We start from the raw sequence: 56926 nt of genomic DNA, 5'->3' as shown, positions 1-56926 counted from the left end.
TGACCGACAGCACCCCGGCCGCGCCCGCCAGCAGCGCCACGATGAACGACCAGCGGTCCGGCTTGACGATGAACTGCACCTCCTCGTTGCCGGTGAGGTTGCCGATGTCGATCCAGCCGAGCCAGTAGGAGACGAGCGCGCACGCGTACGTGATGGCGATCGCGGCCGTGAACCCGACGGCCAGCGTGCGCAGCGCGCTGACGATCAGGTGCCCCCTGCGTTGCAGCAGGCCGAAGCAGATGGCCGCGACCGCGCCGAACTCGGGGCCGAGCACCATCGCGCCGACGATCAAAATGGGGGAGTTCTGCAGGATGCCGATGCCCGCGATCTGGGTGGCGATGGCCAGGAAGGCCAGGTACGCCCAGGTGACGCGGGAGTCGGCGTCCACCTTGTGCTCGAGTTCCTCCCAGATCACGGCGTCGTCGGGGTCTCCCGGCGCCTGCTCGACGGCCAGGTCGGCCGCCCGGGACAGGGAGAGGTCGATCTGCTCGGCGGCGATCGAGCCTTCGTCCTCCAGCCAGGCGAGCTTGGACAGCACCTCGTTGGCCGACTCCCTGGCCGAGTCGCAGAAGATCACGTCGCCTCGCGGCTCGCGGGCCACGCCGGGCAGCACCACGAGGTTGGTGACGCCCGGGCAGGTCTCCAGCACCTCCACCGCCTCTTGCGTGCGGTCGGAGGGGACGATCAGTCGCAGATGCAGCACCAGGACATTGTCGTCGAACGAACCTTGACGTTGTGTTGATAGCGGTACGCGAGGCTCCCTCACATGATCTGGTACTGGTGCCACGACCACGGTGAGGAGTGCTGGTTCGCCGGCCTCGACGACCAGGAGTGCGCGGGCAGGTTCGCGCGCTACCTGTTCGAGGAGGTGTTCAGGTCTGGCGGAGCCGAACCCGCCGTACGGAGTGGTCGACGCCCTTCTTGAGCACGAGGTCGGCGCGGCCCCTGGTGGGGGCGATGTTCTCGATGAGGTTGCGCTCGTTGATGTCGCGCCAGACGTTGCGCGCGAACTCCGTGGCCTCGTCGTAGGACAGCTCCGCGATGTGCCGGAAGTACGACTTGGGGTCCTCGAAGGCGGTGCGGCGGAGCTTGTGGAAACGTTCGACGTACCAGGCGCGGATGTCCTCGACCTTGGCGTCCACGTAGATGGAGAAGTCGAAGTAGTCGTTGACGGCGAGGGAGGTGGGCGGGGCCGGTTGCAGGACGTTGAGGCCCTCGATGATGAGGATGTCGGGGTTCTTCACGGTCTGGGCGGCGCCGGGGACGATGTCGTACTCGAGGTGGCTGTAGATGGGCGCCTTGACCTCGGCCGCGCCCGCCTTCACCTCCGCCACGAACCTGACCAGCGCCCGGCGGTCGTAGCTCTCGGGGAAGCCCTTGCGATGCATGATCTTCTTGGCCTCCAGCACCGCGTTGGGGTAGAGGAAGCTGTCGGTGGTGATCAGCTCCACGTGCGGGTGCTCGGGCCAGCGGGCCAGGAGGGTGTGCAGCAGCCGCGCCGTGGTCGACTTGCCGACCGCGACGCTGCCCGCGATGCCCAGGATGTACGGCACGCGCCGATCGGATTTGCCGAGGAACGCGCTCAGCACGCTGCTGCGCTGCTTGGACCCGGTGAAGTGCAGGTTGAGCAGCCGGGTCAGGGGGAGGTAGATGTCGGTGACCTCGGTGAGGTCGATCGGGTCATCGACGCCGCGTAGCTCTTCCAGCTCGTCTGCGGTGAGAGTCAAGGGCGTGTTCTTGCGGAGCTCGCTCCACTGCTCCCTGCTCAGTTCCACGTAGCCGTTATTCACCTTGGCAGCGTAGCGATGCGTCACAAACCGGGACCCGGGCGGGGCCGTCCCCCAGGGATCCACAGCCTGTGGATAAAGACGTGGGATTACCGAGAGCCAGTTCGGGGAAAGAAGATGGGTCTTGGTGAATCGGGCGTGCAAGGGCTGACCGGCGGCTACTGTCCCGACGGGAGGTATTCCGTGGACCGTCGTCGCTTCATCTCCAACGTCGCCGCCGCCGGGATCGCCGGGCCCTTCGCGGGGGTCGCGTGCGCCGGGGCGAAGGGCGGGGCCGACCCCGTGCGCGGGTACGGCGCGCTGCGCCCCGTGCGCGATCTTCGTGATGGGAAGGTGCGCCTGCACCTGCCCGACGGGTTCCGGTACCGCTCGTTCAGCGTGGCGGGCGAGAAGTACAGCGACGGCTCCGTCGTGCCGGGCAAGCACGACGGCATGGCCGCCTTCTCCGGGCCGGGGGGCAGCGCCGTCCTCATCCGCAACCATGAGGTCGGCGGGCCCGTGGGCGCGTTCGGCGACAGGGACAAGGCCTACGACCCGATGGCCGGCGGCGGCACCTCGACGATCCAGGTCACCCGCCACGGCGAGGTGATCAAGAGCGCGCCGTCGCTGAACGGCACCATGATGAACTGCTCCGGCGGCCCCATGGCCTGGCGGGCCTGGGTGAGCTGCGAGGAGACGGTCAACGGCCCCGACGTGGGCGACGACGGCTCCGGCGACGACAACTCCAAGCTCACCCGCAAGCACGGCTACCTGTTCGAGGTGCCGGTCGCCCGCGCCGCCACGGCCACGCCGATCCGCGCCGCCGGGCGCTTCCCGCACGAGTCGGCCGCCTTCGACCCCTCCTCCGGCGCCCTCTACCTCACCGAGGACAACTTCTCCCACCCCTCGGGCTTCTACCGCTACCTGCCGCCCAAACACCCCATCCTGGCCGGGCGGCTGCTCGACGGCGGCAGGCTGCAGATGCTCGCCGTCAGCGGCGCCGAGCGCGCCGACCTGTCGAAGGGGCAGGAACCCGGCACCGCGTACGGGACCACCTGGGTGGACATCGACGACCCCGACCCCGACTTCAAGGGCAGGCCCGCCTACGACGAGGCGGTCCAGGCCGTGGGCAGGCAGGGCAGGAGGAAGGGGGCGGCGATCTTCGCCCGGCTGGAGGGCGCGGTGCACCACCACGGCACCGTGTACTTCGTCTCCACCCAGGGCGGGGCCACCGCGCCGGGCGAGCGGGCGCCCGACGGGTTCGGCGACGGGCGGGGGCAGGTGTGGGCGTACGAGACGTGGAGCGGGCGGCTCAAGCTCGTCTACGAGTCGCCGCGCTCGTCCGTGCTGGACCTGCCCGACAACGTGACCGTCAGCAGGCGCGGCACGCTCGTGCTGTGCGAGGACGGCGAGCAGGACAACTGGCTGCGCGGGCTGACCAGGAGCGGCCAGATCTTCGACTTCTGCCGGCTGCAGCCGATCGAGGGCGACGACGGGGCGGAGTTCGCCGGCTCCACGTTCGGCCCTGGCGGCCACACGCTCTACGTCAACCTCCAGGCCAAGCAGGGCATGTCCATCGCGATCTGGGGGCCGTGGGAACGCGGGCCCTTCTAATAGCCTGGGACGATGATCCTGGGTATCGGCGTGGACATCGTGGACATCGCCCGCTTCGAGGCCGCGCTGGAGCGCACGCCGCCGCTCAGGGAGCGGCTGTTCACCGAGATCGAGCGGCCGCTCCCCGTGCAGTCGCTGGCCGCCAGGTTCGCCGCCAAGGAGGCCGTGGCCAAGGCGCTCGGCGCGCCCAAGGGCCTGGGGCACCTGGAGGCCGAGGTGCGCTGCGACGAGCTCGGCAAGCCCGAGCTGCGGATCTCGGGCAAGGTGGCCGAGGTCGCGTACGGGCTCGGGGTCAAGCGCTGGCACATCTCACTCAGCCACGACGCGGGCGTCGCCGTGGCCTATGTGATCGCGGAGGGATAGCTTCGGATCATGCGCACCGCCTACACCGCCGACCAGATCCGGGCCGCCGAGCAGGCGCTCATGGCCCGGCTGCCCGAGGGCACGCTGATGCAGCGCGCCGCCGCCGGCCTCGCCGCCGTCTGCGCCGACCTGCTGGGACGGGTCTACGGCAGCCGCGTCGTCCTGCTCGTCGGCAGCGGCGACAACGGCGGTGACGCCCTGTACGCGGGCGAGCGGCTGGCCAGGCGCGGAGCCAGGGTGGAGGCCGTGCTCGCCGGGTCCAGGACGCACGAGGCGGGGCTGCGCGCGCTGCTCGACGCGGGCGGGCGGGTCGCCGAGGCGACGGCGATCGGGCAGGCCGACCTGATCATGGACGGGCTCGTGGGCATCGGGGCGTCGGGGGCGCTCAGGGAGCCGTACGCGCGGCTCGCGGCGGAGGCGAACGCCGCCGGGGCCGCGGTCGTGGCCGTGGACCTGCCCAGCGGCGTGGACGCGAGCAGCGGGCGGGTGGCGGGCGCCGCCGTCCGGGCCAGGGTGACCGTGACCATGGGGGCGTACAAGACGGGCCTGCTGGTCGATCCGGGCGCGGCGTTCGCCGGTGACGTCGAGCTGATCGACATCGGGCTGGGGGAGCACCTGCCCGACCCCGACGCCACCGCGCTCACCGGCCGCGACGTGGCCGGGCTGATCCCGCGACCCGGCGACGAGTCGGACAAGTACCGCAGGGGAGTGCTGGGCGTCGCGGCGGGCAGCGACCTGTTCACCGGCGCGGCCGTGCTGGCCGTGGGCGGCGCGCTGCGGGGCGGCTCCGGCATGGTCAGGTACGCGGGCCGCGAGGCGCCGGTCGCCCAGGTGCGCTCGCACTGGCCGGAGGCCGTGGTCACGCTCCTCGACGCGCCCTCGATCGAGCACGTCGGCCGGGTGCAGGCGTGGGTGCTCGGCCCTGGGCTGGGCACCGACACCTGGGCGCACGAGCTGGCCGTCAAGGTGCTGGCCAGCGACGTGCCCGTGCTGGTGGACGCCGACGGGCTGACGCTGGTGGCCAGGGACAAGGCGCTGCTGCGGCGTACCGCGCCCGTCCTGATCACGCCGCACGCGGGCGAGCTGTCCAGGCTGATCGGCGCCGACCGGGCCGGCATCGAGGCGGCCAGGCTGGAGCACGCCAGGCGGGCGGCGGCGGAGCTGGGCGTGACCGTGCTGCTCAAGGGCTCCACCACGGTGGTGGCCGAGGAGGGCCGCCCGGCCAGGGTGAACGTGTCCGGCACGCCGTGGCTGTCCACCGGCGGCACGGGCGACGTGTTGTCGGGGCTGGCGGGCGCGCTGCTGGCACAGGGGCTGAGCTGCTACGACGCGGCCTCGTGCGGCGCCTACCTGCACGGGGTGGCCGGGCGGCTGGCCGCCGACGGGGCCCCGCTGACCGCCGCCGACGTGGCCACGGCGATCCCGGGAGCCATCCGTGCCGTGACCAGCCCTGGCTCCTGACGCGTCCCGGATGGAAACTGGACTCGCCCACGATCCGGAGCTGCCACACTAGAAGGATGTACTCCCCAGTGGCCACGCCCGCGGAGGCTCGGGTCGATCTGGCCGCCATCAGGCACAACGTCGCCCTGCTCAAGGAGCGTGCGGGCGGCGCGGAGATCATGGGCGCGGTCAAGGCCGACGCCTACGGGCACGGGCTGGTGCCCGTCTCCGAGGCGGTGCTGGAGGGCGGGGCGAGCCGGCTCGGCACGGCGTTCGTCAGGGAGGCGCTGGAGCTGCGCGCGGCCGGCGTCACCGCGCCGATCCTGTCGTGGCTGATCACCCCGCAGGAGCCGCTCGACGAGGCGCTGACCGCCGGCATCGAGCTGTCGGCCGCCGACGCGCGGCTGCTCGACGAGATCGCCGCCGCCGCCAGGCGCGTCGGCCGCACCGCGAAGCTGCACCTGGAGGCCGACACCGGGATGAGCAGGGGCGGCGCGCCGCTCGCGGCCTGGCCGGGCCTGCTCGACAGGGCGCTGCGGCTGCGCGCCGAGGGCGTCATCGAGATCGTCGGCCTCTGGTCGCACTTCGCCTGCGCCGACATCCCCGGCCATCCGTCGATCGAGCGGCAGATCGAGGCGTACGAGACGGCGCTGAAGCTGGCCGACCAGGCCGGCGCGGCCGACTCCGGCGTGATCAGGCATCTGTCCAACTCGGCCGCCGCCATGACGCTGCCGGGCGCGCGCTTCGACCTGGTCAGGCCCGGCATCGCGATGTACGGCCTGAGCCCCATCCCCGAGCTGGGCGACTTCGGCCTCAGGCAGGCCATGACGCTGACGGCCAGGGTCGGTCTGGTCAAGCGCGTCACCGAGGGCTCTGGCGTCTCCTACGGGCACCTTTACATCACGGGGCACGAGACCACGCTTGGACTGGTTCCTCTCGGGTACGCGGACGGAATCCTCCGGCACGCGACGGGGCGGGCCGAGGTTCTGGCGGGAGGCCGGCGCAGGCTGATCGCCGGACGGGTGTGCATGGACCAGTTCATGATCGACATGGGCGACGACCCGCTGTCGGCAGGCGAGGAGGTCGTGCTGTTCGGGCCGGGCGACGGGGGCGAGCCGACCGCTCAGGAATGGGCGGATACCCTCGGCACGATCACGCATGAGATCGTGACCAGGATCGGCTCCCGCGTGCCGCGCGTACACGTAAACGTGTCGAAGGGCACTTCGCGGCGGGCATGAGCGGAGAAGGATCGGGGACATGACGACGACGACAACACGGCGCAGGGTAGGGATCGCCGGCGCGCTCGTCGGTGCGGCTTCCGCCGGTGTCGCGGCGGCGGCACTGGCCAAGCGTTACGCGGTCGGCCGCATCCGGCTGCGCCCCGACACCGAGGCGAGCGAGCCGTTCGGCGAGCTGCGGGGCAGGGAGCGCACGCTCGTCACCTCCGACGGCTACGCGCTGCACGTCGAGATCGACGGCCCCGAGGACGCGCCGCTGACCGTCGTCTTCTGCCACGGCTACTGCCTCAACCTGGAGTCCTGGCACTACCAGCGCAAGGACCTGCGGGAGAACTACCGGATCGTGCTGTGGGACCAGCGCTCCCACGGCCGCTCCCAGCGCGCCGAGGCCGACGACTGCACGATCGACCGGCTCGGCGACGACCTGGCCGAGGTGATCGAGGAGTTCGTGCCCGGCCCGTGCGCGCTGGTCGGCCACTCGATGGGCGGCATGACGATCATGGCGCTGGCCGACCGCCACCCCGAGCTGTTCGGCGACAAGATCCGTGCGGCGGCGCTCATCGCCACCTCGGCGGGCAAGCTGGCCGAGCTGACGCTGGGCCTGCCCGCGATGCTGTCCAAGGTCGTGCACAAGATGGCGCCGGGCACGGTGTCGATGCTCGGCAAGCGCGGCACGTGGGTCGACCGCACCCGCCACGCGGGCAGCGACATCGCCTTCCTGATCACCCGCCTGTTCGGCTTCGGCGACTCGAAGAACGTCAGCCCGACCCTGGTCGACTTCGCCGAGTCGATGATCAGGGCGACCCCGACCGAGGTGGTCGCCAACTTCTACCCGGCGCTGATGAACCACGACAAGCTCTCCGCCCTGCACGTGCTCGACCCGGTGCCCACCGCGATCCTCGTCGGCGACCGCGACTGGCTGACGCCGCCCGACCACAGCAAGGCGATCGCGGGCGCGCTGCCGAAGGCGCAGCTCACCGAGGTGCCCGAGACCTCGCACCTGATCCAGATGGAGCGCCCGGGCATCGTCAACGACGCGCTGCGCGACCTGTTGAAGAGAGTGGAGATCTAGTGCGGCTCGCGACCCCCGACGACATGCGGGCCTACGGCGCTCGCCTGGCAGCCCACCTGCGCCCCGGCGACCTGCTGGTGCTGTCGGGCCCGCTCGGCGCCGGCAAGACCACGCTCGTCCAGGGCATCGCCGAGGGGCTCAAGGTGCGCGGCCCGATCACCTCGCCCACGTTCGTGATCGCCCGGGTGCACCCGTCGCTGCGCCAGGGGCCGCCGCTGGTGCACGTGGACGCGTACCGGCTCGGCGGCGACCTCGAAGTGGACGACCTCGACCTCGACGCGTCGCTGGAGGAGTCGGTCACCGTCGTCGAATGGGGCGAGGGGCTGGTCGAAGGGCTCGCCGACGACCGGCTGGAGATCCACATCGACCGCGAGGCCGGAGACGAGGCCAGGGTCGTGACGCTGCGAGGTGTGGGCTCCAGGTGGGCCGACACGCCGTCTGATCCGCTACAAGACTGAAACCCCCGTCAAAGGCCGGTAAAGCTGGCACCCTTGACGTACCAGGCCAACGCGATAAAACATGATCGTTGGTGAGGGATTGCCCAGATTTTCTGGGTATCAGGAGGGGCGACATCCACAGAATTGGTGGATGCTGGGTTGCAAGACGGCGGAGTGGGGTGCGGCCGGTGCTCAGGGTCAGGCGTGTCGCGTACGCGGGAGCCATCGTCATGGTCGGTCTGACCGGCTGCTCGGCCTCGGCCGAGACCCCACCCACAACACCAACCCCAACACTCTCCGGTACGAACTCCCCCACGACCACCGTCACCACGACGACGACCGCCAGCCCGCAGCCCACCACGACCACGACGAGACGGACCATCTCGGTCCAGCTCAACCCCGACCGCGTCACCGCCGGTGAGACCTCCAGGGTCTGGATCCTGGCCAACTGCCCCGTGCCGACCGGCGGCCCCGCCCACACCGGCACCGCCACCTCCAGGGCGTTCATCAACGGCGTCACGCTCAACCCGGTGCCCGCCGCCTCGCTCACCCCGTCCCCGACCGCCACCACCGGCTCCCCGTGGGTGCGCGGCGAGGCGCAGGTCTCGGGAACGATCCGGCGCGGCAGCTACCGCGTGGACGTCAAGTGCGACGGCACCAACGACATGGGCAGGGCCACCCTGCGCGTGGTCGCGGCCCCGACCGAGGAGCCCACCAGCACCACCACCGTGCCCACCAGCGCGCCCAGGGCGGGCGGCGGCGGCACGTACGCGCAGGACGCCTCCGAGGAGTCGTCGATCCCGTTCGGCCCCGCCGGCGTGCTGATCGCGCTGGCCCTGGCCGGAGGCGTCGGCCTCGCGGTCAAGCGGCGCAACCGGGCATAGCGACGTGGCACGTCCAGGACGGGTGGTGCTCGCCGGCGCCATCACCGGTCTGGTGCTGGTCGCCTTCGGCAGAGGCATGCAGACCGGCACCACCACGACGCCCGCCGCCGCCGGCGTCGTGCCCGAGAGCATCGACATCCCCTCGATCGACGTCGAGGCCCAGCTCATGAAGCTCGACCTGCAGAAGAACGGCGAGGTCGAGCTGCCGCCGTACGAGAAGCCGAAGATGGCCGGCTGGTACACCGGCAGCGCGGTGCCCGGCGAGAAGGGCGCCTCGGTGATCATCGGCCACGTCGACACCAAGACCGCGCCCGCCGTGTTCTACAAGCTCAGGCAGTTACGCAAGGGCGAGACCGTCAAGGTGGAGCGCAGCGACGGCAAGGTCGTGGAGTTCAAGGTCGACTCGATCGAGCAGGTCCACAAGGACAGCTTCCCCGCGCAGCGCGTCTACGTGGAGGACGGGCTCAAGCTGGTGACGTGCGGCGGCAAGTTCGACTACGCCAAGGGCGAGTACCTCGACAACGTCATCGTGTACGCGTCCCAGGTGTGACGGCCGGAGCCTGCGCGAAGCGGCCAGGTGAGACCCGCGCGGCGGGTAGGCTAAACAGTCGTGCTGGTCCTGGCCTTTGATACCGCGACGCCCGCCGTCACCGCCGCGCTCCACGACGGGGAGCGCGTGCTCGCCGAGTCGACCACGATCGACGCCCGGCGTCACGGCGAGCTGCTCGTGCCCACCATCGAGGTCGTGCTGCGCGAGGCGGGCACGACGCTGCGCGCCGTGACGGCCATCGTGGCCGGCAGCGGCCCGGGCCCCTACACGGGGTTGCGCGTCGGGCTGATGACCGCGCAGGGCCTGGCCACCACGCTGGGCGTGCCCGCGTACGGCATCTGCACGCTCGACGCCGTCGCCTACGGCAGCAAGCTGTCCGAGCCCTTCGTCGCGGCCACCGACGCGCGCCGCAAGGAGGTCTTCTGGGCCCGCTACGCCGACCACCGCACCCGCGACGAGGGCCCCTTCGTGGACCGGCCCGCCGACGTGCCCGTGGCCGGGCTGCCGGTCGTCGGCGCGGGCGCGCGGCTCTACCCCGACCTGCTCGGCGACGGCGGCGACGTGCCGCCCTACCCGTACGCGGGCGCCCTGGCCGCCCTGGCGGCCGAACGGCTCGCCGAGGGGGTCACGCTCGGCCCGCCACGCCCCATCTACCTGCGCAGACCCGACGCGGTGGTGCCGGGCGCGCCCAAGCGGGTGACGGCGTGAAGCTGCGCCCGATGACCGAGGCCGACCTGCCCGCGGTCATGGCGATCGAACGGGCCACGTTCCCGCTCGACGCGTGGAGCGAGGGCATGATGCGCGGCGAATTGGCCGAGATGCCCCGCACCCGCCACTACGTGGTGGTCCTGGTCGACGACGAGATCGTCGCCTACGCGGGCCTGGCAGCCGCCGGCGACCAGGCCGACGTGCAGACCATCGCGGTGCTCGACAAGCACCAGGGCACCGGGCTCGGCGGCGCGATGCTGACCGAGTTGCTGGCCGAGGCGGCCCGCAGAGGAGCGCGGGAGATCTTCCTGGAGGTGCGCGCCGACAACCCGCGCGCGCAGGGGGTCTACCGGCACTACGGGTTCGAGGAGATCGGCACCCGCCGCCGCTACTACGACGACGGCACCGACGCGATCATGATGAGAAGGAAGCTTGGTGACTGACGCACCCCTGGTCCTCGGCATCGAGACGTCCTGCGACGAGACCGGCATCGGCATCGTCAGGGGTCACACGCTGCTGGCCAACACGATCGCCTCCAGCATGGACGAGCACGCCAGGTACGGCGGCGTGGTGCCCGAGGTCGCCTCGCGCGCCCACCTGGAGGCCATGACGCCGACCGTGGAGGCCGCGCTGGCCCAGGCGGGGCTGAGGTTCTCCGACATCGACGCCATCGCCGTCACCGCCGGCCCGGGGCTGGCGGGCGCGCTGCTGGTGGGGGTGGCGGCGGCCAAGTCGTACGCGCTCGGCCTCGGCGTGCCCCTCTACGGCGTCAACCACCTGGCCGCCCACGTCGCCGTTGACCAGCTCGAACACGGGCCGCTGCCCAAGCCGTGCATCGCCATGCTGGTCTCGGGCGGCCACTCCTCGCTGCTGCTCGTGCCCGACGTGGCCGGCGACGTCATCTCGCTCGGCTCCACGGTGGACGACGCGGCGGGCGAGGCGTTCGACAAGGTCGCGCGCGTGCTGGGCCTGCCGTTCCCCGGCGGCCCGCACATCGACAGGGCCGCCCGCGAGGGATCGGGATCGGCGATCGCGTTCCCGCGCGGCAAGCTTGACGACGGCACGCTCGACTTCTCCTTCTCCGGGCTCAAGACGGCCGTCGCGCGCTGGGTCGAGGCGCGCGAGGCGGCGGGCGAGTCCGTCCACGTGCCCGACGTGGCCGCCTCCTTCCAGGAGGCCGTGGTGGACGTGCTGACCCGCAAGGCGCTGCAGGCCTGCCGCAAGTACGACGTGCACGACCTGCTGATCGGCGGCGGGGTGGCGGCCAACTCGCGGCTGCGGGCGCTGGCCCAGGAGCGCTGCGACGCGGCCGGGGTGCGGCTGCGGGTGCCGAGGCCGGGCCTGTGCACCGACAACGGGGCCATGGTGGCCGCGCTCGGCTCCGATCTGGTGGCCGCCGGGGTGACGCCCTCGACGCTGGAGATCCCCGCCGACTCGTCGCTGCCCATCACGACCGTGCACGTGTGAGGGCGCGGGGCCGCCGGCCCCGCGCAGTCCTCAGTCCTTCGACCTGGTGGGGCGCAGGAGGGCCTCGGCCAGCGCCAGCATGGTCTCCTCCAGCGCGTCGAGCCGCTTGGTCAGGTCGGCGGCGGCCGGCCGCACGACGCCCGACACCGCGTCGGCCATCTCGTCGCTGTCGGGGCGGGCCTTGACCAGCTCGGTGAGCGCGTCGGTGGCGGCGGTCAGCCGGTCGGCCTGCTCGCCCACGTGCGACTGGAGCAGCTCGCCCACCCGCTCGGGGATGGCCAGGTCGGCGGGCAGGCGGCTCACGGACGCGGTGACGGCCTCGATGCGCTCGTCGACCGACTCCAGGTGCTCGCCCGCCTGCTCGGCGCGGGCGGTCAGCCCGTTGAGGTGGGTGTCGAGGCCGTGGAAGCGGTTGTCGAGGCCGCCGAAGTGGCCGTCGATGGTGTCGAAGCGGGTGCTCATGTGCTCCTCGGCCTCGACCAGCCGCTCGTCGATGGCGTCCATCTGGTTGTCGAGCTTGTTGAAGCGGCCCTCGCTGCGGGTGGCCAGCTCGGCGGCGTGCTGGTCGGTGACGGCCATCCGCTCGTCGAGCGAGGAGAAGCGGGCGTCGATGCGGACGTCGAGGGCGTCGAAGCGGTCGTCGTGGCGGCCGAGGTGGCCGTCGAGGGTGCCCAGCCGCTTGTCGACCGCGCCGAGCTGGCCGTCCATGGAGACGAGCCGCTTGTCGACGCCGCTCATGCGGCCGTCGAGGCCGTCGATCCTGGTGTCGATGTCGGCCAGGCACTCGTCGGCGGACTCCAGCCTGCCGTCGAACCCGGTGAGCCGGGAGTCGAGCGCCGTCAGCTTGCCCTCGGCCCTGTCGAGGCAGGCGTCCACGCCGCTGAGCCGGGCCGTCAGGCGCTGCTCGCTCTCGCCGAGCTGCACGGCCAGGTGCTGGTCGGCCTCGTCGAGCCGGGTGGTCAGACGCTGCTCGACGTCGGCCAGGCGGCCGGTGAGCGTCTCGTCGGCCTCCTTGAGCCGGCTCACCAGGCGCTCGTCGGCCTCCAGAAGGGCCGTGGCGAGCCGCTGGTCGGTCTCGTCGAGCCGGGTGCCGAGGCGCCTGTCGGTGTCGTCCAGGCGGGCGCTCAGCCGCTCGTCGGTCTCGTCGAGGCGGACGGTCAGCCGCTGGCCGGTGTCGTCGAGCCGGGCGGTGAGGCGCTGGTCGGTCTCGTCGAGGCGGGCGGTCGTGCGCTGCTCGGCGGCCTCGACCTTGGCGGTGAGCTGCTCGGCAGTGCCCGCGACGCTCTCCGACAGGTCGCTGACGACGTCCTCGACGCGGTCGGTGCGGGCGGCCAGCTCGGCCATCGACTTGTCGAGCCGCGTGAAGCGGCTGGCGGCGGCCTCCATGCTGGTGTTGAGGCCGGCGAGCTGGGCCGCGAAGCCGGACATGCCCTTGGTGATGCCGTCGGTGGTGTCGAGCACCGACTGCAGGCGCTTGAGCGCCTCATCCACGCTCTCGCCCACCGTGCCCAGGTCGGCCCACAGGCTCGGCAGCTCCGCCACGGGCGTCACCCGGGCGTCCACGTGGCCCACCTTCTCGCCCACGGCGTCGACGTGGTCGCGCACCGCCTCCACGTGCTGCGCCAGGCCCTCCGCCCACATCGGCGGCTTGGCGGACATCTCGTCGAGCCGCCCGCTGACCGTCTCCAGCGTGCCGCTGAGACCGCCCAGCTCGCGCTCGCGCACCTCGCGCAGCAGCCACTCCATGCCTTCGAGCCGCTGGCGGATCTCGTCGAGCACGGCGCCCTGGGTGCGTTGCTCGTAGACATGGTCCTGAGCGGCACGGGCCAGCAGGTCTCGCATCCTCTTGGGGACGGCGTCGTAGCCGTTAGGAAGAAGGGCGGCGTGGTTGGAATGGTCCACCGAAAGCTCCTTCGCTCGCCGACGGTCTGCCGCGCAGCGGTGGGATAGGTCCGGTTTATCGATGAAGGGTGAGAGCGCGGTCAACCGCAATAGGGCGGAGAACTCCTCGCCCGGCCCACCTTAGCCTTTCGATCAAGGTCCGTCAGGGGTGAATTGAAAGATCGCGGTTAACGTACGGATGACCGGGATCGGTGATTCGGGCAGGTGGGGAGGCCTTGCACAGGATTATCGAGGGTTTGTCGGCAATTCTGGTGAGCATGATCACCATGGAATTGTCGCCTTTGAGGCGCAAATCGGTGCGGAGGCGTTCGATGTCCACGGCGGAGCCGCGCTTTTTGATGGTGACATTGCCGATTTGTCGCTCGCGGAGGGTGGCGCGGAGCTTTTTCAGGGAAAAAGGCATGATGTCCTCCACCTCGTACGCGGCCGCCCAGGGAGTGTCCACCAGGGCGTCGGACGTGATGTAGGCGATCATCGGGTCGAGCAGCCTGCCATCCACCAGCTCGGCCACCTCGCCCACGAGGTGCGCGCGGACGGCGGCCCCGTCCGGCTCGTAGACGTAGCGGCCCGGCGCGCCCGCCTCGGCCTGGACGCCGGTCGCCGCCAGCGTGTGGCCGCCGGGCAGCAGCGTCGCCCGCCTGCCGCCGCCGGCCCCGGTCCACAGGGTGGCCTCCTTGACCTCGCCCTTGAACGACACCCACTCGGCCTCCGCGCCCTCGGGGATGAACTCGTACGGGATGCCCGGGGCGACCTTGAGGCAGGCCAGGCGTGCGCGGGCCAGCAGGCCGAGCACCACCGGCCAGGGCGGGGAGTAGGCCATGGGGTCGAACGTCCTGCCCCTGCCCGTCCGCCTGGCGGGGTCGGCGAACAGCACGTCGTGGTCCTCGGGGGTGACGTCCGCCGCGTCCGCCACGCTCACCGTCACCCGGGCGGACAGGCCGAACGCCTCCGCGTTGGCCCTGGCCACGGCCACGGTCAGGGGGTCGGTGTCCACGGCGGTCACGGTGCAGCCGGCGCGGGCCAGGGCGAGCAGGTCGCCGCCTACGCCACAACAGGCATCCACCACCCGGGGCGCTCCTGCGCTGTGCGGGGCGGGCTGGGGCGCGTTCGTGTCGTGCTGGGCGGGCCGGGGTCTGGCTGTGCCGTGCAGGGGTGTGGCTGTGCCGTGCAGGGTGAGCAGGCGATGGGCGCGGTGGGTGGCGACCTCCGCTCTCGTGGACTGCTCCAGGCCGTGCGGCGTGAAGAACATCCGCCCGGCGTCCGCGCCGAACTTGGCCCTGGCCCGCTGCCTGAGCCCCGCCTGGGTGAGGGCGGCGGAGGTGAGCGCCGCGTCGTACGTCCTGCGCAGGGCGGTGGCGGCGGCGACCGGGTCGGCGCCCGCCAGCTCCCCGGCCTCCGCCAGCGCACGCCCGCCGCGCGGGGTCAGCAACTCGGTGAAGGCGTCGAGGTCCACGTCACAAGACGTTAGCGCCACGCCGGGGGCGGGCATGCTCCAGGGCGGCGCGGCGGCGGCGGGGACACCCTCGCACGTGGAAGACTGGGGTGCGGAGGGGCGCCGCGACGGGGTCTGATCGCTCTCAGCAGACACGCTCGTGTTGACTGTCAAGCCCCTCTTGCATATGTTTCCTGTTGGCACTCTCCCCTTGAGAGTGCCAACGTGCGACGAGGCAGGTCTGACACCCGCGACGGCAGGCCCAGCTGGTCGCCTCTTCTAGATCATTCAAATCTGAAGGGGAGGTCCGATCGTGACGACCGCCACCAAGGTTCCCGTTAAGCCGCTCGGCGACCGCATTGTGGTCCAGCCGCTTGAGGCCGAGCAGACCACCGCTTCCGGCCTGGTCATCCCTGACACCGCCAAGGAGAAGCCGCAGGAGGGCAAGGTCCTCGCGGTGGGCCCGGGCAACTGGGATGAGGACGGCGACAAGCGGATTCCGCTCGACGTCTCCGAGGGCGACATCGTCCTCTACAGCAAGTACGGCGGCACCGAGGTCAAGTACGGCGGCGAGGAGTACCTCGTGCTCTCCGCCCGCGACGTTCTCGCGATCATCGAGAAGTAAGCCGGTTGTGTCGAGCCCCGGGCGCTCTTGAGGGCACCCGGGGCTTTCGACGCCAGGAGAGGACTTTCAGCAATGGCGAAGATCCTGGAGTTCGACGAGAACGCCCGCCGCGCTCTCGAGCGTGGCGTGAACGCCCTCGCGGACGCCGTGAAGGTTACCCTCGGCCCGCGTGGCCGCAACGTCGTCATCGACAAGAAGTTCGGTGCTCCGACGATCACGAACGACGGTGTGACCATCGCTCGTGAGATCGAGCTGGAGGAGCGTTACGAGAACCTCGGCGCCCAGCTCGCCAAGGAAGTTGCCACCAAGACCAACGACATCGCGGGTGACGGCACCACCACCGCGACCGTCCTGGCCCAGGCCATGGTCCGCGAGGGCCTGCGCAACGTGGCCGCCGGCGCCTCGCCGCTGTCGCTCAAGCGCGGCATCGACAAGGCCGCCAAGGCCGTCAGCGACAAGCTGCTGGCCAGCGCCCGCGAGGTCGGCGACAAGAAGGAGATCGCCAACGTCGCGACGATCTCCGCGCAGGACGCCCAGATCGGCGGCCTGATCGCCGAGGCGTTCGACAAGGTGGGCAAGGACGGTGTCCTCACCGTCGAAGAGTCCAACGCCATGGGCATGGAGCTCGAGTTCACCGAGGGCATGCAGTTCGACAAGGGTTACCTGTCGGCCTACATGGTGACCGACCCCGAGCGGATGGAGTCCGTCCTCGAGGACGCCTACATCCTGCTCACCCAGGGCAAGATCTCCTCCATCGCGGACTTCCTGCCGCTGCTGGAGAAGATCGCCCAGACGAAGAAGCCGCTCCTCGTGGTCGCCGAGGACGTCGAGGGCGAGGCCCTGGCCGTCCTGGTCACCAACAAGATCCGCGGCACCTTCACCTCCGTGGCCGTCAAGGCCCCGGGCTTCGGCGACCGCCGCAAGGCGATGCTGCAGGACATGGCCATCCTCACCGGCGGCCAGGTCGTCAGCGAGGAGGTCGGCCTCAAGCTGGAGCACGTCGGTCTCGAAGTGCTCGGCTCGGCCCGCCGCGTCGTCGTCACCAAGGACGCCACGACCATCGTCGACGGCGCCGGTGACGCGCAGGCCATCGAGGACCGCGTCAAGGAGATCAAGATTGCCATCGAGCAGTCCGACTCCGACTGGGACCGCGAGAAGCTGCAGGAGCGCCTGGCCAAGCTCGCCGGCGGTGTGTGCGTGCTGCGCGTCGGCGCCGCCACCGAGGTGGAGCTGAAGGAGAAGAAGCACCGCCTCGAGGACGCGATCTCCGCGACGCGCGCCGCCATCGAGGAGGGCATCGTCTCCGGCGGTGGCTCCGCGCTCATCCACATCTCGAAGGAACTCGACGACCTCGACCTCACGGGCGACGAGGCCACCGGCGTCGGCATCGTCCGCCGCGCGCTGGTCGAGCCGGCCCGCTGGATCGCCGAGAACGCCGGCCTCGAGGGCTACGTGGTGACGCACAAGGTGGCCGAGCTGGAGGCCGGTCACGGTCTCAACGCCGCCACCGGCGAGTACGTGAACCTGCTCGACCAGGGCGTCATCGACCCGGTCAAGGTCACGCGCTCGGCCGTGCAGAACGCGGCTTCGATCGCGGGCATGCTGCTCACCACCGAGGCGCTCGTGGTGGACAAGCCCGAGGAGGAGGCCCCGGCCGCCGGCCAGGGTCACGGTCACGGCCACGGCCACTGATCGCGCTGCCTTCCGCTCCGTCTTACGGCCCGCACCCTTCTTGGGGGGTGCGGGCCGTACGGCTTTCCGGGGGTGGGCGCGGGGTTTCCGGCGCGGGCGACCCCGCAAGGGGCACCGGCCCGCGGCGGCGACCCGCGCGGGGTGTGAGCGCGTGCGGTGGTGCGTGCGGCATGCGCGCTCGCAGGGTGCGGGCGCTCCCGCCGCGTGTGCCCGTCCGGAGGCGCGGTGGCGCGTGCTCGCGCGGTGGCGCGGTGGCGCGTGCTCGTGCTGTGGCGCGGTGCGTGCCGTGCCGCTTGCTCGTGCGGTGGCGTGCGGCCGTGTGGTGATGCGGGCGGTTGCGTGTGCGCCGTTGCGGTGATGCGTGCGGTGGGTGCGCTCCTGCAGCGGCGTGCGCCCAAGCGGTGGCGCGTGCGCTCCTGCGGCGTGCTCATGCGGAGGTGCGCGGTGGCGCGTGCTCGTGCGGGGGTGCGTGCCGTGCCGCTTGCTCGTGCGGGCGGGGTCGCGTGGGGGGTCTGGTGGGGGCGGCCTACGCTGGGCTCGGGAGGCGGTGGTGCATGCGGTACGCGCGGGCGGTGGAGCGGCTGAGGATGCTGGCCGAGGGGTGCGAGCAGACCCGGCGGCTGCCGGCCGAGGAGCCGTTCCTGCGCGAGGCGTACGTGTTCGGCGCACTGACCGAGGGGGCCGACCCGATCGGGGAGATCGAGGTGGCGTTCGTGCTGAACCTGCCGCCGCAGGAGGCGGCGTGGGGGACGCATCCGCCCGGCACGGCCTGGCTGGTGGACTTCCTGCGGCTGGACGAGGGCGGCGTCGCCTACTGGTGGCGTTCGTTCAGGGAGCCGGTGGCCAACCACCACATCAGGGAGCCGGTCCGGTTCTGGTCGCTGGACGGGATCGACAAGGGCGTGCTGGAGGCGCTGAGGGAGCGCCGGTTCGGGGCGCTGCGCGACGCTGGGGCTCCTGGAGGGCCGGGGCCGGTGGCGCCGGTGGCGGAGGAGCTGGAGGCGGCCCTGGAGCATCTCAGGGCGGTGCACGGGGCGTACTGGGACCGGCAGTGGCGGCGGGAGCATCGGGGGCTGCGGCGGTATCCGGAGCACCATCTGTGGGAGGCCGTGCGGGGGTATCTGGAGCTGCTCGGCCTGCGGGACGAATGAAGCGTCGGGTGATCTGAGGGCTGCTGACGGCATGTCCGGTGGTGGGCGGGATGGGGGAAGTGGGGGAAAAGGTGGATTATTGGAGTAAACCGAGAGTGTGCGTTAAGCGTCTGCGGTCTGACAAATGTCGTGCATTCCGGCTTATCGTCTGAAACATTATGTCAGTATTAAGGCTTAGTGTGGTCGGTTGATTACTGCTCGTTATCGTCGCTTCAATGTGACCAATCCGTAGCCGTTCGCTATGACGACAGGCCGGATCAGTGCGGGCATCATGCCTATCGTGAGCGAGGGAAGCGTCGCCGACGCCAAAATTGGGGTAAGGCTCGCGTCGAGACTTCCGGCACGGACGGATGACTCCGACCTTAGGGAACTGACGAGCCTCGCCGTGCAGGGAGATCGCAGTGCGATCGAATCCCTGCTCGGTGAGTTGCGTCCGATGGTGGTGCGGTATTGCCGCGCCAGGCTGGGCAGGGTTTCAGGGCAATATCACATTGCCGATGACGTAGCCCAGGAGGTGTGCATCGCGGTGTTGTCCGCGCTGCCGCGGTACCGCGACATGGGGCGGCCTTTCGCGTCCTTCGTGTTCGGGATCGCCTCGCACAAGGTGGCCGACGCGCTGCGGAGCTCGGTGCGCTCCGCCGTGCCGACCCAGGATCTGCCCGACGGGCCCGACGACGGCCCGGGGCCCGAGGAGACGGTGGTCCGCTACATCGAGGTGGAGCACGCCCGCCGGCTGCTGGCCAGGCTGCCCGACAACCAGCGCGAGTTGCTGCTGTTGCGGGTGGTGTCGGGGTTGTCGGCCGAGGAGACCGGTAATGTACTCGGTATGTCACCGGGTGCGGTCCGCGTCGCCCAGCATCGGGCGCTGGCGAGATTGAGGCAGATGGCCGAGCTGGAGTCGGCTTGACGCCTGAGGAGGAGACCGACGCGCTGCTCGACGCGCTCGGTCGTGGAGAGACGCCCGACTCAGGCGATCCGGCGGCGCGCCTGCTCGCCGCGCTGCTCGACGACGTCGATCAGCGACGCCCCTTCGAGCCGATGACGCCATCCGAGGTCGATCAGCGACGCCCCAGCGCGCCCATGACGCCGTCCGAGGTCGATCAGCGACGCCCCAGCGCGCCCATGACGCCGTCCGAGATTGATCAGCGACGTCCCGTCGCGCCGATGACGCCGTCCGAGGTCGATCAGCGGCGCTCCTCCGTGTCGATGACGCCGTCCACGTAGCCGCGGGCGTAGTCCCAGCTCACGTAGTCGGCGGGGTCGGGGTGGAAGGCCGGCTCGTGCACCTGCGGCTGGCCCTTCTCGATCATCTGTTTGAGGTTGCCGCGCAGCAGCTCCCAGTCGAAGAAGTGCTGCTCGCCGCATTCCGGGCAGTCGAGCACGAGGCCCAGCACCCCCTGCGGTTCGAGCAGGGAGCGGAAGACCTCGACGTCGGCGAGGTCGGTGATGGCCTCGTCGCGCTCGGCCGCGGTGAGTGGCTCGGCGTCGTCGAGCGCGCCCATCGCCGAGGACGGGTCGTTCGGGTCGTCCGCGAACGGATCGCGGGGGACGTCTTCCAGCACCTTCCCACCATATGACCGAAGCGGCCCGCGCGGTGGGGTTTACCTCAGCCATCCGCGCCGGGCGGCTTCCACGCCTGCGTGAAAGCGGGATTGAGCGCCCAACTCGGTCATGGCGTCGGCGAATCTCGCCCGGACCGTGCGTACCGAGACGCCGAGCTGGCGGGCGATGGAGTCGTCGCACATGCCCTGCGCGGCCAGCCGCAGCACCTGGACCACGCCGTCGCTCCTGTGCCCCCAGGGCAGGGGCATGGCGCGGGCCCACAGCTCCTGGAAGAGCGAGGTGAGCATGCCCACCACGACGGAGGTGCGGACGAGGTAGAAGTTGTAGGCGTGGTCGGGCAGGTTGCCGCCCCAGTGGGCTGGCAACCCCGCCATGTCGGGGCCGGCGGCCATGAACCAGCTCGGCACGCGGTCGAGCGTGCGCACCTCGCCGCCCGCGTCGAGGAGGCGGGTGAGCTGGTCGCGGACGCCGGGGAGCACGAGGGTGGAAACGGGAATGATCGCCTGAACTGTCAGCAAATTCCGTTTTTGCGCATCAATCCAAGGATCCGCAAATTTCCGGGCAAAATCTGTCATGGTGCGATCGTCGGGAACTGCCGTGAGTAAAGGCATTGGTGACGTTTGACATTGTACGGCGATGCCCACCACGCTCTCGTAGAGGATGTCCGCCCCGCTCGCCATCTCCACCGTGAAAGGCCCGCTGCGATAGTCGCGCCCGGCGTCGTAGTCGCGGATCAGCCCGCGGATCGAGCCGAGTGCCGAGTCGATCCTGCGGCTCTCCTCCGCCAGCCGGTCGAGCCGCTCGGCGATCAGCCGCCCGAGCGCCGCGGCGGGATGTCTGGCCAGGTACTGCCCGGACTGTTCGTCGATCACGCCCAGCTTGACCAGGTCGTCGAGCTGTCTGCTCACCTTCTCGATCGGGTCGTCCATGGCCTGCGCCAGGTCGGAACGTGTCGCTTTGTGCAGGCGTAGCACCGCTGAGTAGAGCGCGGTCTGGGCCGGGTCGAGGCCCAACGTCTGGAGCGGATCGGGCAGGATTCGCGGCTCGTTACGCATTATGGGCGGCTCCGTCGGGGGGACACGGGCGTGCCGCGAGGATAACGCCGTATTCTCTCCGTGTCCGCGCGATTGCCGTGACTGCTTCTCCGGGGCGTGCAACTTCGTGCAATTGCACGTTTTCACATTGCGATGTTCCGTTGAGTAACGCAGGCTTTACCTAGCGTCGGCATCCAGCCAAGGGCGCGGCAGCGCCGGCCATCAGGACGCGGAGGGGGGTTCGGTGGCGTGAGGCGCTGCCGTTGCCCGGATGCCGGTGGCCGGGGGATGGGACGGATCACCGACCGTCCCATCCCCCGGCACTTTTGTTGAGGCCGGGAGTACGACGGACCATGGGCGCGGGCGACCGCGCCCAGGAGGGGTCGCCTGAGGCGACCCTCGTGGGGGTCTTCGTGCTCCCGGCTTCCATGCGTTTTGGACGCAGGGCCTAGACTTGGTGCACATCAAAGCTAGGCAGGAGGGGGCCGCGGCATGTCCAAGTTCACCGAGATGGGTTTGACCTTCGATGACGTGCTGCTGGTGCCGGGGTATTCGGACCTTCAGCCAGGGGAGGCCGACACCCGATCTCGCCTGTCCAAGGGCATCACGCTGTCCATCCCGCTGGTCTCCGCGGCCATGGACACCGTCACCGAGGCCCGCATGGCGGTCGCCATGGCCCGCCAGGGCGGCATCGGCATCCTGCACCGCAATCTGTCGGTCGAGGAGCAGGCCCAGCAGGTCGATCTGGTCAAGCGGTCCGAGGCCGGCATGGTCACCAACCCGGTGACCTGCAGCCCTGACGACACGCTGGCCGACGTCGAGCGGCTGTGCGCCACGTACCGGATCTCCGGGGTGCCCGTGACCGACGTGTCGGGCACGCTGGTCGGCATCGTGACCAACCGTGACATGCGCTTCGAGACCGACCAGACGCGGCCGGTCCGCGAGGTCATGACGAAGATGCCGCTCGTCACCGCGCCGGTGGGGGTCTCGCGCGACGACGCGTTCGCCCTGCTCAGGCAGAACAAGATCGAGAAACTGCCGCTGGTCGACTCCGACGGCAGGCTGCGCGGCCTGATCACGGTCAAGGACTTCACCAAGAGCGAGCAGTACCCGCTGTCCACCAAGGACGCCGGCGGCCGGCTGATCGTCGGGGCGGCCGTGGGCGTCGGCGGCGACGCCGAGGTGCGCGCCAAGGCCCTCATCGAGGCCGGCGTGGACGTCGTGGTGGTGGACGTGGCGCACGGCCACTCCAAGGGGCTGGCCGACATGATCGCCAAGCTCAAGGCCAACAGCAAGGTCGAGGTCATCGGCGGCAACATCGCGACCAGGGCCGGCGCGCAGATGCTGGTCGACGCGGGCGCCGACGCGGTCAAGGTCGGCGTGGGCCCCGGCTCCATCTGCACCACCCGCGTGGTGGCCGGGGTGGGCGCGCCGCAGGTCACGGCCATCCACGAGGCCTCGAAGGCCTGCGCGCCCGCCGGGGTGCCGGTGATCGGCGACGGCGGCCTGCAGTACTCCGGCGACATCGTCAAGGCCATCGCCGCCGGAGCCGACACGGTCATGCTGGGCTCGCTGCTCGCCGGGTGCGAGGAGTCGCCCGGTGAGCTGATCTTCATCAACGGCAAGCAGTTCAAGTCCTACCGGGGCATGGGCTCGCTCGGCGCCGTACGCAACCGCGAGCGCGGCGGCACCTCCTTCAGCAAGGACCGCTACGCCCAGGCCGACGTCGGCGGCGAGGACAAGTACATCCCCGAGGGCATCGAGGGTCAGGTCCCCTACCGCGGCCCGGTCGCGGCCGTCGCCCACCAGCTCGTCGGCGGGCTGCGCCAGGGCATGTGGTACGCGGGCTGCCGCACGATCGAGCAGATGCACACCGACTGCGAGCTGATGCCGATCACGGCGGCGGGCCTCAAGGAGAGCCATCCCCACGACATCCAGATGACCGTGGAAGCTCCGAACTATCACAGAAGGTAAGAGCATGACTCAGCAGGTGGAGATCGGCCGGGGCAAGACCGGGCGGCGGGCGTACTCGCTTGACGAGATCGGCCTGGTGCCCTCGCGGCGCACCCGTGACCCGGAGGAGGTCTCGATCGCCTGGCAGATCGACGCCTACCGGTTCGAGTTGCCCGTGGTCGTGGCTCCCATGGACAGCGTGGTCTCGCCGGCCACCGCCATCGAGATCGGGCGGCTCGGCGGCCTGGCGCCGCTCGACCTCGAAGGGCTGTGGACGCGTTACGAGGACCCGCTGCCGCTGCTGGAGGAGTGCGCCGCCCTCGACCAGGAGGCGGCCACCAGGCGGCTGCAGGAGATCTACGCGGCGCCGATCAAGGAGGAGCTGATCGGCCGCAGGATCGAGGAGATCCGCGCCTCCGGCGTGACCACCGCCGTCCGGCTGTCGCCGCAGCGCACGGTCCAGTACCACAAGACCGTGATCGACGCGGGCGTGGACATCTTCGTCATCCGCGGCACCACGGTCTCGGCCGAGCACGTGTCGGGGCGGGCCGAGCCGCTCAACCTCAAGCAGTTCATCTACGAGCTGGACGTGCCGGTCATCGTGGGCGGCTGCGCCACCTACACCGCCGCGCTGCACCTGATGCGCACCGGCGCGGCCGGCGTGCTGGTCGGCTTCGGCGGCGGCGCCTCGCACACCACCCGCAACGTGCTGGGTGTGGCCGTGCCGATGGCCACCGCCATCTCCGACGTGGCGGCGGCGCGGCGCGACTACCTCGACGAGTCCGGCGGCCGGTACGTGCACGTGATCGCCGACGGCGGCATGGGCACCTCCGGCGACATCGCCAAGGCCATCGCCTGCGGCGCCGACGCCGTCATGGTGGGCTCGCCGCTGGCGCGCGCGGCCGAGGCGCCCGGGCACGGCTTCCACTGGGGCTCCGAGGCGCACCACCCCGACCTGCCGCGCGGGCGGCGGGTCGAGTTCGGCACGGTCGGGACGCTGGAGCAGATCCTGCACGGGCCGTCCAGCGTGGCCGACGGGTCGATGAACCTGATGGGCGCGCTGAAGCGGACGATGGCCTCCACCGGCTACTCCGACATCAAGGAGTTCCAGCGGGTCGAGGTCGTGGTGGCGCCGACCCAGCGCTGAGCCTCCAAACCGCGGCCGCCGTCACCATGGCGGCGGCCGACTAGGGTCTGGACATGGAAGAATCCGTTGAGGACAGGGTCGCCCGGCTGGAGCAGCAGGTGGCGGCCCTGCAGCGCTATCTCGGTGTCGATCTCTCCCGTGGTGGTGAGGAGCGCCGGTTCCCGCCGGAGTTCTACGACGCGCTGAGACGCGGCAAGACCATCAAGGCCATCGCGATCTACCGCAAGGAGACCGGGGCCTCCCTCAGGGACGCCAAGAACGCCGTGGAGAACATGCAGCGCGGGTCCTGAGCGGTGTCCGAGGTCGAGCGGGTCTTCCGTGAGGAGTACGGCAGGGCGGTCGCCGTGCTCGTACGCGTCTTCGGTGACATCGACGTGGCCGAGGAGGCGGTGCAGGAGGCGTTCACCGTGGCGGCGCAGCGCTGGCCGCGGGACGGGACGCCGCCGAGCCCGGCCGGGTGGATCATCACCACCGCGCGCAACCGGGCCGTCGACCGCCTGCGCAGGGAGTCCGCGCGGCGCGACAAGCACGCCCAGGCGGCGCTGCTGCACGCGCCCGCCGAGCACTCCGGCGAGGGGCCCGTGCGTGACGACAGGCTCCGGCTGATCTTCACCTGCTGCCATCCGGCGCTGGCCACGCATGCCCAGGTCGCGCTCACGCTGCGGCTGCTGGGCGGGCTCGGCACGGCCGAGATCGCCCGCGCGTTCCTGGTGCCCGAGCCGACCATGGCCCAGCGGCTGGTGAGGGCCAAGGCCAAGATCAGGGATGCGCGCATCCCGTACCGGATCCCCGAGCCCGCCGAGCTGCCGGGGCGGTCTCTACGACCTGCTGTGGCGGCTCAGCCCGACGCCCGTGGTGGCGCTCAACCGGGCGGTGGCCGTGGCCGAGGTGGAGGGGCCTGAGGCGGCGCTGCGGGTGGTCGAGGGGATCGAGGCCCGGGAGTACCACCTGTTCCACGCCGTGCGGGCCGAGTTGCTGAGGCGGCTGGGGCGTCAGGAGGAGGCCGGGGCGGCGTACGAGGCGGCGATCGCGCGGTCGGGCAACGAGGCGGAGCGGGAGTTCCTGCGGGGGCGGTTGTGATGGGCGGCCGGTCCGCGTGGTCAACCGGGGATCGGGCGGCCGGTGCCCTGGTGAGCAGGGCCGTTGTCCTAACATGCGGAGATGGCTGATCTTCAGCACACGCACGAGCTGACGTACGAGGGCGACCGGGTCGTCAAGCGCTACCAGGAGAGCAAGCCGGGCGCGGCCGAGCGCGAGTGGCGGGCGCTGACCCTGCTCGCCGAGCACGCGCCTGGGCTCGCGCCGGAGCCGGTCGCGTTCGAGGGCGGCGCGGTGACGATGTCGAGGATCCCCGGCGTGCCGCTGCGCGGGCTGTTCGCGCGGGCCAGGCACGTGGCGGCGATGGCTGAGGCGCTGGCCGAGCTGCACGCCGCCGTGCCGCCCGCCGTGCTGCGGGGCGTCCCGGTGCGTCCATGGCAGCAGGAGGCGATCGCCGACTGGATCAAGAAGCGGTGCGCGGCCTGGCAGCCCAGGGAGCCGCTGGCCGACCGGGCCGTCAAGGAGGGGCAGCGCTGGCTGGAGAGCTGGTCGCCCGGCGGGCAGGGGCTGCGGGAGGCGTTCGGGGCGGGTGACGGGAACCTGGCCAACTTCCTGTGGGACGGCTCCCGCGTCCGCATCGTGGACTTCGAGGACTCCGGGCGCAGCGACGTGGCGTTCGAGGTGGCCGAGCTGGCCGAGCACGTGTCGATGTGGGTGGACGGCGAGGTGGAGATCGCCCGCCGGTTCGAGCTGAGCCCGCAGGAGGAGCGGCGCACGCGGGAGTGCCGCAAGGCGCACGCGCTCGTCTGGTTCTTCCTGCTGTCGCACGAGCACCCGCGCAACCCGCCGGGGACCTTCCAGCGGCAGGTGGAGCGGGTGCTGACTACGCTGGGCGCATGAGGCTCGCGCACGACGGCGACAGGGACGCCGTGGAACGGCTCGTCCAGGACGCCTACACGCCGTGGATCGAGGTCATCGGCATGCGGCCGCTGCCGCTGGAGGCCGACTACGCGGCGCTCATCGCCGACGGCCGGGTGCACGTCACTGACGGGCTCGAAGGGCTCATCGTGCTGGTGCCGGAAGAGGGCGTGCTGCTGGTCGACAACGTGGCCGTACGCCCCGAGCTGCACGGCAGGGGCATCGGGCGGGCGCTGATGGCCCACGCCGAGCAGGAGGCGCGCAGGCTGGGGCTGCCCGCGCTGCGCCTCTACACCAACGTCAAAATGACCGCCAACATCGCTCTGTACGAGTCGCTCGGCTACCGCGAGACCGGCCGTCAGGGCATCGAGGGCCGCTCGGCCGTCCTCATGCGCAAGCAGCTCAGCCCGTGAGGACGCCCAGCAGGTGGGAGACCTCGCGGGCCACCGCGTCGCGGCCGGCCTTGAGGTACTTGCGCGAGTCGACGACCCGCTCGTCGTGGGCCAGGTAGTCGCGTACGGCGCCGGTGAACGCCTTGTTCAGGTGGGTCGCGATGTTGATCTTCTTCATGCCCTGCCGGACGGCCTCGCGCAGCACCTCGTCCGGCACCCCCGACGAGCCGTGCAGCACCAGGGGCACCGGCACGGCCGCGCGCAGCTCGGCGATCAGCTCCAGGTCCAGCACCGCGTCCTTGGTGGTCATGGCGTGCGAGGTGCCCACGGCCACGGCCAGCGCGTCCACGCCCGTCCTGGCCACGTAGTCGACCGCCTCGTGCGGCTTGGTGCGGGCGCCGGGCGCGTGCACCCCGTCCTTGCCGCCGACCTCGCCCAGCTCGGCCTCCACCCACACGCCGCGCTCGTGGCACCAGGCCGCCACCTCGGCCGTCGAGGCGACGTTCGCCTCGTCGGGCAGGGCCGAGGCGTCGTACATCACCGAGCCGAGGCCCAGCGTCACCGCCTCCTCGACGAGCGCCCTGTCGGTGGCGTGGTCGAGGTGCACCGCGACCGGCACCTCCGCCCTCCTGGCCACCGCGAGCGAGGCCAGCGCGATGGGCTCCAGCGCGCCGTGGTAGCGCACGCAGTTCTCGCTGATCTGCAGCACGACCGGCAGGCCGAGGGCCTCGGCGCCCGCCACGATCGCGCTGGCGTGCTCCAGTTGGATCACGTTGAAGGCGCCCACCCCTGCGGGTGACTGGCTGACGATGTCGCCGATGGAGGCGAGGGGCATGGAGGGGGCTCCTTACGTGATGATGATCTGGGGGTGGATGTCGGCGTACACGTCGGGGTCGAACTCGCCGGCCACCGGCGTGGCCACGGCTGCCGCGCCGAGCGCGGCGGCCCGCCTGAGCCTGTCGGGCCACGGAGCCGACTCGACCAGGCCCAGCGCCAGCCCCGCCACCAGCGAGTCGCCCGCTCCGGTCGGGTTGCCCCGCACGGTGTACGGCATCCGCGCCGCGTACGTGCCCTCACCCGTGACGGCGAGCAGGCCGTCGGCGCCCATGGACACCACCACGGCCCCGGCGCCCTGGCCGCGCAGCGCCTGCGCGCCCTCGGCGGGGGTGCCGCCCGGCACGGCCCTGGCCAGCTCCTCGGCGTTGGGCTTGAGGATCGACGGGCGGCCATGGGGCGCGTGGCGCAGGGGGTCGCCGTCGGCGTCCACGATGGACGGCACACCGCGCTCGGTGGCGAGGGCCGCCAGCGTGGCGTAGGTGTCGGACGGGACGCCGCGAGGCAGGCTGCCGGACAGGACGACCACGTCGGCGCTGGTCAGGAGGGCTTCGAAGTGCCGGATGAAGCCGGTCAGCTCGGCGGCCGTGACCTCGGGGCCCGGCTCGTTGAACAGCGCCGTGCTGTCGGCGCCGGAGACGGCGAGGGTGGTGCGGGAATCGCCGGTGATGTCGTACAGGGCCGCGGGCAGCCGGGCCGACTTCAGGTCGGCCTCGATCGCGCGGCCGGTCGGCCCGCCGGCCAGGCCCGTGACCAGCACGTCCCGGCCGAGCGCGGCCAGCACCCTGGCCACGTTGACGCCCTTGCCGCCCGCGCGTCTGTGCACCGCGCTGACCCGGTTGACCCCGTCCCAGTCGACGGCGGGCACCTGGTAGGTCACGTCGAGAGCGAGGTTGAGCGTCACCGTGATGATCATTAAGGCTCCGTGATCCAGACGCCGTCCTTCAGCACGCCGTCCACCTCCAGCGAGTCGGAGAGCACCACCAGGTCGGCGGCCTTGCCGACGGCGATCGAGCCGATCCGGCCGGCCAGGCCGAGCAGCCGCGCGGGCGTCAGCGAGGCCACCTGGACGGCGTCGGGCAGCGACATGCCCAGCTCCTGGACGCCGCGCCGGAACGCCACGTCCATGGTGAGCGTGGAGCCCGCGATCGAGCCGCCCTCGACCAGCCGGGCCACGCCGTCGTCCACGCGTACGGCCATGGAGCCGAGCACGTAGTCGCCGTCGCCCAGGCCGGTGGCCGACATGGCGTCGGTGATCAGCGCCGTGCGGCCGGGACCGGCCACCTCGTACGCCAGCCGCAGCATGGCGGGGTGCACGTGCACGCCGTCGTTGACCAATTCGACCGTCACCCGCTCGTCGTCGAGCAGCGCCGCGACGGGCCCCGGCGCGCGGTGGCCGAGCGGCGGCATCGCGTTGTACAGGTGGGTCGCCACGGTGGCGCCCGCCTCGATGCCCTCGATGGTCTGCTCGTATCCGGCGTCGCTGTGCCCGATGGCGGCCAGCACGCCTTCGGCGACGGCCATCCTGATGGTGTCGAGCGCGCCGGGCAGCTCGGGCGCGATCGTCAGCATGCGGACGTGCCCGCGCCCGGCCTTGACGAGCCCGGCGAACTCCTGCGGCGACGGCTCGCGCAGCCGCGCCGGGTCGTGCGCGCCGCAGCGGGACCTGGCGATGTACGGGCCCTCGAAGTGGATGCCGGCCAGCAGCCCCTCCTCGCACAGCTCGGCCAGCGCCGACGCCGCCCTGGCCAGGCCCTCGACCGTGTCGGTGACCAGGCTGGCCATCGTGGTCGTGGTGCCGTGGCGGCGGTGCAGCGCCACGGCGTCACGGGCCCGGTCGAGGTCGCCGGTGGGGAAGGAGCCGCCGGCGCCGCCGTGGTTGTGCACGTCGACGAAGCCCGGCACGACGTGCCGCCCGCCCACGCTGAGGCCGGGACCCGGGGCGGATCCGTGGCCGACGTGCGTGATGCGGCCGTCTTCGATGGTCAGCCACCCCTCGTGCACGCCCTCGGGCGTCACGATCCTGGCGTCGGCAAGAGTAAGGCTCATGAGGAAAGGATCACAGATCGCGTGAGGTGCATGGGCTCGTCGGGGTTGAGCCCCTGGGCGAAGGCCCGCGCCACCGCGACCCGCTGGGCGCGGATCAGCTCGGCCATGGGGTCGAGCGTGGTCTCGAAGAAGGCGCCGCCGGTCTCCTCGACCTGGACGCGCAGCCCTTCGGGGGCGGCGCCGAGCATCCACGTGACCCGGCCTGGGGCGGCGATGCTGATCGGGCCGTGCCGGTACTCCATCGCCGGGTAGGCCTCCGTCCACGAGCGGGACGCCTCGCGCATCTTCAGCGCGGCCTCCTGGGCGAGGCCGACGGACCAGCCGGTGCCGAGGAAGCTGAACTGCTTTGCCTGGACCAGCGTGTCGGGCAGCGGCGCGGCCACGGCCTCCTCGGCGTCGGCGATGGCCTGGGTGAGGTCCTCGCCGAGTGAGGCGCGCAGCATGGCGAGCTGCGTGGTGGCGAACCTGGTCTGCACGACGGACTTCTCGTCGGCGTAGTCGAGCACGACGACGTCGCCGGCGGCCGTCATGATCGGCGTCCGCGGGTCGGCGGTGATGGCCACGCTCGCGCCGGAGGTGCGCTCCAGCAGGTCGAGCACCTCGGTCGTGGTGCCGGAGCGCGACAGCGCCAGCACGCGGTCGTAGCCGCGCCCGTGCGGGAACTCGGAGGCGGCGAACGCGTCCGTCTCGCCGTGCCCGGCCCGCTCGCGCAGCACCGCGTACGCCATCGCGATGAACCACGACGTACCGCAGCCGACGACGGCGACCCGCTCGCCCCGGCGCGGCAGCGCGTCGGCGGGGATGTTCGCGACGGCGCGGCGCCAGCAGGACGGCTGGGACGCGATCTCGGCCTCGGTGTGGGTGGTCACCACTTACCTCCCCATGAGTGATTGTTTCTGTCCCTTTTATAACAGGAAAGTGCATAAATGAACACCGGTAGCCCTGGCGTTCCAGGTTGTGCCACGCTTGCTCCTGTTCCCCCCATCCGCCCTAGGGAGGCCTCCGTGTCCCGCTACGACCGCTGGAACGCCATCCTGGAGCTGCTGGCCCAGGAGGGCAGGCTGTCGGTGGAGGAGGCGGCCCAGGCGCTCGACGTCTCCACCGCCACGATCAGGCGGGACTTCGACCAGCTCGCCCAGCAGCAGATGCTCATGCGCACGCGCGGCGGCGCGGTCGCTCAGAGCGTCAGCTACGACCTGCCGCTGCGCTACAAGACGGCCAGGCACGCCGACGAGAAGCACCGCATCGCCATGGCGGCGGCCGAGCTGGTGGCGCCCGGCGCGGTGATCGGGCTCAACGGCGGGACGACCACCTCCGAGCTGGCCCGCACCCTCGCCACCCAGGCGACGCTGGAGAGCGGCTTCACGATCGTCACCAACGCGCTGAACATCGCGGCGGAGCTGACCGTCCGGCAGCACGTCAAGATCGTGGTGACCGGCGGGGTGGCCAGGCAGCAGTCGTACGAGCTGATCGGGCCGCTGGCCGGCGGGGTGCTGGAACAGGTGACGCTGGACGTGGCCTTCCTCGGGGTCGACGGGCTGGACGTCGAGCTGGGCGCCTCGGCGCACCACGAGGGCGAGGCCAGCGTGAACCACCTGCTGATGAGCAGGGCGGCGCAGGTCGTGGTGGTGGCCGACTCGTCCAAGATCGGCAAGCGGGCCTTCTCCAGGATCTGCCCGATCGGCCGGATCGACACGCTGGTCACCGACGCGCAGCTCTCCGACACGCTGGCGGGGCAGCTCACTGACGCGGGTGTGAAGGTCGTACGTGCTTGAGGGCGTTACAGGGCGATACGTGCGCGGGTAGGTAAGGAACGCAGACCACAGGCGTTCCAGGGGGAAATATGACGTCGGGAAGGTGCGCGGCCCGGCTCGGGCCCGCTGAGCGGGCAGAGGCGCTGGAGCGCATGGCGTCCGAGGAGCTCGACGTGGTCGTGGTCGGAGGCGGGGTCGTGGGGGCGGGCATCGCGCTCGACGCCGCGACCCGCGGCCTCGACGTGGCCCTCGTCGAGGCGCGCGACTACGCCTCGGGCACCTCGTCACGCTCGTCCAAGCTGATCCACGGCGGCCTGCGCTACCTGGAGCAGCTCAACTTCGAGCTGGTGCGCGAGGCGCTGCAGGAACGGGCGCTGCTGTTGCAGCGCATCGCGCCGCACCTGGTGCGGCCGGTGCCGTTCCTGTTCCCGATGACCCACTACGGGTGGGAACGCCCGTACGTGGGCGCGGGCGTCGCGCTCTACGACACGCTCGGCTTCGCCACCGGCCTGACCAGGGGCGTGCCCGGCCACCGGCACCTGTCCAGGTCGCGGGCGCTGCGGCTGGCGCCCGCGCTGAAGAAGACCGCCTTCACCGGCGCCGTCCAGTACTGGGACGCGCAGGTCGACGACGCCCGCTACGTGATGATGATGCTGCGCACCGCCGCCACGTACGGCGCGCACATCGCGCCCAGGGCGCAGGTGGTGGGGTTCCTGCGGGAGGGCGAGCGGGTCACCGGCGTGCGGGTGCGCGACCTGGAGCTGGGCGAGGACTTCGAGGTACGCGCCCGCCAGGTCGTGAACGCCACCGGCGTCTGGACCGACGACATCCAGGAGCTGGTGGGCGGGCGCGGGCAGATCCACGTGCGCGCCTCCAAGGGCATCCACCTCGTCGTCCCGCGCGACCGGATCCACTCGGTGACCGGCATCATCCTGCGTACGGAGAAGTCCGTGCTGTTCGTGATCCCGTGGGGCCGCCACTGGATCATCGGCACCACCGACACGGAGTGGACGCTCGACAAGAGCCACCCCGCCGCCTCCCGCACCGACATCGACTACCTGCTCGACCACGTCAACGCGGTCCTGTCGGTGCCGCTGACCCGCGACGACGTCGAGGGCGTCTACGCGGGGCTGCGTCCGCTGCTGTCGGGCGAGTCCGACGAGACGTCCAAGCTGTCCAGGGAGCACGTGGTGGCCCACCCCGTGCCGGGCCTGGTGATGATCGCCGGAGGCAAGTACACGACGTACCGGGTCATGGCCCAGGACGCGGTGGACGCCGTGGCGCACGGGCTCGACCAGCGGGTGCCGCGCTCCTGCACCGACCGCATCCCGCTCGTCGGCGCCGAGGGCTACCAGGCGCTGTGGAACTCCCGGCACCGCCTCGCCCACGAGTCCGGGCTGCACGTGGCCAGGATCGAGCACCTGCTGCAGCGCTACGGCTCGCTGATCGACGAGGTGCTGGAGCTGATCGAACGCGACCCGTCGCTGGCCAGGCCGCTGGCGGGGGCCGACGACTACCTGCGGGCCGAGATCGTCTACGCCGCCACCCACGAGGGCGCCCGCCACCTCAACGACGTGCTGACCCGGCGCACCCGCATCTCCATCGAGACCTTCCACCGCGGGGTGGCCGTGGCGCAGGAGGCCGCCGAGCTGCTGGCCGAGCCGCTCGACTGGGACGGCGAGCAGGTCAAGCGGGAGGTGGAGTACTACACCAAGCGGGTGGAGGCCGAGCGCCGCTCGCAGGAGCAGGACTCCGACCACGAGGCGGACGCCATCAGGCTCGGCGCGCCGGAGATCGTCCCCGTGGTGGTGCCTGAGCACACCTGAGCGAACGCCTGAGGGGGCGGCCCGCGGCGCTGCGGGGTCCGCGGACCGCCCCGTCCAGGATGGTTCTACGCCGGCGGGTACCGCGTGGCGTCGTGCACGTCGAGCAGCGGCTCCTTGACGCCGTCGCCCGAGTCGTCGGTCCAGTTCAGGTTGCCGGTCGAGATCAGCGTGCTACGGACGGCCAGCGAGCCCGCCCGGTTGGTCGGCTTGTGGGTGCCCGAGGTGAGCAGCGCCGCCGCGCCCGCCACGTGCGGGCTGGCCATCGAGGTGCCGCTGATCGTGGCGTACCCGCCGGCCCGGTAGGTCGAGTAGATGCAGGTGCCGGGCGCCGTGATCTCCACGGTCGAGCCGAAGTTGGAGTAGAACGCCGAGGTGTCGTCCAGGTCGGTCTCGCTGCGGCACGACAGCGTGCTGCCCCCGGCGCCGCCGGGCAGACCGTCGTTGTCGGTCAGCGCGGACACGGTCACCACGTCGGGGTGGTTGGCGGGGAAGAACGAGGAGGTGTTCGCGTGGCTGTTGCCCGCGGCCACCACGACCACGATGCCGGCGTTGACCGCGTTCGTGATCGCCGTGCTGATCGCGCTGCTGGAGCAGCCGCTGCAGCCGAGGCTCAGGTTGATGACCTCGATGGTGGAGGCGCGCGCCACCACCCAGTTGATGCCGGCGGCGATGCCGGCCAGGCTGCCGGAGCCGGCCGCGTTCAGCACCTTGACGCCGTGGATGCGGGCGCCGGGCGCGACGCCCACCGGGCCGATGGTGTTGTCGAGGGCGCCGACGGTGCCCGCGACGTGCGAGCCGTGGCCGTTGTCGTCGGTGCCCGAGTTGTTGACGCAGACGCCGGTCAGGCAGTTGGCCCTGGCGACCACGTTCAGGTCGGGATGGGTGTTGTCGACACCGCTGTCGACCACGGCGACGTCCGCGTTGATGCGCACGTCGTCGGTGCCGTCGATGTCGAGGTTCGGGTTGCTGGGGCCGAAGATGCGCCGGACGCCCGTGGGCACGGTCTGGACGAAGGCGTGCACCTCGGCGTCGGGCTCCACGCTGACGACGTTCGGGTTGTTCTTGAGCTGTTCGGCGGCGGTCGCGCTCAGGCGGGCGGTGTAGCCCTTGAACGCGTGCTCGTAGACGCCGATGAGCTGGCCGCCGAGATCGTCCACCTGGCTCTGGGCGGCGCCGCGCGGTGCGCGCATGGCCGGGTTGAGCTGGACGATGTAGGTGCCGTCGGCTGCGGCGGTCGTGGCGGAGACGGGCAGGGGGGCGGCGAGTAACGCCATGGCGCCGGCGAGCAATGCGAGCAGGGGGGTGCGTGGTCGCATGGCAGCGTGGTCCCTTTCCGATCTGGGACCGGCCGCCCGGTTATGACACGAACCGACCGGTCCGACAGTGGGGTGTAAGCAAAGCTTTCACCATTTGTCGGGATAAGTCCATAAAAAAAGGTGCCGGTTCGCTACGAACCGGCACCCTCTGGTTGCTTAACGGAGCGGGATCCAGGCTTGTGAGGACAGCGTCGTCAGGTCGTTGACCTGGACGCCCTCGTACGAGACCGTCCACAACGAGTCGCCGATCACCATCGAGCGCTCGATGCCGGGCTGGTAGCTGTAACCCTCCTGGCGCTGGGTCGGATGCTTGATCATGCCCAGCTCCTTCACCCCCGCGTCGGAGATCTGCAGCACCAGCGCGCCCGACTCGTTCACCTTGTTCAGCGGGATCACCGACAGGCCGGTCTTCGGCCAGTACAGGAACGCGTGCGGGTTCCACTCCGCCCCTGAGCCCGAGTCCTTCTGGAAGAGCTGCGACAGGCGGCGCGGCGCGGCCGGATCGCTGACGTCGAACAGCGACACCTGCGTGCCCAGCGTCCTGCCCTGCTCGCTGGCCTCCTGGCCGATGCCGATCAGCCTGCCCTCGCTGCCGGGGTGCAGGTACGCCGAGTAGCCGGTGATCTTCAGCTCGCCCGTCACCTTGGGCGCGGCCGGATCCCGCAGGTCCAGCGTGTAGAGCGGGTCCACCTGGCGGAACGTCACGCAGTAGCCGATCGGGCCGATGAACCTGACCGAATAGATGCGCTCGCCCTTGCCCAGGCCGCCGACCTCGCCGACCCGCGCCAGGGTGTCGGCCCTGAGCACGTGGACGGTGCTGGAGCTGGTCTTCTCGTCGCCGGAGTCCTGCGTGGTGGCGATGCGGAGGTGGCCGTCGTACTCCGACATCGAGTACTGGTTCAGCAGACGGCCCCCGACCTTGCCCGAGGCCACGTACGCGGGGGCGCCGGGGTGGGTGATGTCGAACCGGTGCACCTCCGTCTCCTCCGGCGGGATGGTGGGCGTCGGCTCGGCGGGAGCGGGGGCCTCGGAGGTGGGCTTCACGGTGGGGTCGGCCGAGGCGGACACCGCCGGGTCGTCCGGGGTGGGCTCGACCGCGGGGGCGACCGCGTCCGCAGGGGCGTCGTCCACGATGGGCATCGGGCGCACCACCGGGAACCACCAGCGCGGGTTGCTGGCCACGTACAGGCTCTGCCCCGTGCCGTACACCACGTCGCCGTCGGCCGCCAGGCTGATCGGGTCGGTGCCCGCCGCCGTGACGCCCTGCGCCAGGTCGACGGTGTGCACGGTCAGCATCGAGGTGCCGGTGTAGTCGGCGGGGTGACTGACCCGCTCGCACTTCACCGAGCTCTTCGTGACCGTGCCGGACGCGTCCGTGATCTCGATCTTCGGCAGCCACGAGTCCACCGGCGCGCTCCTGACCGCCTCCCGGTTCGCCTTGAGCAGGTCGGCCTCCGTGGCGTTCTGCTTCGGCTCGGGGAAGGCGATCTCGGGCTGGCTGCGGGTGACGAGCCGGACCGTGGAGCCGACCATCCTGGCGTCCACGTACGAGCCCTGCGCCCTGATCGTGCTCAGCACCTTCGGCTCGCCCGCCAGGTCCACCACGACGTACCGGGTGTCGCCCGGCGGCATGATCGACCGTGCCTTGTACATGATGTCGCCGCCCCGCATCAGCACCAGCGCGCGGTCACCCGCCACCAGCAGGTCCGCCGGGACGCCGGGGCCGCCCTCGCCCTCGGTCAGCTTGAGCGACGCGGTGACCTTCCTGGTGGCCGTGTCGATGATCCGCAGGGTGCCGTCCGCGACCGTGATGACCCGGTTGCCGTCGGTCTTGACCAGGTCGGGCTCGTCCACGCCGGCCTCGTGCACGTTCGTGGTGGAGTGCTCCGGCGTCGCCGCCACCCTGGCCTTGGACGTGGCCGCGGAGTCCTCCGCGACCGCCAGCGGCACGACGCCGCCGAAGCCGTACGCGGTGACGTTCGCGGCGGCCTTCTCCCGCAGCCCGGACAGGGCGTCGTCGCAACTGCTGTAGGCCACCAGGCGGATGGCGCCGAGCGACGTCGCCTTCGGGGGCGGAGCGGAGGCGCCTCCCGTCGAAGAGGTGCAGGCGGCTGTGACCGTCGCGAGCGCCGCGGCGGTCACGGCCGTGCGGATCAACGTCTTCATGCCCTCATCACGGCTGCGCGAGCGGGATGGTTCAGGAGCCTTTGGATGGGTTGATGGTGAAGACCGGGCTGAAGTTCAGGTCGTCGGGCACTTCCAGCATCTTGCGCAGCAGCTTGCCCTCGAAGTCGAGCACCTGGATCTCGTCGTTGACGCCGTTCTGCTGCTCCCAGCAGTACAGGTGGGTCTCGTCGTAGAAGCCGAGCACCTTGTCGCAGTCGGAGGTGAACTTCTCGACCTGCTTGCCCGTCGCGGTGTCCCAGACGCAGTGGTCGCCGTCGCCGCCGTTCGGGCAGTTCGTGACGAACGTCTCGCCCGACGGCGAGAAGATGTCCTGCGTGCCGGCGGAGAGCGTGCCGATGCCGGTCAGCGAGCGGGTGGCCTCGCCCTCGGTGTCGAAGAAGCGCAGGTTGCGGTCGGTCTCCTTGCCGTAGACGTTGACGACGCCCTCGTCGTCGCCGTCGAAGCCGAAGGCGGTGCCGCGGATCGAGGTGTCGTCCACGCTCACCACGTCGGCCGTCTTCGCGGCCACGTCCACGATGACGAAGCCGAGGTAGAGCCACTTGCTGCCGCTCTTCTTCTCGATGTTCAGCAGGATCTTCGAGCCGTCCTTCGACCAGGACCTGATGCTGCTGATCTGCGGCTTCTTGACAGTCTTGATCGTGGTGTCCTGGCCGGTGGCGCGGTCGCGGATGACGATGAAGTCGAAGTCGTCGGAGCTGTACTCCCTGCCTCTGCTGGCCAGGAGCTTGCCGTCGGGGGAGACCATCGACTCCCAGTTGCCGGGGAGTTTGGTGAACGTGCCGCGCAGCGAGTTCCTGGCGTAGTCGATCCAGTCGTCCTTCTTCTTGTCGTAGACCTCGTAGGAGGTCAGGACGATGGCGTCGGCGGGGTTCTCGTACAGGGAGATCTTGCCGCCGGGGAGCGTCCTCTTGGTGCCGGTCGCCGGCACGGCCGCCTGCGCCGTCCGCGTCGGCCCGGCGCTCTCGGACGTGCCCGACCGCCCCGGCTCCGCCGTCCCGGTGCGCGATCGCCCGGGCTTCGGCGTGCTGGTGCCGATCGCCACCGTGGTGGAGGCGGACTTGTCGAGCTGGATGATCACGATCACGCCGGCGAGCAGGAGCAGCGCCACCGCTACCGTGATGCCCGCGATCAGCGGGGCCCTGCCGCTCTTGCGCGGCGGCGCGTGCGTGTACATGCCCTGCTGTCCGTACGGCGGCTGCGTCGGCTGCTGCTGCCACCCCGCCTGCTGGCCGTGGGGGAACTGGGCGCCGGTCGCGTACGGGACGTTGCCGGACATCGGCCCCGAGGGAGCGCCGGAGGGCGACGCGAACGGCGGCCCGGTGGGAGAGCCGAACGGCTGGCCGGAAGGCCCGCCCGGGGAGCCGAAGGGCGGCCCGGAAGGCGGCCCGGCAGGGGAGCCGAATGGAGGGCCAGAAGGAGGGCCGGCCGGCGAGCCGAAGGGAGGGCCGGAAGGCGGGCCGGAGGGTGAGCCTGCCGGGGAGCCGAACGACTGGCCGGACGGCGAGCCTGCCTGGGAGGCGTACGGCTGGCCCGAGGGCGGGTGGGCCTGCCCCGGCGCGGCCTCGGCGGCGCCCTGCGCCAGCATGCCGGGGTTGGGCGCGGGCTGCTGCAGCAGGAGCATGATCACCTGCTCGGCCGTGGGCCGCTGCGCCGGGTCCTTGGCCAGGCACGCCACGACCACGTCACGCAGCGGCCCCTCGCCGAGCGCGCCCAGGTCGGGCTGCTGGTTGAGCACGCGGTTGATCACCGCGGGCATCGTGTCGCTGCCGAACGGCGCCCGCCCAGAGGCGGCGAAGACCATGGCGCTGGCCCACGAGAACATGTCGGCGGCCGGCCCGACGGTGTGCCCCATGATCTGCTCGGGCGGCATGTACGACGGCGTGCCCACGACCATGCTGCTGATCGTGGAGGTGGCGTTGAGCGCGCGGGCGATGCCGAAGTCGATGACCCGCGGCCCGTCGGCGCCGATGATGACGTTGGCCGGCTTGAAGTCGCGGTGCACGATGCCGGCCTGGTGGATGGCGGCCAGCGCCGTGGCGGTGCCGATGGCCAGCCGGTGCAGGACGGAGCCGGTGCGCGGCCCCTCCTCCTGCACGACCCGCTGTAAGGAGGGGCCCTCGATGAACTCGCTGACGATGTACGGCCTGTCCTGCTCGACCCCGGTGCCCAGGACGGCGGCGGTGCAGAAGGGCGCGACCTGCTGGGCCACCTGGACCTCGCGCAGGAACCGCTCCACGCTCACCTGGTCGCCCGACAGGTCGGGCCGCAGCCACTTGACGGCCACGCTCTGGCTCGCGTGGTCCTTGGCCAGGTAAACGACGCCTTGACCGCCCTCGCCGAGGCGGCCGACGAGCTCGAGGCCCCCCAGCCGCTGTGGGTCTCCGGTGCGGAGCGGAGCGAAGGATGCCATGAGGGGATTCTGGCCCTATGCCGGGCATCCGCAAAAACTACCCGCCGGTAGCGCCCCGGAATATGCTTCGGGAATGCAGGTCACGTCCAGCGGTAGGACACAGTGCGTCATCGCTCCCTTCACCGGAGAAACCCTCGCTGAGCTGCCCATTTCCGACGCGGAGGACATTCGCGCCGCGTACGGGAGAGCCAGGGCGGCCCAGGCGGAATGGGCGGCCAGATCGCCCGCGGAGCGGGCCAGACCCTTCCTCCTCCTGCACGACGCCATCCTCGACCGCAGGGACGAGATCCTCGACCTCGTCCAGAACGAAACGGGCAAGGCCCGCAAGCACGCCTTCGAGGAGGTGCTCGACGTCGCGGGCTGCAGCCTCCACTACGCCCGCCGCGCGCCCCGCCTGCTCGCGCCGCGCCCCCGCAAGGGCATCTTCCCCGCCGCCACCCGCGTGACGGAGCTGCGCCGGCCCAAGGGCGTGGTCGCCCTCATCAGCCCGTGGAACTACCCGCTCGCCCTGGGCGTCACCGACGCGGTGCCCGCGCTGCTGGCCGGCAACGCGATCGTGCACAAGCCCGACACCCAGACCGCCCTGTCCGCGCTGTGGACCATTGACCTGCTGGTGGAGCTGGGCATGCCGCGCGAGATCTGGCAGGTCGTCCTCGGCGAGCCAGCCGACGTCGGCGACGCGCTGCTCGACCACGCCGACTACGTCGTCTTCACCGGCTCCACCCGGGGCGGCAGGAAGGTCGCCGAGGAGGCGGCCAAGCGGCTCATCGGCTGCTCGCTGGAGCTCGGCGGCAAGAACCCGATGATCGTCCTCGACGACGCCGACCTCGACGTGGCCGCGCAGGGCGCCGTCCGCGCCTGCTTCACCAACGCCGGGCAGCTCTGCCTGTCGATCGAGCGCCTGTACGTGCACGCGTCCGTCTTCGACGCCTTCACCGAGCGCTTCGTCCGCGCGGTCCAGGCGCTCAAGCTCGGCGCAGGGCACGACTGGTCGGTGCAGATGGGGCCGCTCACCTCCCGCCGCCCGCTCGACACGGTCAGCGCCCACGTGGACGACGCCGTCGCCAAGGGCGCCACCGTGCTGACCGGCGGCCGGGCCAGACCCGACCTCGGCCCCCTGTTCTACGAGCCGACCGTGCTCACCGGCGTCGGCGAGGACATGGAGCTGTGCCGCGCCGAGACGTTCGGGCCGGTCGTCGCGCTCTACCCGTTCTCCACCGAGGACGAGGCGGTCGCGCTGGCCAACGACACCGTCTACGGCCTCAACGCCTCCATCTGGACCTCCAGTCCGCCCCGCGCCCGCCGCCTGGCCGCCGGGGTCCGCGCGGGGACGGTCAACATCAACGAGGGGTACGCCTCGGCGTACGCGTCCTACGACGCGCCCATGGGCGGGATGAAGGCGTCCGGGCTCGGCCGCCGGCACGGGGTCGAGGGGCTGCTGCGCTACACCGACGCCAAGACGGTGGCCTCGCAGGCGGGGTGGCTGGGGTTCGAGCCGCCGTCCGGGATGCCGTACGAGCGGTGGGCGGGGCTGCTGGCGACGACGCTGAAGGTGATGCGGCGGGCCCGGCTCAAGTAGCGGCCGGGTCAGACCGGGTGGCTGACCCAGACGTTGGGCTCCACGTAGACGGCGTGGTCGTGGACGAGGTCGCAGTGCACGGGGGCGAGCGCGCCCGGCACCTCCACCGCCCCCGACCGGTCGAAGGGCAGCCCGGTCCACTGGCGCCACTCCGCCGCCGTGCCCGCCACCACCATCGAGCGCGGCGCCACCTTGACGATCTTCCCGCCCGCCCGCACGTGCACGCGGAGCCAGGCGTCGTGGGGCAGGCCGTCGGCGCGCGTCCTGAACGCGTACTCCGCCATGGGGGTGTGCGGTTCGAGGTGCTTGAGGTTGGGACGGACGGGGGCGACCAGCTCGCGGTGGCCCAGCCGGGCGGCCTGGCCGCGCAGCGCGGCCAGCATCACCGCGGACAGCCCCTTGCCCAGCAGGTCGCGGCGGACGGTGATCTCCAGGGCGGAGACGGCGTCGGTGGGCAGGCCGCGCTCGCGGGCCAGCCAGCCGGACCGGATCACGCCGTCCCAGCCGTTGTCGGGCAGTTCGCCCCCGTCCGACACGAACGGGGTCATGTAGCCCCGCGCCACCAGCCGCCCCGGCTCCGCGTCGTCGTCGGCCACCAGCACGTGGTCCGGGTAGGCGGTCTTGACCAGCGCGTAGTACAGGTCGGCGACCGGGTCCTGCAGCATGAACTCGTGCCAGGTGTTGTCCATGTCCCAGAGCGTCGCGGCGAATTCCGGGCGTTCGGCAAGAGTGGTGATGCGGATGGCCATGGCGGACATCTTGCCCGGCGGCACGTCCGTTCCGCGTCTCGTTTATTGGTACTTAAGATCCCAAAGACAGTGCAGTACCGTCGGCGGCATGACAGAACTTGACGCCAGGCTACGAGCCATCACGGACCTGATGGTGGCCGAGGCGCGCGAGGGCAGCGGCAGGCACGAGTACGACGGTCAGATCCAGGACCTGTCGCTTGACGGCGTACGGGCCGGGCTGTCCCGGCTCGGCCAGGGGCCCGCGCCCGAGGACGCGCACGACGCCCGGCACCTTCAGGTGTTCGAGGAGAGTCTGCGCACCCAGTTCGGCGAGCTGGAGCTGCACAGGAAGAACCCGCTGATCCACCTCTCCAACCTCGAACTGGCCACCTACGACCGCGACTACGGCCCCGAGGAGGAGCGCGCCGCGGCCAAGGCGGCCCACCTCGCGCTCTGGCCCGAGGCTGTGGAGCAGTCGCTGACCGCACTCGACCAAGTGCCGGCGCCCGTCGCGAAGTCCCTGCTCGGGGCCGCGAAGGGGCTGGCCGCCGGCATCACGGACGAGGCCGCGCTGCGGGCCCACGCCAGGCTCGTCGATCACCTGGAGCGGGCCGCGGCCGAGGGCGACCAGGACGCGTCGCTCGGCGGCGAGGCGCTGGCGAAGCTGATGGGCACCGCCGAGGGCCTGCCCGTCGATCTCGGCGAGCTGGCCGAGCGGGCCGACGCCGAGCGCGACCGGCTGATGGCGCTGCTCGCCGAGTCCTGCGCCAAGCTGGGGGAGAAGGACCGGGCGCCGCTCGACGTCGTACGCGAGCTGGTCAAGGACCACCCCGACCCGGAGGGCGTGATCGAGGCCGCGCGGGTCGGCACGGAGAAGGCGATCGCGTTCACCCGCGAGAAGGACCTGGTGCCCTACCACGACGGTGAGTGCCTGGTGGGCCTGGCGCCGGAGTCGCGCCGCTGGGCGATGGCCATGATGGCGTGGAACGCGCCGGGCGAGCCCGAGGGCCCGTCCTGGTACCACATCACGCCGCCCGACACCTCCTGGCCGCGACAGGACCAGGAGGAGTGGCTGGAGGTGTTCAGCGCCACGACGCTGCCCGCGATCAACGTGCACGAGGTCGCTCCCGGGCACTTCTCGCACGCCAGGGCGCTGCGGCGGGCGCCGTCCGACGTGCGCAGGGTGCTGCAGTCGGTGGCGTTCATCGAGGGCTGGGCGCACTACGCCGAGGAGTTGTGCGTCGAGGAGGGCTTCGAGGCCGGCGACCCGCGCTTCGAGATCGGCGTCTGGGTGGAGGCGCTGATCCGCGTCACCAGGCTGGCCTGCGCGATCGGCGTGCACACCGGCCAGATGACGGTCGAGGAGGGCGCCAGGCGGTTCGAGTCGGACACGCACCTGGCGGGCCCTGCGGCGCTGTCGGAGGCGCAGCGGGCCTCGTTCGACCCGACGTACGGCCGCTACACCTGGGGCAAGCTGCTCATTATGGACCTGCGCGAGCGGGCCCGCGCCCAGTGGGGCGCCGGGTTCACCGTGCAGCGCTTCCACAAGGAGCTGCTCACCCTCGGCGCGCCGCCCCTGGGCCTGATCGACGCCACGCTCTGACGAGCGTTCCGGGTGGTGATCGGGGGAACGTCTGTAGCGTCGGGGTCGGGGTGATCGGGGGAACGTCTGTGGCGTCGGGTCGCTAGGGAGGTTTGTCCGTGCGCGAGCTCTCCGGCAAGGTCGCGGTGGTGACAGGTGCGGCAAGCGGCATCGGACGGGCGCTGGCCCTCCGGTTCGCGGCCGAGGGGATGAGGTTGATGCTCGCCGACGTCGACCACGGCGGGCTCGCGCGGACGGCCGCGCTGGCCGGCGACGCCGAGGTGCTCACGCAGATCACCGACGTGTCGGATGCCTGGGCCGTGCGTCACCTGGCCAACCGCTGCTTCGGCGAGCTCGGAGCCGTCCACGTGCTGTGCAACAACGCGGGCGTCTACCAGGGCGGCCACATGTGGACCCGCGACGAGGAGGACTTCTCCTGGCTGCTCGGCGTGAACCTGTGGGGCGTGCTGCACGGCATCCACGAGTTCGTGCCGCGCATGATCGAGCAGGACACCGAGGGGCACGTCGTCAACACCGTCTCCGTCGCGGGCCTGTTCGCCTCGCCGGGGTCGGGCGGGTACTCGGTGACGAAGTACGCCTCGCTGGCCGCGTCCCTGGCGCTGGCCGAGGACCTCGCCGCCACCGGCTCCAAGCTGCGGGTCAGCGCGCTCTGCCCGGGGGCGGTCAGGACCCGCATCGGCGAGTCCGACCGGGTCAGGCCGCCCGGCCCGGCCACCGCCCCCACCCCGGACGAGGTGGCGTCGCGGGAGACGATCAGCCGGGCGGCCGAGCGCGGGATCGAGCCGTCCGAGGTGGCCGACCTGGTGGTGACCGGCATCAGGGAGGAGCGGTTCCTGCTGCTGACCGACGCCAGGTACGCCACCCGGCTGCGCGAGCAGACGGAGGCCCTGCTCACCGGAAGCCTGCCCGTCTACCAGTGACGGTCGTGAGTGAGCACCCGGACAACCGTGCCGCTGCGCGGCCTGACCAGCACCTTCACGGCGTCGCCCGGCAGCACGTCCTGATACAGGCCCCGCTCCACCTCGAACGCCGTGGCCTTGCGCGAGCTGCCGTCGTGCAGGGCGATGTAGTAGTGCTCGGTGTCCGCCCACCGCTTGACGACGTGCCCGGCGACCTCCCTGCGCTGCGGGAGCGGCCTGGCGGGCTCGATCTCGCCGCTGCGCCAGCCGCTGCCCGTGAAGATCCACTCCTGGGCGGCCCCGGCCGGGCCCGCGTCGGCCACCTCCCGGCCACGCGCCGTCAGCAGGAACCCCCGGCCGCCCATGAGCAGCCCGATCCCCGCCACGAACGACACCGCCGTGGCGATGATCCCCGGCCAGGACACCCCGGCCGCCGCGACCGTGACCCACCAGGGGACGACGAGCCCGGCCGCGAGCAGCACCGGCACCAGCATGCTCGGCCAGCGCCGCCGCGCCAGGCCCAGCTCGATGGCGTGCCTGCGGACGAGGGGGACGAACGCCCGGTCCAGCTCGGACGCCGGCGGCATCAGGTCGATCACCGCCACCTCGGACGCGCTCCCGACGCCGGCGCGTACCCGCTGCACGACCCACCGCTCGTAGGCGGGCAGCGGCTCATCCGGCGGGGGTCTCAGCGACAGGCGGTCGCCCTCGACCGCCGCCCAGCCGTGCCGGCCCAGCTCGACCAGCGTGCTGTGGAACACCTCCTGAGCCCGCGTGCCGCGTAAGAGGTCGGTCACGGGGGCGGGCGCGGGCTGCTCGGCGCCCTGCCCGGGGTCGTTCCGGTTGGACCACTTGAAGGCGGCTGCGAGCGCGGCGACCCAGAGGGCCCACGCCGCCGCCGGCCAGACAAGATCCATTGTTCTGTGTTAGCACGTTGGCCCGTGCCAGGCCAGGTGTAAGTGCCAAGGCCGATACACTGTGGGCACCGCATTCGCCTTTGGGGGGTTCTCACGGTGTCTGAATTCGACACAGTGCTGGTGGTCGACTTCGGCGCACAGTACGCGCAGCTCATCGCCAGGCGGGTGCGCGAGTGCCACGTCTACTCCGAGATCGTGCCCTCGACCATGCCGGTCGAGGAGATGATGGCGAAGAACCCGAAGGCGATCATCCTGTCCGGCGGCCCCTCCTCGGTCTACGCCGAGGGCGCCCCGCCGGTGCCGCACGGGCTGTTCTCCACGGGCGTGCCCACGTTCGGCATCTGCTACGGCTTCCAGGCCATGGCGCAGGCGCTGGGCGGCGAGGTGGCCCGCACCGGCGTCGCCGAGTACGGCGGCACCTCGATGGAGGTGCTCGACGAGGGCGTCATCTTCGCCGGCCTGCCCGCCAGCCAGACCGTCTGGATGTCGCACGGCGACAGCGTGGCGGCGGCCCCCGAGGGCTTCAGGGTGACCGCCTCGACGCGCGAGACGCCGGTCGCCGCGTTCGAGAGCGTCGAGCGCGGCCTGTACGGCGTGCAGTTCCACCCCGAGGTGCTGCACAGCGAGCACGGCCAGGCGGTGCTCAAGCACTTCCTGGAGGCGGCCGGCTGCCGCCCCTCGTGGACCATGCTCAACATCGTCGAGGACTCCGTGGAGGCCGTGCGCCGCCAGGTCGGCGAGGGCCGGGCCATCTGCGCGCTGTCGGGCGGCGTCGACTCGGCGGTGGCCGCCGCGATCGTCCAGCGCGCCATCGGCGACCGCCTCACCTGCGTCTTCGTCGATCACGGGCTGCTGCGCAAGGGCGAGGCCGAGCAGGTCGAGCGCGACTTCGTGGCCGCCACGGGCGTCAAGCTGCGCGTGGTCGACGCCTCCGAGCGGTTCCTGAAGGCCCTGGAGGGCGTCACGGACCCGGAGGAGAAGCGCAAGATCATCGGCCGCGAGTTCATCCGCGTCTTCGAGGACGAGCAGCGCGCCATCATGGCCGACGGCCCGGTGGAGTTCCTGGTCCAGGGCACGCTCTACCCCGACGTGGTCGAGTCGGGCGGCGGCACCGGCACCGCCAACATCAAGTCGCATCACAACGTCGGCGGCCTGCCGGAAGACCTGGAGTTCACCCTGGTCGAGCCGCTGCGGGCGCTGTTCAAGGACGAGGTGCGCCGGGCCGGCGAGGAGCTCGGCCTGCCCGCCGCGATGGTGTGGCGCCAGCCGTTCCCCGGCCCCGGCCTGGGCATCCGCATCGTCGGCGCGGTCACCCGCGACCGGCTGGCCATCCTGCGCGAGGCCGACGCCATCGCCCGCGAGGAGCTGTCCAGGGCCGGGCTCGACCGGCAGATCTGGCAGTGCCCGGTCGTGCTGCTGGCCGACGTCAGGTCGGTGGGGGTGCAGGGCGACGGGCGTACGTACGGGCATCCGGTGGTGCTGCGGCCGGTCACGTCGGAAGACGCGATGACGGCCGACTGGGCGCGGGTGCCGTACGACGTGCTGTCCCGCATCTCGACCCGCATCACCAACGAGGTGCGCGAGATCAACCGGGTGGTGGTCGACGTGACCAGCAAGCCTCCGGGCACCATCGAGTGGGAGTAAGGCCCCCACCCGCCGCACCCGTCGTCAGGCGACCGCCGGGCCCGACGACGGCCCGGCCGCCGAGGCCCCCACGGGGTGGCTCGTCACCGTGACGATCAAGCTCGCGCACGTGACGATCAAGCTCGCGCACGTGACGATCAAGCTCGCGCACGTGACGATCAAGCTCGCGCACGTGACGATCAAGCTCGCGCACGTGACGATCAAGCTCGCGCACGTGGCGATCAAGCTCGCGCACGTGGCGAGCGAGGAGACCACTATGTCGCGGGAGGAGTCCAGGAACCCGCTGCGCACCACCCTGTCGCGCGCCCCCGGCCACATTCCCGCGCCGTGATCTGTATCAAAAGCCGGTGTGCCGTCTCAAGAGTCTCGGGGCCGTTCGGTCTAGCCGAAGGGGACAGCACAACGTGGGCGCGACACGAGAAATGCACCGAATCCCGCGCGGCAACATCACTTTCGCCATCCTGGCGGGCGAACGCGCCCTGTCCGTGGACGGCGACCTGCGGGCAGCCCGCTACTGGTTCGACGCCGCCTACCAGGACGCCGAGCTGAGCGGCGATCCTGAACAACTGGCCCGCGCCGCTCTCGGGCTGAGCGGCGTGTGGGTGCACGAACACCGGACCTGCGCGGACTGGGAACGGGTACGCACCCGCCAGTGCCACGCCCTGCGGCTGCTGGATCCCCGCACCCCGCTGGCCCTGCGGCTGCGGGCCAGGAAGGCCGCGGAGGAGGACTACCGCGCGGGGACGCACGACGCCATACTCCGGCTGCTGGACAGGGCGCGCGAGGCCGGGGACCCGGTGGCGCTGGCGGAGACGCTCAGCCTGGCGCACAACTGCCTGCTGGGGCCGGAGCACGGAGCCCGCCGGATCGGGCTGTCTCAGGAGCTGATCGGCCAGGCCGGGCTCACCGGGCGCAGGGGCGACGCGCTCATGGGGCTGCTCCTGCGTACCGTCGATCTGTTCCTGGAGGCCGCGCCGAAGGCCGAGCGCAGCCTTGAGGAGCTGCAGAGCATGCTGGCCGCCAAGGAGCACCGGGCCATCGGGTTCGTGGTCAGCGCGATCAAGGTGATGCTGAGCATCCGCGCGGGCAAGTTCGAGGAGGCGGAGACGCTGGCCGCCGTCTGCGCGGAGCTGGGCGACGCGACCGGCGACGTCGACGCCACCGGCTGGTACGGCTGGCAGCTCGTCGCCATCCGCTGGCTCCAGGGGCGCGGCGCCGAGTTGGTGCCCGCGCTGTCGGAGATGGTGCACTCGCCCACCCTCAGCGCCCTGGACAACTCCTACCTGGCGAGCCTGGCCGCGGCGGCGGCCGAAGCGGGCGACCGCCGCACGGCCGAGGGGCTGCTGGCCCGGCTGCGCGGCGCCGGCCTGCCGAGGTCGAGCACCTGGATGACGTCCATGTACTTCATGGCCGAGGCCGCGCACCTGCTGCGCGACACCGAGACCGCCGCGTACGTCCACGACGCGCTGGCCCCGTTCGCCGAGTTACCGGTCATCGCCGGCCACGGCGTTACCTGCCTGGGCTCCGCGCACCACCCACTGGGCGTCGCCTCGCTCACACTCGGCGAAGCGGACAGGGCCGTCGAGCACCTGCGCGCCGCCGTACGGCAGAACCTGGCGCTGCACCACTGGCCCGCCACCGTGCTGTCCCGGCACCGGCTCGGGCAGGCGCTCGCGCTCAAGGGCGGCTCGGGCGACGAGGGGCCGAACGTGGCGCGCGAGGCGGCGGAGCTCGGCATGGTGCTGCCGAAGGCGGTCACCCGGCCCGACGAGACCGGGGGCGTCTGCCGCTGCCGGCGGCGCGGCCTGCACTGGCTGCTGGAGCTGGACGGGCGCAGCGCCCTCGTCGGCCACAGCGTGGGCATGGGCTACCTGGCGACGCTGATGGCCAACCCGGGCCAGGAGATCCCCGCCATCGACCTGGCCGCCGGGGCGGAGACCGTGAAGAGCGCGGCCGGCTCGGAGCAGCCGGTGCTCGACGAGGTGGCCAGGCGGACGTACAAGGAGCGGCTGGCGCGGCTCGACAGCGAGATCGACGAGCTGGAGTCGATGAACGACCTCGAACGCGCCGCCACGCTGCGGATGGAACGGGAGTGGCTGCTGGCCGAGCTGGCCGCGGCCACCGGCATCGGCGGGCGGGCGCGGCCGTTCGCGGGCACCGAGGAGCGGGCCAGGATCGCCGTCGGCAAGGCCATCTGGCGGGCCGTGGACCGGGTCGCGGCGGTCGATCCGACGATCGGCGAGGAGCTGCGCGCCACCGTCCGCACGGGGGCGCGCTGCTGCTACCAGCCCCGATGAGCGAGAGCGGGGCGGCGCAGGCCGCCCCGCCCGTGCCACCGCTCACGAAAACTTGTATGAATACCCGCGATAATTATGGGAAGGGAGGCATCTCCTGGGCCAACGCGGACCGCGGTTGGCAAGGTTGTGCCCGTGACCCGCGGTTCGGAAGGAGTGGCGAAGCCTGCATGTCTCATGCGAGCGAATACGGCAGGCAGCCGCTGGTGTTGCTCGTCGAGGACGATCCGCAGGACGCGCTGATCGTCGAGGAGCTGCTGGAGGACAGCGGCCTCTCGGTGCGTCTTGAGTGGGCGCGCTCCGTGGACGAGGCCCGGCAGGCGCTGGTCCGGTTGCGGCCCCAATGTGTGCTGCTCGACCTCGGCCTGCCCGACGCGTATGAGTTCTCGGCCCTGTCGGCCGTGATCGAGGAGGCGGGCGACGCGGCCGTCGTGGTGCTCACCGGCCTGGCCGAGGAGCAGGCGGGCCTGGCGGCGGTCTCGGCGGGCGCGCAGGACTACCTGGTCAAGGGCCGGGTGGAGGCCGAATGGCTGGGCAGGACGCTGCGGTACGCGATGCAGCGCAAGCAGGCCGAGCAGGCCGCCGTGGCGCTGCACGCCGAACGCGTGCGGGCCAAGGAGAACGAGCGGCTGGAGCGTGGCCTGCTGCCCACGCCGCTGCTGCAGAGCATGCCGATAGAGGTGGCCTCGCGCTACCGTCCCAGCAGGGGCTCCGCCACGCTCGGCGGCGACTTCTTCGACGTCGTCGAGTCCGACGACAAGGGCGTGCACGTCGTCATCGGCGACGTGTGCGGGCACGGCCCCGACGAGGCGGCGCTCGGCGTCTGCCTGCGCATCGCCTGGCGGGCGCTGGTGCTCAGCGGCCTGACCGGCGCGACCCTGCTGCGCAGGCTCGAACGCATCCTGGAGGCCGAGCGGGCCGGGTCCGACATCTTCGTCACCATGTCCACGCTCATCCTGGAGTCCGACCAGCACACGGTGCGGATCTGGCGGGCCGGCCACCCCGGCATGCTGCTGCACGACGGCGACACGGTGAGCCTGGCCGAGCCGGCGCCCAGCCTCGCCCTCGGCCTGCCGGTGGAGGCCGAGTGGCACGAGGACGTGCTGGAGCTGCCCAGCGGCGGCGGCCTGACGCTCTACACCGACGGCCTGTTCGAGCGCCGCCTGCCCGGCGCGCCGCCGCGCTGGCTCGGCGAGGAGGGGCTGCTGGAGCTGGCCCGGCGGCACTCCCACCTCGACGGTGAGGGCTTCCTCGACGCGCTGATCGCCGACGTCGAGGAGGTCACCGCGCCCGACGCCCCCGCCGACGACCTCGCCGTGGTGCACCTGCGATGGAGAGACCGCGGATGACCGACGCGTCCCGGCTGCGTCGCCTGACCGTGCACGGCTGGTTCCTGGTGATGATCGGCACCCTCACCGTGCTGACCGCGGTCTGCGCGATCACGGGGACCGTCATGATCGACCGTACGAGCAGCCTGTCCGAGCAGCTCACCCAGCGCATCTCGCCGGCCGCGATCGAGGCGTCCCAGATGCAGAAGGCGCTGATCGACCAGGAGACCGGGGTCAGGGGGTTCCTGCTGGCCGGTCGCGAGGAGTTCCTCCAGCCGTACGCCCAGGGCCTGGCCGCGGAGCAGCACAGCCGCGCGCAGGTCGCCGCGCACATCGGTGACCGGCCCGATCTGCTCCGCGAGCTGAACGCCATCAGCGACAAGGCCGCCGCCTGGCGGCGCGACTACGCCGAGCCGATGACCGCGGAGAAGCGCGACGACGGCACCGTCCCCGCCGCCAGGGTGGAGGCGGGCAAGCAGGCGTTCGACGAGATCAGGGCGCTGCTCGAACGACAGAACAGCCGCCTCGCGCAGCTCCGGGAGAGCTCGCGGGCCGAGCTGTCGCGGGCCGAGCAACTGCGCAACTGGGCGTTCCTGGCCATGCTGGTGCTGTTCCCGCTGGCCATGGGGGGCATGGCGGTCCTGCTGCGCAACGCGGTCGTCCGGCCGCTCGACCAGCTCCGCACGGCCTCCCGCCAGGTCGCGGCCGGCGAGTTCGAGCGCGCCATCCCCGCCAAGGGGCCCGCGGACATCCGCGAGGTCGCCGTGGACGTGGACCTGATGCGCGTCCGGATCCTCCAGGCGCTCGGCGACTCGCACCGGCAGCAGGTGCAGTTGCGCGAGCAGGCCGCCGACCTCGACGCGCAGGCCGTCGAGCTGCGGCGGTCGAACGCCGAGCTGGAGCAGTTCGCCTACGTCGCCTCGCACGACCTCCAGGAGCCGCTGCGCAAGGTCGCCACCTTCTGCCAGCTCCTGGAGAAGCGGTACGGGGAGGTGCTGGACGAGCGCGGCAAGCAGTACATCCGCTTCGCCGTGGACGGCGCCACCCGGATGCAGGTGCTCATCAACGACCTGCTGAGGTTCTCCCGCGTCGGCAGGGTCTACGACGACCGCGAGCCCGTCGAGCTGGGGGAGACGCTCGACAAGGTGATCGACGACCTGTCGGCCCCCATCGAGGAGGCCGGCGCGACGTTCGAGCGGCCCGGCAAGCTGCCCACGGTCGTCGGCGACTCCACCATGCTGCGCCTGCTCTGGCAGAACCTCGTCAGCAACGCCATCAAGTTCCACGACCCGGCGCGCGCGCCGCTGATCCGCATCGGATGCGAGCCCGACGCGGACGGCTGGGAGTTCTCCGTGGCCGACAACGGGATAGGTGTGGAGCCCGAGTTCGCCGATAAGATCTTCGTCATCTTCCAGCGCCTGCACAGCCGCGAGCAGTACAGCGGCACCGGCATCGGCCTGGCGATGTGCAAGAAGATCGTCGAGAACCACGGCGGCAGGATCTGGCTGGACACCGGCTACACCGGCGGCGCCCGGCTCTGCTTCACCCTGCCCGCCTCCACTGTGCCGGCCGGCTCCGGCACCGAACACGAAGGAAGCACCGCATGACGAGCGGGCAACCCATCGAAGTCCTCCTCGTCGAGGACGATCCCGGTGACGAGCTCATCACGCGTGAGGCGTTCGAGGACAACAAGATCCGCAACAACCTGCACGTCGTCAGGGACGGGCTGGAGGCGCTCGACTTCGTCTACCGGCGTGGCGACCACGCCGGCGCGCCCCGCCCCGACCTCATCCTGCTCGACCTCAACCTGCCCAAGTACGACGGCCGCCAGGTGCTGGAGCGGCTCAAGGGCGACCCCGAGCTGCGCTCCATCCCCGTCGTCGTGCTCACCACCTCCTCGGCCGAGGAGGACATCATGCGCAGCTACGAGCTGTTCGCGAACGCCTACGTGAGCAAGCCCGTCGACCTCGACCGCTTCATGGCCGTCATCCGGCAGATCGACGAGTTCTTCGTCACGGTGGTGCGGCTGCCGGGGCGGGCGTACGGCGGGAACGAAGGCCTCTAGGCCTGCCCGTCCGCGGGTCGTCCCGGCTCGGGGTCGAGGGGCTCGGCTCGCGAGGCGACGAGCGGCTCCGGCTCGTCGTCCACCGGCGCGGGAGCGGCCGGTCGGCGGCGCAACCGCCGTCCGAGACGCTGCCCAAGAGGCCTGAGCCCTCGCCTGAGACGCAACCCGGCCCGTGCCGACAGCCGCGCCAGGCTGCCCAGGAACAGCGGCACCAGCAGGGCCCCCACGAAGATCGGCGTGGCCATGTACCGGAAGTCCTGCGCCGAGATGTTGGCCAGCACGGCGAGCTGCTGCCCGGCCACCACCGCCGCCACCCCCACCACGTACCGGTTGCGCAGCGCCCACGCCGCCAGCCCCACCGCCAGGTACGACAGGTACGCCCACGAGGCCCCCCGCCACAGCACCCAGTCCCACTCGGGCATCAGCGCGCCGGTCAGCCACGGGTCGGCGACCTGGTTGAGCTCCATGGACAGCGGCCGCAGCGAGTACACCCACCGCCCGGGGAAGTCCGCCACCTTGTACGGCCCCACGTACGTGTCGGCGTTCGGCCGCCGCGAGAACCGGTACGTCATCCCGCCGGTCACCTGCTCGTCCTGCACCGGCCGCCACGCGATCGCCCCCCGGCACAGCCGCGCGTCCACCACCAGCCGCGGCTCGGTCACCAGCAGCCGCCGCCACAGTTCGAGCAGCTCGGTGGTGTGCAGGTCGGCTTGCTGCCAGCTGAAGTCGTCGCGCCAGATCAGCGGGTTGATCGTGGAGCAGGTGCCGCCCTCCCACCACCGCCTGATCGGCGCCACCGCGCCCATGAGGCTGATGTCGCGCGGGGTGAACAGGTCGGGCCGCTGCCGGTAGGCGACCGCGATGTCCCCGTACGCGGTGTGGTAGACGTACGTCTTCGACGGCGCCACGATGCCCGCCTGTGGGAACACCACGTTCGACAGCACGAGCGGCAGGGCGGCGGCGAGCGTGCCGGCGAGCAGCAGCCGCAGCCGCACGGCCGGGACGATCACCACCAGCGCCAGCACGGCCACGCCCGCGATGAGGAAGCCGTTGGCGCGGAACAGCCCGAGCGCCACGAACAGCAGCGCCAGCCCGAGCAGCGCGGGCATGCCGACGGCGCGCCTGGCGGCGATCCGCGCGCACAGGCCGGCGACGGCCACGGCGCAGATCGTGAACGGCACGTCCTTCCACAACGTCACCGTGAACGCGCCCACGGGCGGCGCCAGCGGCATCAGCACGACCACCACGGTCGTCAGCAGCCGCGGCGCGCCCATCGCCTTGAGCGACTGCGCCAGGTACGTCAGCGCGCCCGCCATGGCCGTGGTCTGCGCGAAGGTGACGGCGCCCAGATCACCGGTCTTGGTGAAGCTCAGCCACAGCAGCGCGTCGTAGACCACCGAATGATCGCTCACCCAGGGGCCGACGACGGTGTGGCTGAGGTAGAGCACGGAGTCGCGGCTGAACAGGCCGGGGTAGAAGGCCGCCCACCAGCACCCGAGCACGGCCTGGACGATCAGGAAGGTCGCCAGCGCGACCCAGGGCCTGCGCCTGGTGTCTCTCCCCATGGTTCCATTCCCGAACTGAGGGGGGAACTCGTCAGAAGTAGCTCTCCCCTGGCGTCGGTCCCTTGCCGCGCAGCATCGTGGGCACCGTGACGAGGTGGTAGCCGCGCTTCTTGAGCTCCTTGAGGATCTCCGGCATGACCTGCACCGTCTGCGGGACCACGTCGTGCATGAGGATCACGCCGTCGCGCCTGGCCGACTTCAGCACGGTCGCCTTGATCTTCTTGGTGTCGCGCAGGCTCCAGTCGAGGGTGGTGTCCGTCCACAGGATCTGCGCCAGCTCGGTCTGCGCCGCCAGCGCGAGCACGCGCTCGTCGGTGTGCCCGTACGGGGGGCGGAACATCGTCGGGCGGCGCCCCGTGACGTCCTCGATCACTTCCTGCGTGACCTTGAGCTCGTCAAGGATCTCGTTGTCGGAGTGGGCGGGCAGCGAGGCGTGCGAGTAGGTGTGGTTGCCGATCGCGTGCCCGCGCGCGACGATCTGCCGGGCCACCTCTGGGCGCTCCTCCACCCGCTTGCCCACGAGGAAGAACGTGGCCTTGGCGCCCGCCTTGGACAGCGCCTTGAGCAGCGCCGGGGTGTGCTTGCCCGGCCCGTCGTCGAAGGTCAGCGCCAGGCATTTGACCCGGGCGCAGTCGACGGCGGCGGCCTGGGCGGGCAGGGCAGTGAAGGCTAGCGAAGCCGCGAGAAGGGCATGAATCACCACACAGCAAAGCCTAGAGGCAACCCCGCCCGCCCATGCTTGTGGTGATGTCTCGGTCTGGGCACCTTCACCTGTTGAGCCTGGCCCGCAGGAACAGAGTCACACCCTTCAGTGACTTGACCGGCAGGTAACGCTCGGCGCAGACGACCGCCGACAGCCCCGCGTTCATCAGGAAGGGCGTCCTGCGCAGGTCGCTGCCGCCGGTGGAGCGGCGGCGGTGGCGGGCCACGAGGGGGCGCAGGAGGACGTTCCAGCTCCAGATGCGGTCGATGGTCAGCCCGGCCTTCTCGACGACGACCGTGAGCGAGTCGCGGCCGTAGCGGCGCACGTGGCCGACGGCGTCGTCGTGCGGCGACCACAGCGACATGTCGCACGGCACCGCGATCAGCGCGTGCCCGCCGGGTGCCAGCACCCGGGCGATCTCCTCGGTGACCAGGTGGTCCTCGCGGATGTGCTCCAGGACGTCGAACGCGGTCACCAGGCTCACGCTCGACGTCTCGAACGGCAGCGCCCGCGCGTCCGCCCGCACCGCCTTGAGCCCTCGTTTCCTGGCCGTCTCCACCGCGGTCTCGCACTGGTCGGTCGCGGTCGCGTCCCAGCCCGCCTCGATCAGCACCCTGGTGTTGCCGCCGCCCGCCGCGCCGACGTCCAGGGCCCGCCCGGGACGGCCCAGCCCGCGCAGCTCCCTGCGCAGGATGGCGCGGCGCTCGCGGTACCACCAGTGGGTGTCCTCGAGCGCGATCAGGCTGCGGATCTCAGTGGTTTGCATCGATCAGTTCCTCGTTCGGGAGAAGACCCAGCGGAGCAGGGCGAGCAGGCAGTACGTGGCCGCGACGGCGACCGCGTCCGCGGCGGGCACACACAGGACGGCCGCGGTGGTCAGGGCGGAAAGAACGGCGAATCGGGCCGCGGTGCGGAAGGCCGGCCGGCGGGCGGCCGTCACCTTGACGAGCCCGGCCAGGACGAGCGCGCCGAGATTCGCCGGCACCGGCGACCACATTTCCCGTAACGGGACAAAAGCCAGCACATGCAGAATTCCGGGAATCAGCCCGATGAATACCGAAATATCGAATATCGGCCGCGTGAGAACCGCGTCCGGATGCACGGGCGCCGGCTCCGCCCTGCGCACCTGCACCCGCGCCCGGCCCGTCGCCATCGACCAGGCGATCCTGGCCAGGCCCCGCAGATCGTCGACGGCCGTCCTGATCACCTTGACGCGCGAGTCGCCGTCCTCGATCCAGTCGACAGGGACCTCGTGCACCCGCAGCCCGTTGTGCTCGGCCAGCAGCAGCAACTCGGTGTCGAAGAACCAGGAGTCGTCGCGGATCCTGCGTACCAGGGGCCTGACCGCGTCCGTCCTGGCGGCCTTGAACCCGCACTGAGCGTCGCTGAACCTGACCCCGAAACCGTGCCTGAGCAGGGCGTTGTAGCCGCGCGACACCACCTCGCGGCGCACCGAGCGGCGCGTGCGCGCGCCGGGCGCCAGCCGGGTGCCGACGGCCAGCTCGCTGTGACCGCTGGCCACCGACGCGACCAGCGGGAACAGCGCGCCCAGATCGGTGGACAGATCGACGTCCATGTACGCCACCACGTCCGCCGGGCTGTCCAGCCAGGCCGCCCGCAGCGCCGCGCCCCGGCCCCTGACGTCCAGCCGCCTGGCGTGCACCTGCGCGAACTCCCCGGCCAGCGCGGTGGCGACCGGCCAGGTGGCGTCGGTGCTGCCGTTGTCCACGATCGTGATCCGCCACGGCAGCGGGAACCCGGCGTCGAGGAACCTGGCCAGCGTGCGGACGCAGCCGGGCAGCGCGCGCTCCTCGTTGAGCACGGGGATGACGATGTCGACGCTGGCCGGGCGGGCCGCGGAGTCCAGGACGCGGGGGCTCGGCTCCATGGCGGCACGCGTGTCCATAGGCTCCCCTGATCTGGTCGTGGCCGTGGGTCCACGGAAATGGTGCTGGGGGAGTCCAGCGGGGCGCGTGCGGCTTTTCCCGCCTCCTTCCAACAACCGGCCTGATCTTTACCTTTCAGGAAGCCGATAAACGGAAGTGCTCCCATTCCTGAACCTCAACCGCGCATATTTCCCCACCACCGAATTATTGTCGGTGAAAAGCCACTTAGCCCCATATTTCCAGGCAAGCGCGCGGACGTTCTCCGCCGTCGGCGCCACGAACACCACGTCGTTCGCCGCCAGCCGCGCCCGATCCGCGAACGGCACCGCCAGATACGACCGCACGAACGGCCTGGCCCGCGACAACGTGCTCTCCGCGTACGCCCACCCCTCCACCAGCACCCGCCGCTCGCTGAACCCTGACACCCAGAAGTGCCGGCTGTCGCACACCTGCCACCAGGCATAACGGCAGTGCAGATCGGTCGCCACCACGTCACCGGGCTCCGAATGGGTCCGCAACCACCTCCCCGCCTCCAGCGCCCCCTCCGGTATCAGCCGCTCCCGCCGCTCCGCCTGCGGCGTCACGTGCGCGGCCACGTCCCGGACGGAGCTGGGCAGCGCGTAACCGGCCAGCACCGCCACCACCGTCAGCACGGACCCGCGCCGCCACACCAGCAGCGCCCCTATCCCCAGCACCAGGTACGGCAACACAACCCGCACCAACACCCCACCGGAACCCTCACCCCCGGCCCCGGCCATCGCAGTCCCCAGCCCCGCCACCGCCGTCCCCAGCTCCGGCCCCGCCCCAGCCCCCGCCAACACGCCCTCCGCCCCCGACGCGCCTCCTGCCCCCCACATGCCTCCTGCCCCCGACACGCCTCCTGCCCCCGACACGCCTCCTGCCCCCGACACGCCTCCTGCCCCCGACACGCCTCCTGCCCCCGACACGCCTCC

At 71.5% G+C, this 56926-nt stretch carries 53 protein-coding genes and 1 pseudogene (1 of these 54 cut by a window edge); 34 read left to right on the top strand and 20 right to left on the bottom strand.

Annotated elements, in window-relative coordinates; all coding sequences use genetic code 11:
• On the bottom strand, nt 1–703 hold the 5' portion of the coding sequence (locus tag ABD331_RS53905; protein ID WP_344494174.1) for a DUF389 domain-containing protein. The gene continues 224 nt to the left of window position 1, outside the view; the window shows 703 of its 927 coding nt (coding positions 1–703); the start codon lies at nt 701–703; the stop codon falls past the left edge of the window.
• Nucleotides 704–872: 169 nt separating this feature from the next.
• Nucleotides 873–1775 carry a type I pantothenate kinase gene (gene coaA, locus ABD331_RS53900; RefSeq protein WP_344494248.1) on the bottom strand — a complete coding sequence of 301 codons (903 nt, stop codon included), beginning with the start codon at nt 1773–1775 and terminating at the stop codon, nt 873–875.
• A 195-nt stretch (nt 1776–1970) separates the two neighbouring features.
• On the opposite strand from coaA, the gene ABD331_RS53895 reads away from it, so the two are divergent.
• The 11 genes from ABD331_RS53895 to tsaD all read left to right on the top strand — a co-directional run bounded on the left by ABD331_RS53895 (nt 1971) and on the right by tsaD (nt 11539).
• Nucleotides 1971–3380, top strand: a complete 1410-nt coding sequence (locus tag ABD331_RS53895; protein ID WP_344494172.1) for an alkaline phosphatase PhoX — start codon at nt 1971–1973, stop codon at nt 3378–3380.
• A 12-nt stretch (nt 3381–3392) separates the two neighbouring features.
• Complete coding sequence (locus tag ABD331_RS53890) at nt 3393–3743, top strand: holo-ACP synthase (protein ID WP_344494170.1); 351 nt, start codon at nt 3393–3395, stop codon at nt 3741–3743.
• A 9-nt stretch (nt 3744–3752) separates the two neighbouring features.
• On the top strand, nt 3753–5204 hold the full coding sequence (locus ABD331_RS53885; RefSeq protein ID WP_344494168.1) for an NAD(P)H-hydrate dehydratase: 1452 nt from the start codon (nt 3753–3755) through the stop codon (nt 5202–5204).
• Nucleotides 5205–5260: 56 nt separating this feature from the next.
• A complete protein-coding gene (gene alr / locus ABD331_RS53880) occupies nt 5261–6421 on the top strand; it encodes an alanine racemase (RefSeq protein ID WP_425566264.1) in 1161 nt (386 codons plus the stop codon).
• A 19-nt stretch (nt 6422–6440) separates the two neighbouring features.
• A complete protein-coding gene (locus ABD331_RS53875; protein WP_344494166.1) occupies nt 6441–7493 on the top strand; it encodes an alpha/beta fold hydrolase in 1053 nt (350 codons plus the stop codon).
• Nucleotides 7493–7951 carry a tRNA (adenosine(37)-N6)-threonylcarbamoyltransferase complex ATPase subunit type 1 TsaE gene (gene tsaE / locus ABD331_RS53870; protein ID WP_425566263.1) on the top strand — a complete coding sequence of 153 codons (459 nt, stop codon included), beginning with the start codon at nt 7493–7495 and terminating at the stop codon, nt 7949–7951. Before ABD331_RS53875 ends, tsaE begins: the two co-directional genes overlap by 1 nt.
• A 167-nt stretch (nt 7952–8118) precedes the next feature.
• Nucleotides 8119–8814: a hypothetical protein gene (locus ABD331_RS53865; RefSeq protein WP_344494164.1), complete on the top strand. Its 696-nt coding sequence runs from the start codon at nt 8119–8121 to the stop codon at nt 8812–8814.
• Between the two features lie 4 nt (nt 8815–8818).
• On the top strand, nt 8819–9364 hold the full coding sequence (locus ABD331_RS53860; RefSeq protein ID WP_344494162.1) for a class F sortase: 546 nt from the start codon (nt 8819–8821) through the stop codon (nt 9362–9364).
• A 60-nt stretch (nt 9365–9424) separates the two neighbouring features.
• Complete coding sequence (gene tsaB, locus ABD331_RS53855; protein WP_344494160.1) at nt 9425–10072, top strand: tRNA (adenosine(37)-N6)-threonylcarbamoyltransferase complex dimerization subunit type 1 TsaB; 648 nt, start codon at nt 9425–9427, stop codon at nt 10070–10072.
• A gap of 11 nt (nt 10073–10083) precedes the next feature.
• Complete coding sequence (rimI, locus tag ABD331_RS53850) at nt 10084–10515, top strand: ribosomal protein S18-alanine N-acetyltransferase (protein WP_344494242.1); 432 nt, start codon at nt 10084–10086, stop codon at nt 10513–10515.
• Nucleotides 10508–11539, top strand: a complete 1032-nt coding sequence (gene tsaD / locus ABD331_RS53845) for a tRNA (adenosine(37)-N6)-threonylcarbamoyltransferase complex transferase subunit TsaD (RefSeq protein ID WP_344494158.1) — start codon at nt 10508–10510, stop codon at nt 11537–11539. Before rimI ends, tsaD begins: the two co-directional genes overlap by 8 nt.
• A 30-nt stretch (nt 11540–11569) precedes the next feature.
• On the opposite strand, the gene ABD331_RS53840 is transcribed toward tsaD, so the two are convergent.
• Nucleotides 11570–13441 (bottom strand): apolipoprotein A1/A4/E domain-containing protein, encoded by a 1872-nt coding sequence (locus ABD331_RS53840; protein WP_344494156.1) that lies wholly within the window; start codon nt 13439–13441, stop codon nt 11570–11572.
• 142 nt (nt 13442–13583) lie between these two features.
• Nucleotides 13584–14894, bottom strand: coding sequence for a class I SAM-dependent methyltransferase (locus ABD331_RS53835; RefSeq protein WP_344494154.1), 1311 nt, complete (start codon nt 14892–14894; stop codon nt 13584–13586).
• Nucleotides 14895–15186: 292 nt separating this feature from the next.
• On the opposite strand from ABD331_RS53835, the gene groES reads away from it, so the two are divergent.
• The 5 genes from groES to ABD331_RS53810 all read left to right on the top strand — a co-directional run bounded on the left by groES (nt 15187) and on the right by ABD331_RS53810 (nt 19565).
• Nucleotides 15187–15498 carry a co-chaperone GroES gene (gene groES, locus ABD331_RS53830; protein WP_043623565.1) on the top strand — a complete coding sequence of 104 codons (312 nt, stop codon included), beginning with the start codon at nt 15187–15189 and terminating at the stop codon, nt 15496–15498.
• Between the two features lie 72 nt (nt 15499–15570).
• Nucleotides 15571–17190, top strand: a complete 1620-nt coding sequence (gene groL / locus ABD331_RS53825) for a chaperonin GroEL (protein ID WP_344494152.1) — start codon at nt 15571–15573, stop codon at nt 17188–17190.
• 554 nt (nt 17191–17744) lie between these two features.
• Nucleotides 17745–18341, top strand: coding sequence for a DUF7711 family protein (locus tag ABD331_RS53820; protein WP_344494150.1), 597 nt, complete (start codon nt 17745–17747; stop codon nt 18339–18341).
• Nucleotides 18342–18612: 271 nt separating this feature from the next.
• Complete coding sequence (locus tag ABD331_RS53815) at nt 18613–19248, top strand: sigma-70 family RNA polymerase sigma factor (protein ID WP_090930520.1); 636 nt, start codon at nt 18613–18615, stop codon at nt 19246–19248.
• Nucleotides 19245–19565, top strand: a complete 321-nt coding sequence (locus ABD331_RS53810; RefSeq protein ID WP_344494148.1) for a hypothetical protein — start codon at nt 19245–19247, stop codon at nt 19563–19565. Before ABD331_RS53815 ends, ABD331_RS53810 begins: the two co-directional genes overlap by 4 nt.
• Here the strand turns inward: ABD331_RS53810 and ABD331_RS53805 are convergent.
• Nucleotides 19526–19903, bottom strand: a complete 378-nt coding sequence (locus tag ABD331_RS53805; RefSeq protein ID WP_080043188.1) for a DUF5319 domain-containing protein — start codon at nt 19901–19903, stop codon at nt 19526–19528. The two genes, ABD331_RS53810 and ABD331_RS53805, sit on opposite strands and share 40 nt — an antisense overlap.
• A 39-nt stretch (nt 19904–19942) precedes the next feature.
• Nucleotides 19943–20959 (bottom strand): helix-turn-helix transcriptional regulator, encoded by a 1017-nt coding sequence (locus ABD331_RS53800; RefSeq protein WP_344494145.1) that lies wholly within the window; start codon nt 20957–20959, stop codon nt 19943–19945.
• Between the two features lie 471 nt (nt 20960–21430).
• On the opposite strand from ABD331_RS53800, the gene guaB reads away from it, so the two are divergent.
• From guaB to ABD331_RS53765, 7 genes are all read left to right on the top strand, one after another.
• The gene (guaB, locus tag ABD331_RS53795; protein ID WP_344494143.1) at nt 21431–22912 is read left to right on the top strand and encodes an IMP dehydrogenase; all 1482 of its coding nucleotides are present in this window, start codon (nt 21431–21433) and stop codon (nt 22910–22912) included.
• A 4-nt stretch (nt 22913–22916) separates the two neighbouring features.
• Complete coding sequence (locus ABD331_RS53790; protein ID WP_187414796.1) at nt 22917–24038, top strand: GuaB3 family IMP dehydrogenase-related protein; 1122 nt, start codon at nt 22917–22919, stop codon at nt 24036–24038.
• Between the two features lie 53 nt (nt 24039–24091).
• Nucleotides 24092–24328, top strand: a complete 237-nt coding sequence (locus ABD331_RS53785) for a hypothetical protein (RefSeq protein WP_344494140.1) — start codon at nt 24092–24094, stop codon at nt 24326–24328.
• Between the two features lie 3 nt (nt 24329–24331).
• Nucleotides 24332–24940, top strand: coding sequence for a sigma-70 family RNA polymerase sigma factor (locus ABD331_RS53780; RefSeq protein ID WP_344494138.1), 609 nt, complete (start codon nt 24332–24334; stop codon nt 24938–24940).
• Nucleotides 24891–25118, top strand: coding sequence for a hypothetical protein (locus ABD331_RS53775; RefSeq protein WP_344494136.1), 228 nt, complete (start codon nt 24891–24893; stop codon nt 25116–25118). The genes ABD331_RS53780 and ABD331_RS53775 overlap by 50 nt, the downstream gene beginning before the upstream one ends.
• Nucleotides 25119–25199: 81 nt before the next feature.
• Entirely contained in the window at nt 25200–25976 is a 777-nt protein-coding gene (locus ABD331_RS53770) for a phosphotransferase (protein WP_344494134.1), read from the top strand.
• Nucleotides 25973–26407: a GNAT family N-acetyltransferase gene (locus ABD331_RS53765; protein ID WP_344494132.1), complete on the top strand. Its 435-nt coding sequence runs from the start codon at nt 25973–25975 to the stop codon at nt 26405–26407. The genes ABD331_RS53770 and ABD331_RS53765 overlap by 4 nt, the downstream gene beginning before the upstream one ends.
• Here the strand turns inward: ABD331_RS53765 and ABD331_RS53760 are convergent.
• The 4 genes from ABD331_RS53760 to ABD331_RS53745 are packed head-to-tail and all read right to left on the bottom strand — an operon-like array spanning nt 26397 to nt 30138.
• Nucleotides 26397–27221: a class II fructose-bisphosphate aldolase gene (locus ABD331_RS53760; protein ID WP_344494130.1), complete on the bottom strand. Its 825-nt coding sequence runs from the start codon at nt 27219–27221 to the stop codon at nt 26397–26399. The two genes, ABD331_RS53765 and ABD331_RS53760, sit on opposite strands and share 11 nt — an antisense overlap.
• 12 nt (nt 27222–27233) lie before the next feature.
• Nucleotides 27234–28136: a 1-phosphofructokinase family hexose kinase gene (locus ABD331_RS53755; protein ID WP_344494128.1), complete on the bottom strand. Its 903-nt coding sequence runs from the start codon at nt 28134–28136 to the stop codon at nt 27234–27236.
• Entirely contained in the window at nt 28136–29269 is a 1134-nt protein-coding gene (gene nagA / locus ABD331_RS53750) for an N-acetylglucosamine-6-phosphate deacetylase (RefSeq protein ID WP_344494126.1), read from the bottom strand. Before nagA ends, ABD331_RS53755 begins: the two co-directional genes overlap by 1 nt.
• Nucleotides 29266–30138 carry an SIS domain-containing protein gene (locus ABD331_RS53745; protein ID WP_344494124.1) on the bottom strand — a complete coding sequence of 291 codons (873 nt, stop codon included), beginning with the start codon at nt 30136–30138 and terminating at the stop codon, nt 29266–29268. The genes nagA and ABD331_RS53745 overlap by 4 nt, the downstream gene beginning before the upstream one ends.
• 135 nt (nt 30139–30273) lie before the next feature.
• Between ABD331_RS53745 and ABD331_RS53740 the strand changes: the two genes are divergently transcribed.
• Both ABD331_RS53740 and ABD331_RS53735 read left to right on the top strand, forming a co-directional pair.
• Nucleotides 30274–31044 carry a DeoR/GlpR family DNA-binding transcription regulator gene (locus ABD331_RS53740; RefSeq protein ID WP_344494122.1) on the top strand — a complete coding sequence of 257 codons (771 nt, stop codon included), beginning with the start codon at nt 30274–30276 and terminating at the stop codon, nt 31042–31044.
• Between the two features lie 68 nt (nt 31045–31112).
• Nucleotides 31113–32849 carry a glycerol-3-phosphate dehydrogenase/oxidase gene (locus ABD331_RS53735; protein ID WP_344494120.1) on the top strand — a complete coding sequence of 579 codons (1737 nt, stop codon included), beginning with the start codon at nt 31113–31115 and terminating at the stop codon, nt 32847–32849.
• A 65-nt stretch (nt 32850–32914) separates the two neighbouring features.
• Here the strand turns inward: ABD331_RS53735 and ABD331_RS53730 are convergent, their stop codons facing one another.
• The 3 genes from ABD331_RS53730 to ABD331_RS53720 form a co-directional block, all read right to left on the bottom strand.
• Nucleotides 32915–34165, bottom strand: coding sequence for a S8 family serine peptidase (locus ABD331_RS53730; protein ID WP_344494118.1), 1251 nt, complete (start codon nt 34163–34165; stop codon nt 32915–32917).
• Between the two features lie 156 nt (nt 34166–34321).
• Nucleotides 34322–36331: a beta-propeller domain-containing protein gene (locus tag ABD331_RS53725; RefSeq protein WP_344494116.1), complete on the bottom strand. Its 2010-nt coding sequence runs from the start codon at nt 36329–36331 to the stop codon at nt 34322–34324.
• 31 nt (nt 36332–36362) lie between these two features.
• The gene (locus tag ABD331_RS53720) at nt 36363–38762 is read right to left on the bottom strand and encodes a protein kinase domain-containing protein (protein ID WP_344494114.1); all 2400 of its coding nucleotides are present in this window, start codon (nt 38760–38762) and stop codon (nt 36363–36365) included.
• A gap of 73 nt (nt 38763–38835) precedes the next feature.
• Between ABD331_RS53720 and ABD331_RS53715 the strand changes: the two genes are divergently transcribed.
• Nucleotides 38836–40341 carry a succinic semialdehyde dehydrogenase gene (locus ABD331_RS53715; protein ID WP_344494112.1) on the top strand — a complete coding sequence of 502 codons (1506 nt, stop codon included), beginning with the start codon at nt 38836–38838 and terminating at the stop codon, nt 40339–40341.
• Between the two features lie 8 nt (nt 40342–40349).
• On the opposite strand, the gene ABD331_RS53710 is transcribed toward ABD331_RS53715, so the two are convergent.
• Nucleotides 40350–41090, bottom strand: coding sequence for an N-acetyltransferase (locus ABD331_RS53710; RefSeq protein ID WP_344494110.1), 741 nt, complete (start codon nt 41088–41090; stop codon nt 40350–40352).
• An 88-nt stretch (nt 41091–41178) separates the two neighbouring features.
• Here ABD331_RS53710 and ABD331_RS53705 point away from each other — a divergent pair, with 88 nt between their 5' ends.
• A complete protein-coding gene (locus ABD331_RS53705) occupies nt 41179–42672 on the top strand; it encodes a DUF885 family protein (protein WP_344494108.1) in 1494 nt (497 codons plus the stop codon).
• Nucleotides 42673–42770: 98 nt separating this feature from the next.
• Nucleotides 42771–43592, top strand: coding sequence for an SDR family NAD(P)-dependent oxidoreductase (locus ABD331_RS53700; RefSeq protein ID WP_344494106.1), 822 nt, complete (start codon nt 42771–42773; stop codon nt 43590–43592).
• On the opposite strand, the gene ABD331_RS53695 is transcribed toward ABD331_RS53700, so the two are convergent.
• A complete protein-coding gene (locus ABD331_RS53695; RefSeq protein ID WP_344494104.1) occupies nt 43583–44488 on the bottom strand; it encodes a hypothetical protein in 906 nt (301 codons plus the stop codon). The genes ABD331_RS53700 and ABD331_RS53695 overlap by 10 nt on opposite strands.
• A 96-nt stretch (nt 44489–44584) precedes the next feature.
• Here ABD331_RS53695 and guaA point away from each other — a divergent pair, with 96 nt between their 5' ends.
• The 6 genes from guaA to ABD331_RS53665 all read left to right on the top strand — a co-directional run bounded on the left by guaA (nt 44585) and on the right by ABD331_RS53665 (nt 51819).
• Nucleotides 44585–46132 (top strand): glutamine-hydrolyzing GMP synthase, encoded by a 1548-nt coding sequence (guaA, locus tag ABD331_RS53690; protein ID WP_344494102.1) that lies wholly within the window; start codon nt 44585–44587, stop codon nt 46130–46132.
• Between the two features lie 88 nt (nt 46133–46220).
• Nucleotides 46221–46463, top strand: a complete 243-nt coding sequence (locus ABD331_RS53685) for a hypothetical protein (protein ID WP_344494100.1) — start codon at nt 46221–46223, stop codon at nt 46461–46463.
• A gap of 91 nt (nt 46464–46554) precedes the next feature.
• A complete protein-coding gene (locus ABD331_RS53680; protein WP_344494098.1) occupies nt 46555–48429 on the top strand; it encodes a hypothetical protein in 1875 nt (624 codons plus the stop codon).
• Between the two features lie 167 nt (nt 48430–48596).
• Nucleotides 48597–49775, top strand: a complete 1179-nt coding sequence (locus ABD331_RS53675) for a PP2C family protein-serine/threonine phosphatase (protein ID WP_344494096.1) — start codon at nt 48597–48599, stop codon at nt 49773–49775.
• Complete coding sequence (locus ABD331_RS53670) at nt 49772–51361, top strand: sensor histidine kinase (RefSeq protein ID WP_344494094.1); 1590 nt, start codon at nt 49772–49774, stop codon at nt 51359–51361. Before ABD331_RS53675 ends, ABD331_RS53670 begins: the two co-directional genes overlap by 4 nt.
• Nucleotides 51358–51819 carry a response regulator gene (locus tag ABD331_RS53665; RefSeq protein ID WP_344494092.1) on the top strand — a complete coding sequence of 154 codons (462 nt, stop codon included), beginning with the start codon at nt 51358–51360 and terminating at the stop codon, nt 51817–51819. The genes ABD331_RS53670 and ABD331_RS53665 overlap by 4 nt, the downstream gene beginning before the upstream one ends.
• Here the strand turns inward: ABD331_RS53665 and ABD331_RS53660 are convergent.
• The 5 genes and pseudogenes from ABD331_RS53660 to ABD331_RS53640 form a co-directional block, all read right to left on the bottom strand.
• Nucleotides 51816–53384, bottom strand: coding sequence for a hypothetical protein (locus tag ABD331_RS53660; protein WP_344494090.1), 1569 nt, complete (start codon nt 53382–53384; stop codon nt 51816–51818). The two genes, ABD331_RS53665 and ABD331_RS53660, sit on opposite strands and share 4 nt — an antisense overlap.
• A 31-nt stretch (nt 53385–53415) precedes the next feature.
• Nucleotides 53416–54087, bottom strand: coding sequence for a polysaccharide deacetylase family protein (locus tag ABD331_RS53655; RefSeq protein ID WP_344494089.1), 672 nt, complete (start codon nt 54085–54087; stop codon nt 53416–53418).
• A 64-nt stretch (nt 54088–54151) separates the two neighbouring features.
• Entirely contained in the window at nt 54152–54853 is a 702-nt protein-coding gene (locus ABD331_RS53650) for a class I SAM-dependent methyltransferase (RefSeq protein ID WP_344494087.1), read from the bottom strand.
• A gap of 3 nt (nt 54854–54856) precedes the next feature.
• The gene (locus ABD331_RS53645; protein ID WP_344494085.1) at nt 54857–55993 is read right to left on the bottom strand and encodes a glycosyltransferase; all 1137 of its coding nucleotides are present in this window, start codon (nt 55991–55993) and stop codon (nt 54857–54859) included.
• Between the two features lie 108 nt (nt 55994–56101).
• Nucleotides 56102–56926, bottom strand: a pseudogene (locus ABD331_RS53640) (hypothetical protein); the annotation flags it as partial.

This window comes from Nonomuraea monospora, from assembly GCF_039531895.1.
Lineage (GTDB): Bacteria > Actinomycetota > Actinomycetes > Streptosporangiales > Streptosporangiaceae > Nonomuraea > Nonomuraea monospora.
This window is presented reverse-complemented; position numbering and strand designations above follow the sequence as displayed.

Coding starts and splice junctions, on each gene's coding strand:
- ABD331_RS53890 (WP_344494170.1), top strand. CDS start 3,393: ATGATCCTGGGTATCGGCGTGGACATCGTGGACATCGCCCGCTTCGAG.
- ABD331_RS53885 (WP_344494168.1), top strand. CDS start 3,753: ATGCGCACCGCCTACACCGCCGACCAGATCCGGGCCGCCGAGCAGGCG.
- alr (WP_425566264.1), top strand. CDS start 5,261: ATGTACTCCCCAGTGGCCACGCCCGCGGAGGCTCGGGTCGATCTGGCC.
- ABD331_RS53875 (WP_344494166.1), top strand. CDS start 6,441: ATGACGACGACGACAACACGGCGCAGGGTAGGGATCGCCGGCGCGCTC.
- rimI (WP_344494242.1), top strand. CDS start 10,084: ATGACCGAGGCCGACCTGCCCGCGGTCATGGCGATCGAACGGGCCACG.
- groL (WP_344494152.1), top strand. CDS start 15,571: ATGGCGAAGATCCTGGAGTTCGACGAGAACGCCCGCCGCGCTCTCGAG.
- ABD331_RS53820 (WP_344494150.1), top strand. CDS start 17,745: ATGCGGTACGCGCGGGCGGTGGAGCGGCTGAGGATGCTGGCCGAGGGG.
- ABD331_RS53815 (WP_090930520.1), top strand. CDS start 18,613: ATGCCTATCGTGAGCGAGGGAAGCGTCGCCGACGCCAAAATTGGGGTA.
- ABD331_RS53800 (WP_344494145.1), bottom strand. CDS start 20,959: ATGCGTAACGAGCCGCGAATCCTGCCCGATCCGCTCCAGACGTTGGGC.
- guaB (WP_344494143.1), top strand. CDS start 21,431: ATGTCCAAGTTCACCGAGATGGGTTTGACCTTCGATGACGTGCTGCTG.
- ABD331_RS53790 (WP_187414796.1), top strand. CDS start 22,917: ATGACTCAGCAGGTGGAGATCGGCCGGGGCAAGACCGGGCGGCGGGCG.
- ABD331_RS53785 (WP_344494140.1), top strand. CDS start 24,092: ATGGAAGAATCCGTTGAGGACAGGGTCGCCCGGCTGGAGCAGCAGGTG.
- ABD331_RS53770 (WP_344494134.1), top strand. CDS start 25,200: ATGGCTGATCTTCAGCACACGCACGAGCTGACGTACGAGGGCGACCGG.
- ABD331_RS53765 (WP_344494132.1), top strand. CDS start 25,973: ATGAGGCTCGCGCACGACGGCGACAGGGACGCCGTGGAACGGCTCGTC.
- ABD331_RS53760 (WP_344494130.1), bottom strand. CDS start 27,221: ATGCCCCTCGCCTCCATCGGCGACATCGTCAGCCAGTCACCCGCAGGG.
- ABD331_RS53755 (WP_344494128.1), bottom strand. CDS start 28,136: ATGATCATCACGGTGACGCTCAACCTCGCTCTCGACGTGACCTACCAG.
- nagA (WP_344494126.1), bottom strand. CDS start 29,269: ATGAGCCTTACTCTTGCCGACGCCAGGATCGTGACGCCCGAGGGCGTG.
- ABD331_RS53735 (WP_344494120.1), top strand. CDS start 31,113: ATGACGTCGGGAAGGTGCGCGGCCCGGCTCGGGCCCGCTGAGCGGGCA.
- ABD331_RS53730 (WP_344494118.1), bottom strand. CDS start 34,165: ATGCGACCACGCACCCCCCTGCTCGCATTGCTCGCCGGCGCCATGGCG.
- ABD331_RS53725 (WP_344494116.1), bottom strand. CDS start 36,331: ATGAAGACGTTGATCCGCACGGCCGTGACCGCCGCGGCGCTCGCGACG.
- ABD331_RS53720 (WP_344494114.1), bottom strand. CDS start 38,762: ATGGCATCCTTCGCTCCGCTCCGCACCGGAGACCCACAGCGGCTGGGG.
- ABD331_RS53715 (WP_344494112.1), top strand. CDS start 38,836: ATGCAGGTCACGTCCAGCGGTAGGACACAGTGCGTCATCGCTCCCTTC.
- ABD331_RS53710 (WP_344494110.1), bottom strand. CDS start 41,090: ATGGCCATCCGCATCACCACTCTTGCCGAACGCCCGGAATTCGCCGCG.
- ABD331_RS53705 (WP_344494108.1), top strand. CDS start 41,179: ATGACAGAACTTGACGCCAGGCTACGAGCCATCACGGACCTGATGGTG.
- ABD331_RS53695 (WP_344494104.1), bottom strand. CDS start 44,488: ATGGATCTTGTCTGGCCGGCGGCGGCGTGGGCCCTCTGGGTCGCCGCG.
- ABD331_RS53680 (WP_344494098.1), top strand. CDS start 46,555: ATGCACCGAATCCCGCGCGGCAACATCACTTTCGCCATCCTGGCGGGC.
- ABD331_RS53675 (WP_344494096.1), top strand. CDS start 48,597: ATGTCTCATGCGAGCGAATACGGCAGGCAGCCGCTGGTGTTGCTCGTC.
- ABD331_RS53670 (WP_344494094.1), top strand. CDS start 49,772: ATGACCGACGCGTCCCGGCTGCGTCGCCTGACCGTGCACGGCTGGTTC.
- ABD331_RS53665 (WP_344494092.1), top strand. CDS start 51,358: ATGACGAGCGGGCAACCCATCGAAGTCCTCCTCGTCGAGGACGATCCC.
- ABD331_RS53660 (WP_344494090.1), bottom strand. CDS start 53,384: ATGGGGAGAGACACCAGGCGCAGGCCCTGGGTCGCGCTGGCGACCTTC.
- ABD331_RS53650 (WP_344494087.1), bottom strand. CDS start 54,853: ATGCAAACCACTGAGATCCGCAGCCTGATCGCGCTCGAGGACACCCAC.
- ABD331_RS53645 (WP_344494085.1), bottom strand. CDS start 55,993: ATGGACACGCGTGCCGCCATGGAGCCGAGCCCCCGCGTCCTGGACTCC.